This is a genomic window from Chryseobacterium sp. AG363 (genome assembly GCF_003610675.1).
Taxonomy (GTDB): domain Bacteria; phylum Bacteroidota; class Bacteroidia; order Flavobacteriales; family Weeksellaceae; genus Chryseobacterium; species Chryseobacterium cucumeris.
The window spans coordinates 2,517,599-2,575,269 of record NZ_RAQF01000002.1 but is presented as its reverse complement, the minus strand read 5'-3'; the positions used below and the strand labels follow the sequence as shown (position 1 = coordinate 2,575,269).

The 57,671-nt window shown below is 35.6% G+C and carries 53 protein-coding genes and 1 riboswitch (2 of these 54 running past the window's edge); of the genes, 20 read left to right on the top strand and 33 right to left on the bottom strand.

Going from position 1 to position 57,671, the window contains the following annotated elements:
- The 7 genes from DEU39_RS11645 to ppk1 form a co-directional block, all read right to left on the bottom strand.
- A protein-coding gene (locus tag DEU39_RS11645) for a DUF3060 domain-containing protein (protein WP_120232033.1) crosses the window boundary here: on the bottom strand, positions 1–249 show its 5' portion. Its footprint begins 144 nt before the window's first position; the window shows 249 of its 393 coding nt (coding positions 1–249); the start codon lies at positions 247–249; its stop codon lies beyond the left edge, outside the window.
- Between the two features lie 93 nt (positions 250–342).
- A complete protein-coding gene (locus tag DEU39_RS11640) occupies positions 343–1,170 on the bottom strand; it encodes an SIR2 family NAD-dependent protein deacylase (protein WP_120232032.1) in 828 nt (275 codons plus the stop codon).
- Positions 1,171–1,262: 92 nt separating this feature from the next.
- Positions 1,263–4,301 carry a choice-of-anchor I family protein gene (locus DEU39_RS11635; protein ID WP_120232031.1) on the bottom strand — a complete coding sequence of 1,013 codons (3,039 nt, stop codon included), beginning with the start codon at positions 4,299–4,301 and terminating at the stop codon, positions 1,263–1,265.
- 140 nt (positions 4,302–4,441) lie between these two features.
- Entirely contained in the window at positions 4,442–4,591 is a 150-nt protein-coding gene (locus tag DEU39_RS24405) for a hypothetical protein (RefSeq protein ID WP_157885769.1), read from the bottom strand.
- Positions 4,588–5,241, bottom strand: coding sequence for an NAD-dependent epimerase/dehydratase family protein (locus DEU39_RS11630; protein WP_120232030.1), 654 nt, complete (start codon positions 5,239–5,241; stop codon positions 4,588–4,590). Before DEU39_RS11630 ends, DEU39_RS24405 begins: the two co-directional genes overlap by 4 nt.
- A 305-nt stretch (positions 5,242–5,546) precedes the next feature.
- Positions 5,547–6,431, bottom strand: a complete 885-nt coding sequence (locus DEU39_RS11625; protein ID WP_062674117.1) for an exopolyphosphatase — start codon at positions 6,429–6,431, stop codon at positions 5,547–5,549.
- Positions 6,428–8,500, bottom strand: coding sequence for a polyphosphate kinase 1 (gene ppk1 / locus DEU39_RS11620; protein WP_062674120.1), 2,073 nt, complete (start codon positions 8,498–8,500; stop codon positions 6,428–6,430). The genes DEU39_RS11625 and ppk1 overlap by 4 nt, the downstream gene beginning before the upstream one ends.
- Positions 8,501–8,741: 241 nt before the next feature.
- Here ppk1 and DEU39_RS11615 point away from each other — a divergent pair, with 241 nt between their 5' ends.
- From DEU39_RS11615 to DEU39_RS11605, 3 genes are all read left to right on the top strand, one after another.
- Positions 8,742–9,446, top strand: coding sequence for a hypothetical protein (locus DEU39_RS11615; protein ID WP_120232029.1), 705 nt, complete (start codon positions 8,742–8,744; stop codon positions 9,444–9,446).
- Positions 9,447–9,647: 201 nt separating this feature from the next.
- Positions 9,648–11,543 carry a molecular chaperone DnaK gene (gene dnaK / locus DEU39_RS11610; RefSeq protein ID WP_062674123.1) on the top strand — a complete coding sequence of 632 codons (1,896 nt, stop codon included), beginning with the start codon at positions 9,648–9,650 and terminating at the stop codon, positions 11,541–11,543.
- A 490-nt stretch (positions 11,544–12,033) separates the two neighbouring features.
- Entirely contained in the window at positions 12,034–13,320 is a 1,287-nt protein-coding gene (locus tag DEU39_RS11605) for a helix-turn-helix transcriptional regulator (RefSeq protein WP_183037407.1), read from the top strand.
- 218 nt (positions 13,321–13,538) lie between these two features.
- On the opposite strand, the gene DEU39_RS11600 is transcribed toward DEU39_RS11605, so the two are convergent.
- Complete coding sequence (locus DEU39_RS11600) at positions 13,539–15,578, bottom strand: beta strand repeat-containing protein (protein ID WP_120232027.1); 2,040 nt, start codon at positions 15,576–15,578, stop codon at positions 13,539–13,541.
- A gap of 892 nt (positions 15,579–16,470) precedes the next feature.
- Here DEU39_RS11600 and DEU39_RS11595 point away from each other — a divergent pair.
- The 5 genes from DEU39_RS11595 to DEU39_RS11575 all read left to right on the top strand — a co-directional run bounded on the left by DEU39_RS11595 (position 16,471) and on the right by DEU39_RS11575 (position 24,212).
- Complete coding sequence (locus DEU39_RS11595; RefSeq protein WP_183037406.1) at positions 16,471–17,913, top strand: helix-turn-helix transcriptional regulator; 1,443 nt, start codon at positions 16,471–16,473, stop codon at positions 17,911–17,913.
- 845 nt (positions 17,914–18,758) lie between these two features.
- Positions 18,759–20,717, top strand: coding sequence for a beta strand repeat-containing protein (locus DEU39_RS11590; RefSeq protein ID WP_120232025.1), 1,959 nt, complete (start codon positions 18,759–18,761; stop codon positions 20,715–20,717).
- A gap of 340 nt (positions 20,718–21,057) precedes the next feature.
- Positions 21,058–21,765 carry an aspartate/glutamate racemase family protein gene (locus DEU39_RS11585; RefSeq protein WP_065119644.1) on the top strand — a complete coding sequence of 236 codons (708 nt, stop codon included), beginning with the start codon at positions 21,058–21,060 and terminating at the stop codon, positions 21,763–21,765.
- A 46-nt stretch (positions 21,766–21,811) separates the two neighbouring features.
- A complete protein-coding gene (locus DEU39_RS11580) occupies positions 21,812–22,762 on the top strand; it encodes a BPSS1187 family protein (RefSeq protein WP_120232023.1) in 951 nt (316 codons plus the stop codon).
- A gap of 340 nt (positions 22,763–23,102) precedes the next feature.
- Positions 23,103–24,212, top strand: coding sequence for a heparan-alpha-glucosaminide N-acetyltransferase domain-containing protein (locus DEU39_RS11575; RefSeq protein WP_120232022.1), 1,110 nt, complete (start codon positions 23,103–23,105; stop codon positions 24,210–24,212).
- A gap of 77 nt (positions 24,213–24,289) precedes the next feature.
- On the opposite strand, the gene DEU39_RS11570 is transcribed toward DEU39_RS11575, so the two are convergent.
- From DEU39_RS11570 to DEU39_RS11545, 6 genes are all read right to left on the bottom strand, one after another.
- Positions 24,290–24,643: a cupin domain-containing protein gene (locus DEU39_RS11570; RefSeq protein ID WP_120232021.1), complete on the bottom strand. Its 354-nt coding sequence runs from the start codon at positions 24,641–24,643 to the stop codon at positions 24,290–24,292.
- Positions 24,644–24,662: 19 nt separating this feature from the next.
- Positions 24,663–25,082 carry a DoxX family membrane protein gene (locus DEU39_RS11565; RefSeq protein WP_120232020.1) on the bottom strand — a complete coding sequence of 140 codons (420 nt, stop codon included), beginning with the start codon at positions 25,080–25,082 and terminating at the stop codon, positions 24,663–24,665.
- 155 nt (positions 25,083–25,237) lie between these two features.
- Complete coding sequence (locus tag DEU39_RS11560; RefSeq protein WP_120232019.1) at positions 25,238–26,029, bottom strand: AraC family transcriptional regulator; 792 nt, start codon at positions 26,027–26,029, stop codon at positions 25,238–25,240.
- Positions 26,030–26,220: 191 nt separating this feature from the next.
- Positions 26,221–26,988 (bottom strand): GLPGLI family protein, encoded by a 768-nt coding sequence (locus DEU39_RS11555; protein WP_120232018.1) that lies wholly within the window; start codon positions 26,986–26,988, stop codon positions 26,221–26,223.
- A gap of 59 nt (positions 26,989–27,047) precedes the next feature.
- Positions 27,048–27,317 (bottom strand): hypothetical protein, encoded by a 270-nt coding sequence (locus DEU39_RS11550; protein ID WP_114822606.1) that lies wholly within the window; start codon positions 27,315–27,317, stop codon positions 27,048–27,050.
- A 215-nt stretch (positions 27,318–27,532) separates the two neighbouring features.
- Entirely contained in the window at positions 27,533–28,108 is a 576-nt protein-coding gene (locus tag DEU39_RS11545; protein WP_120232017.1) for a hypothetical protein, read from the bottom strand.
- A gap of 84 nt (positions 28,109–28,192) precedes the next feature.
- On the opposite strand from DEU39_RS11545, the gene DEU39_RS11540 reads away from it, so the two are divergent.
- Entirely contained in the window at positions 28,193–28,705 is a 513-nt protein-coding gene (locus DEU39_RS11540) for a thioredoxin family protein (protein WP_120232016.1), read from the top strand.
- A gap of 36 nt (positions 28,706–28,741) precedes the next feature.
- Here DEU39_RS11540 and DEU39_RS11535 read toward each other — a convergent pair whose 3' ends face one another.
- The 5 genes from DEU39_RS11535 to DEU39_RS11520 form a co-directional block, all read right to left on the bottom strand.
- On the bottom strand, positions 28,742–29,371 hold the full coding sequence (locus tag DEU39_RS11535) for a hypothetical protein (RefSeq protein WP_120232015.1): 630 nt from the start codon (positions 29,369–29,371) through the stop codon (positions 28,742–28,744).
- Between the two features lie 83 nt (positions 29,372–29,454).
- Positions 29,455–30,051, bottom strand: coding sequence for a hypothetical protein (locus DEU39_RS11530; RefSeq protein WP_147367585.1), 597 nt, complete (start codon positions 30,049–30,051; stop codon positions 29,455–29,457).
- A gap of 137 nt (positions 30,052–30,188) precedes the next feature.
- Positions 30,189–30,584 carry a hypothetical protein gene (locus DEU39_RS11525; protein WP_062674152.1) on the bottom strand — a complete coding sequence of 132 codons (396 nt, stop codon included), beginning with the start codon at positions 30,582–30,584 and terminating at the stop codon, positions 30,189–30,191.
- Between the two features lie 51 nt (positions 30,585–30,635).
- Positions 30,636–30,767, bottom strand: a complete 132-nt coding sequence (locus DEU39_RS24775; RefSeq protein WP_262486817.1) for a hypothetical protein — start codon at positions 30,765–30,767, stop codon at positions 30,636–30,638.
- A gap of 82 nt (positions 30,768–30,849) precedes the next feature.
- On the bottom strand, positions 30,850–31,206 hold the full coding sequence (locus tag DEU39_RS11520) for a hypothetical protein (protein WP_062674154.1): 357 nt from the start codon (positions 31,204–31,206) through the stop codon (positions 30,850–30,852).
- Positions 31,207–31,729: 523 nt separating this feature from the next.
- Here DEU39_RS11520 and DEU39_RS11510 point away from each other — a divergent pair.
- From DEU39_RS11510 to DEU39_RS11495, 5 genes are all read left to right on the top strand, one after another.
- The gene (locus DEU39_RS11510) at positions 31,730–32,743 is read left to right on the top strand and encodes a nucleoid-associated protein (RefSeq protein WP_062674158.1); all 1,014 of its coding nucleotides are present in this window, start codon (positions 31,730–31,732) and stop codon (positions 32,741–32,743) included.
- A gap of 61 nt (positions 32,744–32,804) precedes the next feature.
- A complete protein-coding gene (locus DEU39_RS11505) occupies positions 32,805–33,767 on the top strand; it encodes a hypothetical protein (RefSeq protein WP_120232013.1) in 963 nt (320 codons plus the stop codon).
- A gap of 320 nt (positions 33,768–34,087) precedes the next feature.
- Complete coding sequence (locus DEU39_RS24400; protein ID WP_183037405.1) at positions 34,088–34,258, top strand: bacteriocin-like protein; 171 nt, start codon at positions 34,088–34,090, stop codon at positions 34,256–34,258.
- A 79-nt stretch (positions 34,259–34,337) separates the two neighbouring features.
- Positions 34,338–35,189, top strand: a complete 852-nt coding sequence (locus DEU39_RS11500; protein ID WP_120232012.1) for a GLPGLI family protein — start codon at positions 34,338–34,340, stop codon at positions 35,187–35,189.
- Between the two features lie 82 nt (positions 35,190–35,271).
- The gene (locus DEU39_RS11495; RefSeq protein WP_120232011.1) at positions 35,272–36,042 is read left to right on the top strand and encodes a cyclase family protein; all 771 of its coding nucleotides are present in this window, start codon (positions 35,272–35,274) and stop codon (positions 36,040–36,042) included.
- A gap of 67 nt (positions 36,043–36,109) precedes the next feature.
- On the opposite strand, the gene DEU39_RS11490 is transcribed toward DEU39_RS11495, so the two are convergent.
- From DEU39_RS11490 to DEU39_RS11465, 6 genes are all read right to left on the bottom strand, one after another.
- The gene (locus tag DEU39_RS11490) at positions 36,110–36,862 is read right to left on the bottom strand and encodes a succinate dehydrogenase/fumarate reductase iron-sulfur subunit (protein WP_120232010.1); all 753 of its coding nucleotides are present in this window, start codon (positions 36,860–36,862) and stop codon (positions 36,110–36,112) included.
- 12 nt (positions 36,863–36,874) lie between these two features.
- Entirely contained in the window at positions 36,875–38,791 is a 1,917-nt protein-coding gene (locus DEU39_RS11485) for a fumarate reductase/succinate dehydrogenase flavoprotein subunit (protein WP_062674165.1), read from the bottom strand.
- An 11-nt stretch (positions 38,792–38,802) separates the two neighbouring features.
- Positions 38,803–39,459 carry a succinate dehydrogenase cytochrome b subunit gene (locus tag DEU39_RS11480; protein WP_062674167.1) on the bottom strand — a complete coding sequence of 219 codons (657 nt, stop codon included), beginning with the start codon at positions 39,457–39,459 and terminating at the stop codon, positions 38,803–38,805.
- A 16-nt stretch (positions 39,460–39,475) separates the two neighbouring features.
- Positions 39,476–40,906, bottom strand: coding sequence for an anion permease (locus tag DEU39_RS11475; protein ID WP_062674169.1), 1,431 nt, complete (start codon positions 40,904–40,906; stop codon positions 39,476–39,478).
- 20 nt (positions 40,907–40,926) lie between these two features.
- Positions 40,927–42,093, bottom strand: coding sequence for a porin (locus DEU39_RS11470; protein WP_062674171.1), 1,167 nt, complete (start codon positions 42,091–42,093; stop codon positions 40,927–40,929).
- A 150-nt stretch (positions 42,094–42,243) separates the two neighbouring features.
- Positions 42,244–43,293: a linear amide C-N hydrolase gene (locus DEU39_RS11465; protein ID WP_062674173.1), complete on the bottom strand. Its 1,050-nt coding sequence runs from the start codon at positions 43,291–43,293 to the stop codon at positions 42,244–42,246.
- A gap of 380 nt (positions 43,294–43,673) precedes the next feature.
- On the opposite strand from DEU39_RS11465, the gene DEU39_RS11460 reads away from it, so the two are divergent.
- The 3 genes from DEU39_RS11460 (at position 43,674) to DEU39_RS11450 (ending at position 47,489) form a co-directional block, all read left to right on the top strand.
- A complete protein-coding gene (locus DEU39_RS11460; protein WP_120232009.1) occupies positions 43,674–45,872 on the top strand; it encodes an ATP-binding protein in 2,199 nt (732 codons plus the stop codon).
- Positions 45,873–45,892: 20 nt separating this feature from the next.
- Positions 45,893–46,444: a biliverdin-producing heme oxygenase gene (locus DEU39_RS11455; protein ID WP_120232008.1), complete on the top strand. Its 552-nt coding sequence runs from the start codon at positions 45,893–45,895 to the stop codon at positions 46,442–46,444.
- Between the two features lie 118 nt (positions 46,445–46,562).
- Positions 46,563–47,489 (top strand): malate dehydrogenase, encoded by a 927-nt coding sequence (locus tag DEU39_RS11450; protein WP_034699354.1) that lies wholly within the window; start codon positions 46,563–46,565, stop codon positions 47,487–47,489.
- 298 nt (positions 47,490–47,787) lie between these two features.
- Here the strand turns inward: DEU39_RS11450 and DEU39_RS11445 are convergent, their stop codons facing one another.
- The 6 genes from DEU39_RS11445 to DEU39_RS11420 all read right to left on the bottom strand — a co-directional run bounded on the left by DEU39_RS11445 (position 47,788) and on the right by DEU39_RS11420 (position 51,170).
- On the bottom strand, positions 47,788–48,336 hold the full coding sequence (locus DEU39_RS11445) for a hypothetical protein (protein WP_120232007.1): 549 nt from the start codon (positions 48,334–48,336) through the stop codon (positions 47,788–47,790).
- Positions 48,337–48,426: 90 nt separating this feature from the next.
- Complete coding sequence (locus DEU39_RS11440; RefSeq protein ID WP_120232006.1) at positions 48,427–48,990, bottom strand: putative glycolipid-binding domain-containing protein; 564 nt, start codon at positions 48,988–48,990, stop codon at positions 48,427–48,429.
- A 113-nt stretch (positions 48,991–49,103) separates the two neighbouring features.
- Entirely contained in the window at positions 49,104–49,337 is a 234-nt protein-coding gene (locus DEU39_RS11435; RefSeq protein WP_062674788.1) for a hypothetical protein, read from the bottom strand.
- A gap of 80 nt (positions 49,338–49,417) precedes the next feature.
- Positions 49,418–49,954 (bottom strand): GNAT family N-acetyltransferase, encoded by a 537-nt coding sequence (locus DEU39_RS11430; RefSeq protein WP_120232005.1) that lies wholly within the window; start codon positions 49,952–49,954, stop codon positions 49,418–49,420.
- 17 nt (positions 49,955–49,971) lie between these two features.
- Positions 49,972–50,364 (bottom strand): VOC family protein, encoded by a 393-nt coding sequence (locus DEU39_RS11425; RefSeq protein ID WP_120232004.1) that lies wholly within the window; start codon positions 50,362–50,364, stop codon positions 49,972–49,974.
- 20 nt (positions 50,365–50,384) lie between these two features.
- Positions 50,385–51,170, bottom strand: coding sequence for a hypothetical protein (locus tag DEU39_RS11420; RefSeq protein WP_120232003.1), 786 nt, complete (start codon positions 51,168–51,170; stop codon positions 50,385–50,387).
- Positions 51,171–51,271: 101 nt separating this feature from the next.
- Here DEU39_RS11420 and pafA point away from each other — a divergent pair, with 101 nt between their 5' ends.
- Entirely contained in the window at positions 51,272–52,918 is a 1,647-nt protein-coding gene (gene pafA / locus DEU39_RS11415) for an alkaline phosphatase PafA (RefSeq protein ID WP_120232002.1), read from the top strand.
- Between the two features lie 60 nt (positions 52,919–52,978).
- Here the strand turns inward: pafA and DEU39_RS11410 are convergent, their stop codons facing one another.
- A complete protein-coding gene (locus tag DEU39_RS11410) occupies positions 52,979–54,109 on the bottom strand; it encodes a tetratricopeptide repeat protein (protein WP_120232001.1) in 1,131 nt (376 codons plus the stop codon).
- A complete protein-coding gene (locus tag DEU39_RS11405; RefSeq protein WP_120232000.1) occupies positions 54,106–55,722 on the bottom strand; it encodes a helix-turn-helix domain-containing protein in 1,617 nt (538 codons plus the stop codon). The genes DEU39_RS11410 and DEU39_RS11405 overlap by 4 nt, the downstream gene beginning before the upstream one ends.
- Before the next feature lie 154 nt (positions 55,723–55,876).
- Here DEU39_RS11405 and DEU39_RS11400 point away from each other — a divergent pair, with 154 nt between their 5' ends.
- Positions 55,877–57,190 (top strand): T9SS type A sorting domain-containing protein, encoded by a 1,314-nt coding sequence (locus tag DEU39_RS11400; RefSeq protein WP_120231999.1) that lies wholly within the window; start codon positions 55,877–55,879, stop codon positions 57,188–57,190.
- A 137-nt stretch (positions 57,191–57,327) separates the two neighbouring features.
- Positions 57,328–57,506: riboswitch (cobalamin riboswitch) on the top strand.
- 31 nt (positions 57,507–57,537) lie between these two features.
- On the top strand, positions 57,538–57,671 hold the 5' portion of the coding sequence (locus DEU39_RS11395) for a TonB-dependent receptor plug domain-containing protein (RefSeq protein WP_120231998.1). Its footprint extends 1,693 nt past the window's final position; 134 of the gene's 1,827 nt are visible here — the first part of the coding sequence; the start codon lies at positions 57,538–57,540; the stop codon falls past the right edge of the window.

The window sequence follows — 57,671 nt, the reverse complement described above, 5'->3', positions numbered from 1 at the left end:
TGTTCCTGAAACCGTAATTTTTTTAGCACTTCCTTTGACTGTTAATGTGTTGTCGCCACCTTCTACCTCAACAACGCATCCATTGAGAGCGTAATTGAGCTTGTGGCCCACACCTTCTATATGTACCACCTTATCGCTTTCTGTTTTTTCTACTCCTTTTGTAGATTCTACTTTTCTTGATTGTGAAAATGCAGTAACTGTTCCCAGCAGCAGGAAACAAAAAATTCCTGCAGTTTTAATATTTTTCATTGTGAATTGGGTTTTTGTTGAGGATAAATATAGATATAAAATGCTTTTTTCAAGAATTTTAAAAGTTAAATCATCATAAATAATCAGGTTGCTTCAGGAGACGGTTTTTGTAATAATTTCTTTAACTATCTTTAATACTTCAGTAGATTTTTCCCGGATGATTAATGCATTCTTTTTATTTTTGATCAGCTCAGTGAAGTTATTGTCTTCCATATTAATGTCTACGATAAAAGCTCCATACCTGAGTGCGGTTTCGGCAATGGCAATAGGAAGGCTCGTTGCTCCGGAAGTACCAACAATAAAAAGAACACCACTGTTTTTGGCAATTTTAAGTGCACTGAATTTTTTGTTCGTTTTTTCATCATAATATTCATCAAACCATAAAATATTCGGGCGCATCCAATGCCCGCAATGAGTACAGGTTAAAAGTTCTTTATCTTTTGCGGTAAGATCTTCATCCAGATCTTTGCTTTGTATGTCCACAGGCAGATCCATAATTTCTTTACATCCGTTTGAGCATTTAATCTCCCTGTTATTCCCATGGATTTCATAGATTCTTTGGCTTCCGGAACGGCGGTGAAGGTTGTCAATATTTTGGGTAAGCAGATGAAATCTGTCCTGAAGTTGAGTTTCAATATCTGCCAATGCAAAATGACTTTCGTTGGGAGAAGCATTTTCAAACATTTTTTTTCTGAAAAGAGAATACTGCAGAACTTCTTCCGGATGCTGTCTGAAATAACGTAACGTTCCAAATTCTTCAGGCTTGTGAAACTGAGTTCCTTTTACCCAAATTCCATCTATTCCACGATAAGTAGGAATACCACTGTCTGATGAAATTCCTGCACCGGTAAGAAATGTAAAGAGATTTCGTTTTTCTTTATGCCAGACTTGTTGAATAATATTCTCTAATTGATTTTCCATTGTGTTATTAAAAGTTTAAAACTAATGAATTTTCCAGTAACAAAAAAGCCCCGGAATCTCCGAAGCTTTTTCAATCAACTAAATATTATATTTTATCTTACAATGACTCTTTTGATCTGTCCTTCCAAAGTTTTTACAAGATAAACTCCCGTAGAAAGGTTAGCAGTGCTTATGGTTAAAGCATTCTTTTCTTTCCCGATCAATTTTCCGGACATATCGTATAATTCATAATCCTGTTTTCTGTTAAAATAAAGAGTATTTCCTTTGTTGACAGGATTTGGGAATATAGTAAAGGTGGCCTGTTCGGTTTTTATTTCACCTGTTCCTAGTGTTGCAGGCGTGGCCACTTCATATATGGATAAAGTTCCGCTGATTTCGTTGGCGATAATCACATAACCTTTATTGGTTGTAGTGTTTTCAGGAGCGATGTAGATAATTCCTTCAGGACCATTATCACCTCCGTATGCTGAAGTAGAACGGGAATTTTTGTAATCTGTAAACGTAGGGGTATTAGGATCTGTAATATTATAAACCATAACACCGCCAGTTCTTTCTAAAGTAATGAAAGCATACGTCTGGTCATTGATTTTTCCTAATGCTACTCCTTCCGGTTCCGGACCTTTGGCGCGGCTTCTGTTTTTAGTAGCGTTAGACTCATTATCCGCATTGAAAATCAAAGGATGATAAGCTGAAATATATCGTTCAAACTGATCTCCGCTGTCATATACAATCTGTTTAGTATCAGCATTGAAAATAGAGAATGAACGGGCCCCTAAAGCTGCCATTTCTTCAAACTCTGCATCTCCATCCATATTTCCTGTAGCAGATGAAATCCTGAATCTGCCGAGGTTATAAGAAGCTTTTAAAACATTGGCATTCGGAAACAATATAGGATCTAAAATATAAGTGCTTGCTCCCACAGTCGTTCTTTCGCTAAATCCTGAAAGATCCTTTTCATCACCTTCATTAGCGGTTACAATATAGTTGGTGTTTCCTACTTTGTAATTTTGTACTGCATCCGGTACATAATACGCTTTTACCGGCCAGTTGGCGATTAGAACCTCACCATTATTGTCTGAAGCATCAAATCCGTTACCCGGAAGACTCATGTCTTTTTTGCCCAATCCCCAGATACCTGTGATCGTTTTGGTAGCCAGATTAATTTCAGCAATGGCATTATTTTCCTGAAGGGTTACCCATGCTTTCTGACTGTCGGCACTGATGGTTACATATTCAGGTTCCAGATCCTGAGAAAGGGTGTTATTTGTTCTTACTTTTCTTAAACCGGTAGCGGTTAATGCTGCTACCTGATTATCAAAACTATTAAAATTAAGTGTCGTTACATTACTTTGGGTAAGATTTCCAACACCTCCGGAAATGTCAATGATACTAATAGTTCCTTCAGGATCTACAGTATAAGCGTCATTAGGCTCTCCTTCGTTGGCAGTAACTACTTTTGTTCCGTCAGGGGAGAATGTTATCATATCCGGTAAAGCTCCTACAGTTACCTGCTTAAGGAAATTTCCATTGATGTCAAAAAATACCACAGATCCATTTTGCTGAGGATCAGTATTGGGAGAGGCGGCTGCAATAATTCCGTTTTTCACAGCGATACTTGTGATCCCACCGTAAGGAGCCATATTCACTGTTTTTATGACTGAGGGTATTGAAGGATTACTGAAATCAATAATATCAAAAACATCCGTAATGGAGCTGATCGTAAATAAACGTTGTGTTGACGGATCATGAACTACAATTTCCGTAGAGCTGCTATTATTTCCTGAAGGATCAAAACTTAGAAGATAATTCAGTTGGATCTGATGGGAAGGAACCGGAGCCGCTTTATCATTATCTACAATATAAACCGTTGCAGAATTGTCTCCTGAAATAGTAGCTCCAACAGGATTTTCAAGGCTTACCACAAAATATTCAGCCTGCTGTTCTGCCACTGTGTCATCAATAATCGGAATATTGACGGTATAACTCGTTGTAGATGGAGTGATATTAATAGTTTGATTAGTTAAAGTAAAATCATTACCGTCAGCTGTACTGAACGGTGCTGGCTTTACAACCAGATTCACTGTAGAGGTAGAAGGATTGGTAATATTGATTTTAAATGCAAGATTTCCTGAATTTTCATTGACTTTGATGAAATTCTTTTCTAAAGAAATTGCTGTTCCGGCAGTGGTAAAAGTACTGGAAGTAACGGCAGTAAGCCCATTATCATTGAAATCTTCTACCATATTGGGCTTGAGAGCCAGATAATAAGTCTGCCCTGGCACTAGTCCGGAAGTTGGGATTACAGTGATGGTATTGTTGCTGAAAGTTGTAGTGAACGGAACTTGTGTACCTGTAGCATTTCCAAGACAGAATTCAATAAGATTTTGTGCATTGGAATTGTTGAGTGCAGAATTATCAGTTAATCTTACATTTTCATTGAAAGATAGGGTTGGATTTACAGTTGTTGAAGCGTTATTGGTATTATGGGCAGGCAGGTAAGTGACTGTTGGTGGAGTAGTATCAACATTTCCTGCAGGAGTGGCGTCCACCGTAAAGTTGTCAAAACGATTGTTTCCTCCTGTTCCGCCTCCCGTTGCGGAAAATTCTACCTTTAATTTAAAGTTAGGGTTGTTGTTGGCTCCCTGTATAGTGGAAAAATCCAATGTAACCAATTGTGGATCGGCATCCTGAGGATTCACCGTCTGAAACTGCATAAAAGTGGTTCCGTCGGTGGAATAAGACCATGTCTGTGTTCCTGCTCCCTGACCGGATCTTCTGGTGGTGAACTTAACAACGATGTTATTATAGCCCGTTGTAGGAAGATTAAACTGTAAAGCCCCTCCAATCGGATTATTGAATCTTAAATGGGTTCCGGAAACATCACCGTTTCTTGCATTTAAATTTTGCAGACTAAAATTTTGTCCGGTACCTCCGGCAAAATCGATGACACTTGTTCCTCCTGCTATAGGTGCAAGAGAACCGTTCACCATCGTAGAAGCAGGGGTAGTAACTGTAGCTGCAGAAGTATTATCGTTAAAATTCCAGTAATGAATCAGTGTCTGTCCGAAAAGACCGCTCTGAAAGAAGAATGCGGCAATCACAGACCCTTTTAATAGGTAGTTGTTGATCATTTTTTATTTCAATTAGATAAATACAAAAATGAACTTTATACCTTGCAATTATTTTAATGGAACTTTAAGAAATGTTTAAAAAATAGGTTTATTTCCAATAAAAAATAAAAATTATGTGAATAAGAAACTTTATAGTGAAATTATTTTCCTGATTTTCCCGAAAAATTTAAAATCGTTCTTGATTTATTTCCTTCCAAAGGATGTTTCTGCATATAAAAATATCCTGAAACAGCAGTCACAAGCAAGAGTACAAAAATAACCAGAACAATTCTTTTTAACATGTCTCTCATAGCGCTAAATTTTTAATATCTCTAATTTCTAAAGTAGATGTAGGGTATCCTTTTTGTGTCACATTGATCATTGCTCTACCCACTTCGTGTAAAGTTAATGATTTTGACTGAAAAAAAATAGGAAAAATCCAAATAAAAGGTTTAAAAAACCACTTTACATTGGTTTGACCCTCAACAGGTTTCATGAATCCGGGACGGAAATTATAAGCTCCTCTGAAACCCATTCTTTTCAAATCATTTTCTGTTCTGCCTTTTACACGCGCCCACATCAGTTTTCCACTCTCCGTACTGTCTGTACTTGCCCCGGATACGTAGTTGAACACCATTTCAGGATTTTGGTTCAAAACAACTTTGGCAAAGTGAAGCGTTGTATCGTAAGTGATTTTGGTATATTCTTCTTCCTTCATGCCAACGCTGCTGATTCCGGCACAGAAAAAACAGGCATCATAACCTTTCAGTTTTTCATCATGAAGATCTATCGAAAGGAAGTCAGAGACAAGGTATTCTTTCAGCTTGGGATGTGTTTTACCGGAGGGTTTTCGGCTTATACTCAGGATTTCAGAAACATTTGGATTTTCAAGACATTCCATTAAAACACCTTCGCCTACCATTCCTGTTGCTCCTGTAAGAAGTATTTTGATTGGGTTCATTGCTTTGCTATTGATATGGGTATGACGGATGAGGATGAGGTTTTACTTTAATTTTTTTGATAAAAGATAAAAGATAAAAGATAAAAGATAAAAGATAAAAGATGTTGTCTTAAATGTCCGGATTCAATAATTCAATAGGGGTGGGCTTTAGCCCGCCTTAAAAAATGAGCTACCTTCTCTTGGCTTTAGCCAAAACTTAATAATAGAAATTGCTTCGTCACATTGTTCCTCGCAATGACATGGAAATGTTTTTAAAATAGAAAGCCAGCTCAAAAATAGCTGGCTTTCAATCGTATTGTTTGTTGTTACTTTTTATGTTGCAGCTGACTGTAAATATTATGGATCAATCCGTCTGCTACGGAAATTTTTGGAACAAAAATTTTGTTGATATCAGACCACGACATCACATTGTTGAAGACGCCCAGGGCGTGTACCAGTACATCGGCACGGTCTTCTCTCAGATTGTAGTTGGTCATTCTTTCTTCTACGGAAAGCTCATTGAATTCTTTGTAAACCTTTTTCAGATGAGACAAAGACATCGGTTTTCCGTCTTTGGTTTTACTCATAGAGAATACTTTGTTGATATTTCCTCCGGAACCGATAGCAACAATTGGTTTTTTGCTGACAATATTTTTTTTGATCTCATCCTTCATTTCTTTCCAGTTGTCCATAGTCACAAGATTATTGAGAAGACGGATCGTTCCGATATTGAAAGATTTTTCATAGACCATTTTACCATTTTCATAGAAGGTAAGCTCTGTAGAACCTCCACCAACGTCAATATATAGATAGGCAAATTCTTTATCAAGACCTTCTGCAACATGATTTTCATAAATCAGGGTAGCTTCCTCATCACCGGAAATAATTTCAATATTGATTCCTGATGTATCTTTTACCAGATTGATGATATCATTACCGTTGGCAGCATCACGCATGGCACTGGTAGCACAGGCTCTGTAATGATCTACTTTGTATATTTTCATCAGGTCACTAAAGATCTTCATGGAATCAATGACCATTTTCTCTCTCTCCGGACCAATTTTTCCGATGGTAAAAACATCCATTCCCAGTCTCAGAGGAATTCTGAGAAGGTTGAGCTTGATGAATTCAGGCTTTCTGTTGTTGATCTTTACTTCATTGATAAGAAGGCGGGCTGCATTACTCCCTATGTCTATCGCTGCTATCTTCATTTCTTGCTTGTTTTAGCTTTTAAATATTTATAGGTTTCTATTTGTGATCGGCATTCGTGTTTATCATTTCTTACGTATTCATTGCTCAGTTTTTTGTCTAAAATCCTTGCCTTTACGTTATCTTTAAGTTGGATGTCCAGAATGTCTTTTAATTCCTTCTTAAGGTTTTTATCAGTGATTTTAGCGGCTGCTTCAATTCTGTAATCCAGGTTTCTGGTCATCCAGTCTGCGGAAGAAATGTACATATCCTCGGCCCCTTTATTGTAAAAATACATGACTCTGGCATGTTCAAGATATTCGTCTACAATACTGATGGCTTTTATTTTTTCTCTGAACTCCTTTTGATTGACGGCACAATAGATCCCTCTTACGATCATTCTGGTCACCACTCCGGCTTTGGCAGCTTCATATATTTTTTCAATCAGAGCACGATCACTCATTGAGTTGACTTTAACGATGATTTCTGCTTTTCTTCCTGCCTTGGCCTCTTCGATTTCTTTATCAATATGGTGAACAATCTTTTCACGCATAAACTGAGGGCAAACTAATAAATTTTTACAAGTTTTCAAAATAGGAATAAAGTCATCTTTCGGTTTTTTCAATACATTGAATACTTTATTGATATCCGCCATAATGCCACGATCAGCGGTCAACAGCAGGTGATCACCATATATTCTAGCTGTTTTTTCGTTGAAATTTCCGGTACTTACAAAGCCATACTGAATGGTTTTATTGTGGGCTCTCTTTTTGATGACACAAAGTTTGGCGTGTACTTTTTTATTAGGAATTCCTACAAGAACAGTAATTCCTTCAGGCTCCAGCATGTCTTTCCATTCCAGGTTGGATTCTTCATCAAATCTTGCCTGAAGCTCCAGCATCACAGTCACTTCTTTACCATTTCTGGCAGCGTAAATCAGAGCATTGATAATTTTTGAACTGCTTGCCAGACGGTACGCTGTAATTTGTATGGATTTTACATCCGGATCCATAGCGGCTTCACGGAGAAGATCAATCACCGGATTGTACTTGTGATAAGGGAAGGTAAGGAGTACATCTTCTTTTAAAATTACGTCAGTCACCCTTCCCCCATGTTCAAATGCCTGATGCGTAAAAGAAGTTCTTTCTACAGGTCTTTCATACTTTTCAAAAACATCAGGGAAATCCATGAAATGTTTGAAATTATGAATTTTTCCTCCAGGGATGATGCTGTCTTTCTTCGTTAAGTTCAGTTTCCTGATCAAAAGTTCCAGCAAAGCTTTATCCATATCTTTATCAAAAACAAAACGGGTGGGCTTCCCTTTTCTTCTGTTTTTAAGACCTTTTTCTATTTTTTCTGCAAAGTTGGTTCTGATATCATTATCCAGATCCAGTTCTGCATCTTTTGTTACTTTGAATGCATTGGCTGCAAATTCATCATATCCGAAATAAGAGAAAATATGCGGAAGGTTAAAGGTAATCACATCTTCCAGTAACATGACATTTTTTTCTTCCGGATCTTCCGTTGGCAGCAATACGAATCTTCCCACAAAGCGGGATGGAATTTCAATAATGGCATAATTGCTGGAATACTGCCAGTCTTTTTTTCTCATAGCCACTCCCAGATAAAGACTTTTGTCTCTCAGATAAGGCATAGGAGTATTTTCGTGAAGGAGAATCGGGATCACATTGGATTCTACCACTTCATCGAAATATTGTCTCACAAATTCTTTTTGGTTGGCTGTCAGGTTTTTGGCATTCTTAATAAAAACTTTATGATCAGCCATTTCGGTCTGGATTTTTTTCCAGGTTTTATCGAAATTCAGCTGTTGTCTCATCACAACTTCATTGATTCTCTGAAGGATCTTGGATGGCGGCTGGTAGAAAGATTCAGCAATCACCTTTTCCTTAAAATCCATGGCGCGCTTTAATCCGGCAACACGTACTCTGAAAAATTCATCTAAATTGTTGGAGAAAATTCCAAGGAAACGTATTCTTAAATGTAAGGGAACTTTTTCATCCATAGCTTCCTGCAAAACTCTTTCATTAAAGGCAAGCCATGTGATATCTCGTGGATTAAAGTGTATTGACATTCTAAATGTGTATATTTTATCAAAAATAATAATTCACAAAGATTCTGCCTCTATTTCTTAGGTTAAACTTTGATTAATTTTTAAAGGTTTGGTGAGTTGTTCTTTGTGATTTTCGATTTTCCTTATAAAGTAATTGGTTTTCAGTGGTTTTTGATATATTTATATCACGAACTATTTGCCATTAATCAGGATATATATTCATTGGAGAAAATGCTTTAAAGAATTATAAAAACTTGTAACCATGAAAAAAATTACGATTATACTTCTGCTACAGTTATTTGGTTGGGTATACAGTCAATATGTAGAGGTCTTGGAAAAAGGAAATTTGGAAAACCTATCTCCTCAGAAATTTATGATTTCTTTACAGAATCAGGAAAACTATAAATCTGCTTTTTTAGGACGATATAAAGCTCATTATCCCGGTACCTACCTCGGACATTTGTTTACAGCTATTAGCGATGAAGCAAAGAATGCAGGGGCCAATGCCTATTATATTGTGAGTTTCAAAGAAGGAGATAAACAAAATGAGTCTGAACTGATATTGGATACTTATCATATCCGGGATTCTGATATCAAAGATCAAAGTCTGCTGATTGAAAAAAATAGAATTTATATTATTGGGGAACCCGTTTTAAATAGTGAAAATACGTCAAAGTTTAAAGTAAACGGAGCCAGAAAAGAAGTAAAAGACAATACATTTGCAACTGTAGTAATAAAGGAAAATGAAGAGGTTAAAATAGTCAAAGGAGGAATTACTGGAATGGCAGTATGGGTAAAATGGAAGCCGGAGCAGTTTAATAAATTCTACAGCTTTTCAGGCATCGGAATAGACGGTGCAGGTTTTGGAGCTAATGGAATGGGAGTTGGCATTAATACAGGAAGGATATATTCCGTAGATCCTGACCTTGGGTATTTTTTAATCCGGGTTTTAAAAGAAAGTAAATAGTATCTTTCACCTCATAGAGGAGAAGTTGACATATCTTCATACATAAAAAATGATTTTTTTTCCTGAATATAATTTCAAAACCTCGATTTTATCGGGGCTTTTATTTTTATTGTGTCATTTTGTCATAATTTTTTGAATGGTACAGATATTGAGAAATTGAGAGTGTAAATTAAATTAAAAATAGAAAAAATATAAAATATTATGAGTAAAATAATTGGAATTGACTTAGGAACAACCAACTCTTGTGTTGCTGTAATGGAGGGTAAAGACCCTGTTGTTATTCCTAACGCAGAAGGTAAGAGAACTACTCCTTCTATCGTAGCTTTTACGGAAGACGGAGAGAGAAAAGTAGGTGATCCTGCAAAAAGACAGGCTGTAACGAATCCAACAAAAACTGTTTACTCTATCAAAAGATTTATCGGAACCCACTTTAAAGATGATGCTTCTGAAATCACAAGAGTACCTTATAAAGTAGTTGCCGGACCAAACGATACAGTAAAAGTAAAAATCGACGATAGAGAATATACTCCACAGGAAATTTCTGCAATGACTCTTCAGAAAATGAAGAAGACTGCTGAAGATTATCTTGGACAGGAAGTAACAAGAGCGGTAATTACTGTTCCTGCATACTTCAACGATGCACAAAGACAAGCTACTAAAGAAGCAGGTGAAATTGCAGGTCTTAAAGTAGAAAGAATTATCAACGAACCTACCGCTGCAGCGTTAGCGTATGGTCTTGATAAAAACCATAAAGATCAGAAAATCGCAGTATATGACCTTGGTGGTGGTACTTTCGATATCTCTATCCTTGATTTAGGAGACGGTGTATTTGAAGTATTGTCTACAAACGGTGATACGCACTTGGGAGGTGATGACTTTGATGATGTGATCATCAACTGGATGGCTGATGAGTTCAAAGCTGAAGAAGGTGTAGATTTAAAAGCTGATGCCATTGCTCTTCAAAGATTGAAAGAAGCTGCTGAAAAAGCGAAAATTGAATTATCTTCTTCTCCTCAGACTGAAATCAACTTACCATATATCACAGCTACTGCTACAGGTCCTAAACACTTAGTGAAGACTTTAACAAAAGCTAAATTCGAGCAATTATCTGCTGATCTTGTAAGAAGATCTATGGAGCCTGTGGCTAAAGCATTAAAAGATGCTGGTTTATCCACTTCTGATATCGACGAAGTGATCCTGGTAGGTGGTTCTACAAGAATCCCAATCATCCAGGAAGAAGTAGAAAAATTCTTCGGTAAAAAACCATCTAAAGGAGTAAACCCGGATGAAGTTGTAGCTATTGGTGCAGCAATCCAGGGAGGTGTATTGACAGGTGATGTAAAAGATGTATTATTACTTGACGTTACTCCACTTTCTTTAGGTATCGAAACAATGGGTTCTGTATTCACAAAATTAATTGAAGCGAATACTACGATCCCAACTAAAAAATCTGAAGTATTCTCTACAGCTTCTGACAACCAGCCGGCTGTAAGCATCAGAGTAGGACAGGGGGAAAGACCAATGTTCAACGATAACAAAGAAATCGGTAGATTTGATCTTCAGGATATCCCACCAGCACCAAGAGGAGTTCCTCAAATTGAAGTAACATTCGATATTGATGCTAACGGTATTCTAAGTGTATCTGCTAAAGATAAAGGAACTGGTAAAGAGCAGTCTATTAAAATCCAGGCTTCTTCAGGTCTTTCTGACGAAGAAATCGAAAGAATGAAGAAGGAAGCTCAGGAAAACTCTGCAGCGGATGCTAAGAGAAAAGAAGAAGTTGAAATCTTCAACAAGGCTGATGGATTGATTTTCCAGACTGAAAAACAATTGAAAGAATTCGGTGAGAAACTTTCTGCTGACAAAAAAGCAGCAATCGAAGCAGCTCATGCAGAATTAAAAACAGCTTTTGAAGCTAAAAATGCTGATGACGTAAAAGCTAAAACTGAAGCGTTAGATGCAGCTTGGATGGCCGCTTCTGAAGAATTATATGCAGCAGGTCAACAGCCAGGTGCTGATGCAGCAGGTGCTCAGAATGCAGGTGGAAACGCCGGAGCTGAGGATGTACAGGATGCTGACTTCGAAGAAGTAAAATAATTATTGATTTAATAAATAATAAATAATAAATAATTTAAACCCGCTTTAAACTTTAGAGCGGGTTTTTTATGCATCTATTTTTCCATTCATCTTTTTGTACCCTTTCTAATATTTATATTATTTATAACTCTTCAGAAGATTTCTTAGTTTGAATTAGATTATTATTTTACCGAATAGCAATTAAAAAGATGTAGATAAAAAGCAATATGGTTTAAGAAAAATATATGATATATAAAATATGTTTCCTATTTAATTAATTTAATGCTATTTTCTAAAAATATTTTTATTTTAGCATGTAATGAAATACTTTCAACACATATTTCAATTTTTATTTACAGTTGGGTTTCTTTTCTCATCTGGACTCCTGTTTTCCCAAGATCTTAAATATAAAGAGTATGATTCAATTCTTTTGAATACGCCTAAAGAAATGGGGAAAAAAAATATTCCCAGAGAAAAAATTATTCTTTGGAATAAGGAGATGTTAGAAAAAATGAAAAAAGAAAATTATGTGAGAGGAATAATTTGGGCTCATATCAATATTGCCAATCAATGCTGGAATTTAGGAAATGGAGAAGAAAGTATAAAAAATCTGAATGCAGCAGAGAGCATATTACATAAAAACGAAAGCGAGATTGATTTTTTTACAATTGCTAAGCTTTATCAGGAATATTCGCAGGCCTATTATGTCATGAAGCTGTATGATACAGGTCTGAAGTATAATTCTAAAGGGGGATATTACGGAAATAAAATTGAAGATAAGGATAGAAGGGGTAAATTTTTATCTTACGTGTATACTACAAGAGCAAATTTTCTTTATGAAAAAAAAGATCTGGATTCTGCGCTCTATTATTTAAAACAATCCTCTCTATTGTATGAAAGCTTAAGCACGACCTCTCAAATTGCTAATCATTATATCGAATATCATCCCAGCCAGAATGCCGCTAAAATCTATCTGGAGCAGGGAATGGATATCATAAGCAAAAAGAAACATGAACCTAATAGTTATCAGATATCTGTCTTTTACTATTACTATGCACAATATTTTTTTAAAGAAAAAAATTATGAAAAGGCAATAGTATATTTAAATAAAGCTCTTGAATACAATAAAAAATTAACAAATATTGGGCATTCTGAAAATATATACAAGCTTTTAATATCATGTTATAAAAATTCGGGTAATTTAGAAAAGGAGAAACAATATCTGGAGTATTATATAAAATTAAAAGACAGCCTGGAAAACTCACAAGCCAAAGGTGTAGAGTTATCTATAAAAACAATAGAAAAAGAAAAAACAGAAGAAAATAAAACACTCAAAAAAAAGATATTTATTTATAGCAGCATTATAATTTTTTTAATTTTGTTAGTATTGGCTTATTTATATTATCAGAATCATAAAAAAAAGAAAGTAATCTTAGAAAGCAAAGAAATAATTTCCAGAAAAGAAGATGAAACCAAAGTATTGGAGAGAAGAATTTCAGGAGTACATGAAGATTTAATTCAATTGGCTAAAAATAATGATATTAGTTTTTTGGAAAAGTTTCATGAAGTTTATCCTAATGTTTCTCAAAAGCTATTGGCGATCAATCCGGATTTAACTAAGGATAATCTGGCATTCTGTGCTTTAATCTGGTTAGGATTCTCTTCCAAAGACATTGCTGAGTTTACTTTTATGCAACACAGATCTGTACAGATAAAGAAAAGCAGATTGAGAAAAAAACTCAACCTCGGATCAGATGTGGATCTTTATCAATTCCTTAAGTCTCTGGTAGATAATTAACGAAATTTTATATCTGTTTTACATATTTTGTAATCAGTAATTCTTAAATCATCTCAATAAAAAAACTTTGTTAATCATTAATCTCGGGTATTAATTAAAAGGATTAGTTAATAAAGTTAAAATCTGATATTTATTTTATTGATTCAGGAAAATAAAAAAGGCCTCTTGAAGTTTCCTCCAAAAGACCTTTATAGTAATTATTAAATCTTTTTTTTTTATTAATTATCTTTAGCAAAAGCTGTCGCAGATATTGAGCCTACACCCCAGTTGAAGTTTTGTCCTGAAGCTGCCCACATATTAAACCTAACTGGATGATTTGTACTTTCAACATATCCATTTAAAGTGTAGGTTATTATAACAGGAGAAGCGCTGGTATTGTTATAGGTCTCAGCATATTTTCCAACGGTAGAAACCATTTGAGAACCATTATTACCTTCAGGAATAGTATATTTTCTCGAGCCTGCTGGCTCTTCTCCGCCGTTTCTGATAAAGCGTACACCATAATAGCCTAATTCATTTGAAGCTGTATTTGTGGTGCCGACCGGAACATTATAATCGACAACAATTTTAGCAGTGCTATTGGCAGGAACTGTAACGGAAACAGACAATCCCAGATCTAGATTATTTATAATAACACCATTTCCCGTTGCTAGCTGATCTACCGGAAAGGTTGCTGTATCAGTAAAAACCCCTAAAAGCTGATAATCAGTTGTCTGGGGAGCTAATTTACTCCAGCTAGGAGCTGTAGAAGTTCCAGAATTATAATAAACCCCCTCTCCATAAGGAGCTAATCCTGTGTTGGAATTATAAACCATAAGCGCTTTTGCAGGAGAAGGAATTGTAGATCCATCCGTCATAGATGTTAATGATACCCTGGGCAGTAAAAAACCTCTATTGGTTGTATTGAGCTCAAGTAAAGCTGAATTATCAGGAGCATTGGTGCCTACGCCAACATTTCCACCCACTGGATTGAGTACTAAAGGAAGACCTGCAGCAGAGGTTTTATTCTGGCTTGAAATATAAGATCCATAAGGAAAGTTTGCATAGGTTCCGAAATCAAGAGCATGATTACTGTTTCCATCAACCCGAAGCGTGGCATTGGTAGTTGCTGTTCCTAGTGCAGAAGGCTGGCCATTGCTCCCAGCTACCACCAGTTTATTAGTGGGGGTCACAGTCCCTACTCCAACATTTCCAGCTGAAGTTATCGTCATTTTTTGGGTATTGTTGGTTGTAAATCTCAGATCATTAGCTGTAGTGGTTCCTACAGATACTACACCTCCTCCGATATAAGATTTCAGACTCACTGCGCCATTAGTTTGATGTAATCCGAAACTGTTATCAGGAGCAGTGATGGTAAGTTTAGCATCAGGTGTAGTAGTACCTATCCCTACATCTCCAGCTGGAGTGATTGTCATTTTTTGGGTATTGTTGGTAGTAAATCTCAGATCATTAGCTGTAGTGGTTCCTACAGATACTACACCTCCTCCGATATAGGATTTAAAATTAACGCTACCATTAGTGTGATTCAAACCGAAGCTATTATCAGGAGTACTGATGGTAAGTTTGGTATCAGGAGTAGTGGTACCTATTCCTACACGGCCATTGGCTGCATCCACGGATAAGGTAGTTCCATCTACAGAAAATGCATTAGTTTGTGTCCCTGTGAATGCCAAGGTATTGGCTCCCTGTGTTACCGTTCTATTTCCCGTAAGGGTGCCATCTGTGTTATAAATATTGACAGAAGAGCCTCCTCCGGAACTACCATCAATAGACTTCCAGGATGAATTGCTGAAAATAAATTCCTGTGCTTTACCATTAGGAACAGTAACGCCATTCAAAGTAGCCCCAAATCCACCTGTGGTATTATTGTAGACAATAAGGCGCTGACCTGCATTAGGAGCAACAGGTGCTGTAACAGTTATGTTTGTAGTAGCTGCTCCTGTAAGCTGTACCAAACTTACATTAGCTGGGATCGTAACGGCATTACCTGTGACAGCCAATGGCGTTTCACGGTTGGTAATTGCTCCGTTCACATCCAATGTGGTGCCGGGAGTGATAACACCCAGCCCCAGATTACCATTGGAAGTTGTCACCAGGTCATCTTTAGCCTGAGCAGCAGTAGGTGTCCCGGTTGTTGGATTATTTTTTAATCCATCAATATTAAATACTCCCTGAGGATTGGTTGTATTAATTCCAACCTGTGATTTTACCAATGAAAAAGTAGCAAGCATCCCCACTACGAATAAATTTTTTTTCATAATATATGTTAATTAATCATTTCTTATATCAACAATTATAATAGCAATGAAGATATTACTGAACTATCTAAATGTTTACTTACTATTTATTTTGCAAAGGTAATGTTTGGTGAAGTTTGTAAAGCGTATTATATGCTTATCATAGATACAGCATTGGTATATCATAGGTACATCATTTGCGTGTTTTTATTGAAAAAATAAGTGATAAGAGGAAAAATTATTAATAAATTAAACCTCTTCGTAGTGAATTAAAAAAGAGGGTGCTATCTTTACTTTTTGTCTTGGTTGCTTTTTATCAGCTTACTAAAAGAGGTTGAAAATGAGGATTGGTTTATCAATATAATTTCAAATCACGGTTTATAGAGGAGAAATGAATGTGTTATTGATTTACATTAATAAAGAGACAGATAAATATGTTGATTCTGTACGGAATTTTTTTTGCTGCCAGGTGGAAATAGGTGCTTTTATAGCAGATGTCGTGAAGTTATATCATGTGTTCTGAGTCTTTATTAATGGGTATTTAGATGTATGATGTATGTGTGATGTATGTTGTTTTTATGTATTTTTTATTACTTTTTTTAACCTTGTGAAAAATAAAATAGATACGTGTATAAGAAAAGTTACCCACTGATCTCCTCGTGAGATTCTGAATTTTGCATAAAAATTAATATCATCCGGAAAAGGGTGAATTTTATAATAACTGTATTACATGGAACGGAAAATTATGATGGATAGGGAAGTATTGCCCTGTTTTTTTCTGTAATGATTATGCCTTCCAAATTTGTAATTATTGATCTGAATAATAGTTCTATTAGGTCATTATCAGTAGTTTTTTATCTTCAATTAACTATTTATTATTATGTTCTTTTTAAAAAAAATCAATAAAATAATTTTGCTTTCCTTACTACTATGCTGTTCAGAATTATTGTCCCAACACTATACAGAAAGTAATATTGATACTTTATTGATAAAAACAAACGAAGTACTTCGGACAAGAATATCCGACGATGATCTTATCCGTTGGAATAAACGCATCATAAAAGAAGCAATCCGGATTGGCTACCGTGAAGGAGAGGCAATAGGGTATACCAATATTGCCAACCGGTTTATATTTGGAGGTGATGTAAAGAAGGGGCTGGAATATTTAAAGAAGGCTGAAGATATATCCAGGAAAAGCAATAATAATTTTCTTTTTGGTAAAATTAATCAGGAGTATGGCCAGGTTTATAGTAAAATGGATGTGAGCAGGTTGGCTTTGGAATACAATTCAAAAGCGATGAATTATGGTTTGAAGCTGCGAAAAGATAACCGGGACTGCCGCCTGTTTTTACGCTATGTCTATTCAACCAGATCTGTATACATGTATAAGATAAAACACCCTGATTCTGCCATTATTTATCTCCATAAATCTATGAAAATAGATGCAAATCCTCTCGATATAGCTAATATTGCACAACACTATACTTTATTTGAATCGAAGCCTGATTCTGCTTGGTATTACTTTCAAAAAGCTTTTGCGATTTTAGAAACCAGGAACTTCAAACATAACAAATACCAGAGAGCTGTTGTTTTACAGAACTATGGGGTATTTCTGCACAGTCAGGGAAAAATCAGCGAGGCCATCGATTCAATTAAGAAGTCGATCGGGCTTGCAAAACAGGTCAACAGACCCAAGCTTATTCTTGACAATTATAAGGAATTGTCTGCACTTTATAAAAAAGAAGGTAATTCTGATAAAGAAAATGAATATCTGAACAAATCGATCTTATTGCAAGACAGCTTGGATGCCAACCAAAACCAAGCCATAGATCTTTCCATTAACATATTGAATAAAGAAAGGGAAAATGAAAAGGCTCAACTTAAAAATGAAAATAATACCGCTTTGTGGTATAGTGGTATCTCCATGTTTTTAGTCATTTTAATTGCTGTTTATTTTTATTTGCGTATAAGAAAAAAGAAAAAAAAGCTTGCGGAAAGCGAAAAAATAATTATTGAAATAGGAAAGGAAACAAAAGACTTAAAAAGAAAACTCAGTGAAAATTATGAGCATATTATTCAACTCGCCAAAGAAAAAAAGGTTGATTTTTTTCCAAAATTTCAGGAAACCTATCCGGAGCTATATAAGGAATTGTTAAAAATAAATTCTAATCTTTCCAAGTCGGATTTAGCTTTTTGTGCTTTGATATGGCTAGGCTTTTCTTCAAAGGAAATTGCACATTGTATCTCTATGGAGCACAGATCTGTACAGACAAAAAAATACAGGATACGGAAAAAACTGAATCTGGAAAGCGAGACAGATCTGTATCTTTTTTTCAGATCTATAACGGAGCCATAGAAATTTTGAATAGCATAATGAAACATTCAGCCTTGTATTATATAGATTTTCATTTTATATTTATTAATTTAATTAAGAAATGAGCTGTATACCAGCTTTAAGAAAATGTGTTTTTATTATGTCATAAATAATCTATTATCTGATTAAGGGGATAATGGGGTATAATGCTTTTTTTTCAGGTACTTGCGATTCTGTCATCATATTATTTCCTCTTCTGAGTTATCGTCAAGGAATTTAATACTTTTCTTATGATATTAGAATTTTGAGTTTTTAATAAATTTATCATAAAAAGAATGGAGCTGCTGAGCTTTCCGGTTAGCTTTTTCATACCGATTAATAAGCAGCTTAAGGATAATTCTCTTAATTAATCAAAATGTTTCTTTTTTGAATGTTAATAGATGTTCAATATCATTTCGGAACTTTGCTGTCTGCTTTTACTTCAGGCATATTAACCAGTTAATTTGATCATTTATTATTGGGGAGCAATACTCCTTATTTCTATGATTGAAAAAAATAAATAACTGTTTGTTATATTATTAACTCTGAATACAGACGTTTTCAATTTACTTTTTGTTAAGTATAAACAAGTAATTTATTGTAATTTTTATAAAAATATAGCAGGTATATTAAATATATTGTTTTTGTGAATTAGTAATGCTTTTATATGAGTTTTATAGTATTTGAGATATGATGTACTATTGATGTATGCGAAATGCATGTGTGTTGTATGGTTCTATTTTGAGCTTCATTTTAAGTGTTCTAATATTGTTGATGTTATTTATAACATTATTCACACACAAATGATTTTTTTTAATATTAACTAATTTTTTAAAATTAATTCACAAATGATGAAAAAAAATTTATTACTAACAAGTATGTTTGTTATCTTTTCCCTGTTGGCCAAGTCACAAGTGGGGATTAATACAGCGAATCCTCAGGGAATACTTAGCGTTGATGGGCTAAAAAATAACCCACCCACAGGAGTACCTACCGCAGCTCAGGCTAAAGATGATTTGATGATGTCCCCCAATGGTAATCTGGGGATTGGTACAATTACTCCCGGTACAACATTGGATGTGAACGGAGCGATTACCAATCGTGAAACAACATTGGACGTTACAGGTAATTCTGTTACTATTCCAGCTAATGTAAGTCAGGTACAACTTACAGGGTCAGCTACCGCTGACGTAGCTGTTGTAGCCCCTGCAGCTCCTAATGCAGGTCAGCGCCTTATTGTCTACAATAATACCACAGGTGGGTTTGGAGCTATTTTGAATGGCGTTACTGTTCCCAATGGTAAAGCTTTAGAATATATATACAGTAACTCTGGATGGAGATCTATTGATGGTGGTTCAGGGGGAGTTTCTTCTGTCAATATCTATAATGCGGATGGAACTATTACTGGTCACAGAAAAGTAATACAGGGAGCCAATACCTTAACATTTACAGGTACAAAGACCAATGCCTTTTCTGTGGATGGAAGTACCTTTTCTGTGGATGCGGCTAATGACCGTGTAGGTCTCGGTACTACAACACCCGATACCAAACTTACCATCAGTACACCAGATAATAGCTTTGGATTGAATCATACCAATGGTACAGTTAATCTGAAAACATATATCGGAGGAGGTGTAGTTTCTGTGGGGACCACTACAGCTAATGATCTGAGATTTACTACCAATAATACTCAGAAAGTGAGTATTACCTCAGACGGAAATGTTGGAGTAGGGACTGTGACCCCCACTAATAAACTGGTGATAGCTGGGAGCAATGCCCAGCCTTCTGCACTGGGTACAGCAACTACCAATGCCACACTTCGGGTTGATGGAAACAGTAATCATGCTCTTGATTTTGGAACCTATGCAAACTCTCCTTATGGATCTTATATTTCAAGCCAGAACAAAACAGCTACTACAGGACTTCCTCTGGTGTTAAATCCAGCGGGGGGGAATGTAGGTGTTAACACAACCCCGGGTACAGCAATGGATGTGAATGGAGCGATTACCAATCGTGAAACTGTACTAACTGTTTCTGGTAATAATGTTACCGTTCCGCCTAACGTAAGCCAGGTACAGCTCACTGGTGCTGCTACAGCAAATGTGGCTATTTCGGCTCCAGCAGCTCCAAATGCGGGCCAGAGACTGATCGTTTATAATAATACTACAGGAGGATTTGGAGCTACACTGGATGGCGTTACCGTTCCCAATGGTAAAGCACTGGAATATGTTTTCAGTAATTCTTACTGGAGATCTACCGATGGGAGTACTGTTGGAGTAAGCTCAGCTAATATTGGAGATATTAAGGCAAGTTTTTCAGTTTCTGATCATAACGGATGGGTAAAACTAGATGGAAGACCAACAGGTGGTCTGACTACTACTCAAAGAGCTGCGGCAAATTCTTTAGGTTTTGCATCATATATTCCTAATGCCAGTAACTCTTACTTAGTACAGGATGGTACAAGATTGGGAAGTATTAACAGTAACAACTCCCGTATAATAGCAAGGAATCAATTGCCTGATTTTCAGTTATCCGGTACAACCAGTTCTGCTGAGCCTACTATAAAGTATGATATTATCAATAACAATGGTAGACCAGCAACTGATACTTATTCATATACCTTCTTAGCTGGAAAAATTGGTACAGGTACGAGAAATCTTGATCATGTTAATACTAATGTATTATACCAGAATCCGCACTCCCATTCATTTAACACAAATAGTGTAAACGGTGGTGTAGCGCAGCAGTCCATCAATATACAGCCTCAAAGCTTAAGTGTGAATATGTTTGTTTATTTAGGGAAATAAGTAGCATATCTTATCAATAAAATATAGAAATGTAAGATCTGTAATTTAGTAAATAGAAAGATAAGGATTTCTTATTTGTTGAAAATCTGCAATATAGGTTTTTGATATGAGACCATTTTCAAGATATAAAAATAAGCTATGCTTTTTGGTATAGCTTATTTTCATTACGAATATAATCTGCAATGGATCATAGCCTAATTTTAAGGTACTTGAAATTAGGAATGAATAATTTAAAGATTATATGAAATATTATTAAGATAAAAATAAAAAATACTTCAATTAATTTATGTTTAATTACAATACAAGTTCTATAGAAAATCATCAAAATATGCAGCATCCTATGTTACGAAAATTAGGTCTTATCGGAGGTCTTTCCTGGCATTCAACGCTGGAATATTACATGTACCTGAATCAAACCATCAATGATCATTTCGGTAATAATACAAATCCTCCTCTTGTATTAGTAAATCTTGATCAGTATTGTATGCATCAGTTACAAAAGTCGGATCAATGGGATGCAATAGCAAGAATGCTGATTGAGGCTTGTGATCAGTTGTATAAAGCCGGAGCATCTGCCGCAATGTTTTGTGCCAATACACCTCATAAAGTGTATCATGATGTGCAACGGCATAGCATGATTCCCATACTGCACATTGGAGATGCAATAGGCGCTGCAGTCCGGAAAAAAGGGCTCTGTAAGGTTGGGCTTATTGGAACAATATTTACCATGGAGGAGCCATTTATTGCAAAAATCCTAAAAGATAAATATGATATTGATATAATGGTACCCGACCAAGAGAAAGACCGAGAAAAGCTTCATACCATTATACAAAAAGAACTGTCTCTTGGTATTTTAAAGCCTGAAACAAAAAAATACATATTGGATCAGATTGCAATTCTGGAATCAAAGGGTGCGGAGGGTATTATATTAGGATGTACTGAATTTCCCCTTATTATAGGGCAAAATGATCTGAATATACCGATATTCAATACCACATTGCTACATGCTCAAATGGGAGTAGATTTTATCCTGAGATCTGAGTTTTAATATTTGTTTAAAGAGTTTTGAACTGTTTAATTTAATTATATATATTATGGAGAAAAAGATTTCGTTATCTGCTATTGCGACATTTATTTTACTTGTCATGGTAAGTTTGTCCGCAAATTTGACAGCGCAAAAGGTAAGTCCGACTATTGATTTTTCAGCATATAAAAGACTCAAGGTGAAACCCAGTGAAGCTGACCCTTCAGTAAAGAATTGGGACAGTGCGCATCGTGTAATTTATGACAAGGCCATTAAAAACAATAAAGTGTTGTTATGGCTTACGGGAACCGGAGGATCAACGGATCATGTTCCTCAGAGCTTTTTTAAAACAGCATTGGACCAGGGATACAGAATTATTGCACTCTCTTTTATGAGTGCACCTGGAGTTTCGCAGGTCTGTAAAGGTGATTATTTGAGTCAAAATGTTGACTGTGCTGCTGAGTTTCGTAGGAAACGTATTTATGGTGATAATACTTTTTTGCCTATTCCGGATCAGTATCAGGATGCCATTGTACCTCGCCTGACAAAACTTTTACAGTATTTGTCGAAAAATGATAAAGAGGGTGTCTGGTCTCAATATCTGGATCAGAACACAGGTAAACCTCTTTGGAGCAAAATTGCCATCGCTGGTCAATCCCAGGGTGGAGGAATGGCTGAATTTATTGCCCAGCATGAGTCTGTAGCAAGAATTATCAGCTTTTCTGGTGGCTGGGATTACAGTGATTCTAAAACAAAAAAAATTGCAGGCTGGTACTCTCAAAAACTAGTGACATCACCCCAAAATGTTTTTGCAACCTACCATGTGAAAGAAGCTGCTGCAACAGAGCTAGCGAAAATTTGTAAAGAACTTCATATTCCTGCAGAGAATGTTTTTGCTTTAGATCAGCCTATTAGTCAGCAATCCAATAAGCCTGTTCATGGTAATCCCTACCATACGGAAGGTATTAAAAATCCGGTGTATAAACCGATCTGGATAAAAATGCTTGGTTCAGGGCTATGATTTCTAAAAGATCACATTATGGTTCCGAGTTATAAGTTTAGATATGATAAGAACTCTTCCGTCCGGAAGAGTTTTTTTATTAAAAGATAGGGAGTATTAATCGTTTCACTTTCGGACAATTCAAGGGAAAATTACATACTTGAACGTTGGAAATATTATTCTAATTAATAGTGGATTAAGTATTTAAGTATTACTGTTTTATGAAAATTGATTCATGAATTATGAGAAGTGGTTTTAATTTGTATATTTGATTTTTATTTAGAATAAATAAAAATATAATTTAAGAAAATCATTAATGAATACAATTTTGTCCATCTAATCCAAATTCTCATTAAAAACTATGGAATCACAAAACAAAAGAATCCTTACTCTGGATATAATAAAGGGTATAAGTGTCATCGGAATGATCATTATACATACCTTATTGGTGTATGCCAATGTAAAATCACAATATGAAACAGCTGTCGGCAGTTTTATTGTTTTTCTTGGAAGGGGAACTTCCATTTTTCTGATCTGTATGGGAATTACTTTCATGACTTCCACCCATCAAAGTCTTAAAAGTGCTTTAAAACGAGGTGTTTTATTGGTGTTTGCTGGTCTTTTTATGAACTTTATGAAATTTATGATTCCTGTGATTTTTAATTTTGCTCCCGATAATTTTATGCAAAAATATGGATGGCATGCGCCTATAGAGCAGCAGTATGTATATCTGGTGCAGTTGGGTGATATTTTACAGCTGGCAGGAATGTCTTTATTGTTTGTCGGATTTATCAGAGAATATGTGAAAAATAAATACATTATGCTGGCAATAGGTGTATTCGTTGCATTGATCTCCAGGAAGGTAAGCGGGCTTACTCTTGATTATCCTGTGATCAATTATGTCCTGGATCTTCTTTTCAATACCGATTATCCTGCCTATGTCTATTTTCCTGTTTTCCCATGGATGGCTTTTATCATCATCGGAATGTTTTTTGGAAAATGGTTTAAGGAATTGAACTACGATACGCAACAGATATTTAGAAATATGCTCTATATAGGCTTGTTATTCATTGCTATAGGGGCACCGCTGGTTTTTCTGTATGGAGATTATCATTACAATGGTTTTTATCATATGGGCCCTGGAGGTGTTATTTATTTTGCAGGCTGGACTTTACTGTTTTTATGGTTAATCAATACCATTACTAGCAACGTTAAAGAAAATGGTTTTATGCGTGTCTTAAAATACTGCAGTAAAAACTTAACCTCAATGTATATGATCCAATGGATACTGATCTCATGGGGAAAAGGAATTTTCGGATACAGACAACATGAAATTGGATATGTATCTGTCCTTATCATCTTATATATTATTCTGACCTTTTCAGTACAGACTTTGGTAGATATCATAAGAAAGGAAAAAACATTAATAAATTTCAACCCAATATCACCTGACAAAACAGCTTCGAAATAATAAATCCAACCCTATTTTTTTGAATTATAATAAACCACAGTAAAAAAGTTTTACTGTGGTTTTATGTAGCTATCAGCCTAAAGAATTTCCACTTCTTCCGGTACAATAAAAAGAATAATACAGCCCTGTTCTGACTTCACAGCATGTTTAAAATTTGGAGGAGTGTATAAATAATCACCACTTTCAAGCTGTGCTCCTGCAATCGTTGCATCACCTTCCATAATAAACAATTCTTCTCCTGCAGGATGATTGTGATAAGGATAGCTGGCTCCCGGTTCAAATTTTAAAAGAATACTGGTAGAACGATTTTTTTCAGGATCAAATTTCAAAGATTTTACAAAAATGCCTTCATAATGAATCCCTTTCTCAATTAAAGGCTGCCATTCTTTATGTTCTGTTTTTACGATATAATCGTGGATGTTGGTGTTCATAATATGTAAATTTTAATTGTTATTGATGTAAAAGTTGGTCTAAACTCCATACGTAACGGGGAAAAGTACGCAGAAGAAACGCTCCGGCACTGAATGCGAAGACTGAATAGTCCAGAGGCTCTTTAATTCCAAAAGAAATGCTCATGGCTATTGCGAAAAATAAAGAGAGAATAGAGGCGTACGTTGCTGTTCTTTTTATCTGAAAACCTAAAAGAAGCAGGATTCCGATTGACAGTTCAGCAATGGTAGATAATATTGCAATAATGGCTGCCCAAGATTGTGGTAAAAATGAATTGGTTTCCGCGGTATAATGAACAAAATTTTTCCAGCCGGAAGATTGTGCTCCCCAAAGATTCATTCTGCTTGCCACAGCAGATAAAAATCCGACAGCCAGAGCAATTCTTAATAAAAAAACGGCGGCATCCTGTTGCGTTTTCATACGTATAATTTTTAGGTTTTAATTACAGTACAAAGTTCAGCGAAAGCCGTTGCCTAAAGAATAGACAATTCTGGAAAAAGCATATAATATCTGAGGGAAGAGGGAAGTTAATAAGAGGCTGTTAATTTTTTTTCTTCAGACTGAAACTCCTTTTTTTACATTTCCTTTACCGCTTTCTGATACTCTTTTGGAGAACGTGAGGTATGTTTTTTAAAGAAGTTTGAAAAATAGAAAGGATCATTAAAGCCTAGCTGGTAGGCGATTTCTTTTACGGTAAGTTTTTCGTAGAGTAAAAGTCTTTTGGCTTCGGAGATGGTAAGACTGTAGATCACATTCTGAGCCGTTTTGTTGGTATGAAGTTTTGAAATCTCATTCAGTTTGGCTTCAGTAGTTCCAAGAAGATTTGCAAAATGAGAGACCTGATAATTGTCTTGGAAATGATCTCTTACACTTTCAAGGAATTTTAAAAATAAAGCATCCGGTTTCCAGATTTCATCACCATTGGCAATTTTATTGCGGTTGATTTCCACCAATAGCAATTCAACCATAGAATGCGTAGAGATCAGATACTGGTAAGGCTGTTCCTGAATTTCTTTTTCAATAACATTCAGCGTTTCAGTAAAAAATGAAGGGTTTTGTATAGCAATCATTTCATTCATTCCAAAATGACAGAAAAGTCCGTTGTGGAAAATAAGCTCAATATCATTGTCGCTTTTACAGAAATAATCCAGCGTGAATTCCAGAGCAGTCACTTCTCCTTTCACCGATTTTAACTGATGAAACTGCCCTGAGGTAATCGTTACAACTTGCCCGGCTGCCATGATGAAAATATTTTCATCAATCAGAATTTCTGCATTTCCGGACTGGCACCAGAATAAGGTGTATCTGATGACCCGTCGCGGTTCAGTATATCCTGCCTGGTTGGAGTATTTTCTTATTTCAATCATTTCAGATCTGTTAAAAGGTGAATATCAAATTGATGTAACTGGATGGAACAAAACGGATATTGTAAAAATCCTTTTGATGAAGCTACAACTGTAATTACAGGTACACAGCTCACTCATAATGCTAGCTATAATGATGTATAGAAATAATGAGTGAAAAATAAAACACCTGTAAATTCAGGTGTTTTATTTTTTTATTCTAAAGAATTGTTATATTTCCTTTTATTGTCCTCAATCATTTTTCTATACTCAGGGTTATTAATTTTACCTTGATAGGGGTCATTCATATATTCTTTTCTCTTTGTTATAAATTGATCTTTGGATACAATTAACCCTTTTTTTTGCTCAATGGGTAAACTCGTTTTATTTATTGATATAAGTTCAAAACCTATATAATTATTCACCTCATTGATCTTTAATATTAATCCAGGAAGTCCTCTAAATTTGTATGGACCATCACTTATCGGAATATCATAAGTAAACCAAGCTATAAAATTTTTTCCTCCTGCACTTACAACTGCTTTATTACATTTATAGCCGCCAATAGTAGAAGTGCTTTTATTATCAATTTGCCAGTCAAGTTTATCAGGACTCTCATAGGTGTAATAATTTCTTCCTAAATAATTTGATATATAGGTTTTGTTTTCATCCTTATATACATTATGCTTTACCTTAGATTTTGGAAGAGAGCCGGGATCAACAATATTTCCGGTCTTCATTGCATCTTCCAGTTTTTTCCCAAAACCATCCACTGCAGCCTTATAATTTTCACTATAATATATAGATTTTTTCCCATTAGTGAGTAATACCATAGGCTCATTAATTGTAGATAATTTATCCAAAGTATCTTGTACAAAAGTATATTTATACTTTACTTCGATTTCCGAATAATCTTTTTTTTCTTGACCTCTCACATAGTTAAAACAAAGAAATAACAAAAAAATTCTAAAAAGTGGTTTCATAGGTACTCAAAATATTATAATTAAATAGGCTGTTAAAAGACAGCCCATTATTTTTTTCATTACGTCATTGGATTTTCATAACTGGAATGTCCACAATCTTGATTGTTATACATTTCCCATTCGTTGTAAAGGCAATCACTTGAATCAAATTCAGAATCAAAAACTGTTTGATAAGTAGTTCCACAAATAGTTTTGATAGTCACCAAATACCTTGTAAAGGCTGCAATTTGCTGTTTTTCCTTTTTTGACTCTAATTTGTTAGAAGTGCTTTCTTTAGCACAAACAAGTCCAGCAACCATAAATGCTGAAAGTAATAATACTTTTTTCATAATTATATTTTTTAAATATTTAACAATTTAAATATAAAATTATTTTTCTAATCACCAAATGTGGAAAACCGTAAGGATATTAAAAAGATTTTAAGTCTTGTTTAAAGCTCCTTTAAATACTCTTTAAAATAAAACTATTATCCAACGAAAATTCGGCGGGTATAGTAATATTTTTTATACTTTTGGTTTTGCCGATTATATTGAGCAGATAAATTTTAGTTTGATTTTTTATTATCAATTTTTTCTAACTGCTTTTTAACTGCATTGATATTTTCTTCCGTAAGTTTCCCATAACCCAGCTCTTTGATTTGGTCTAATTGTAATTTTGATATTTCATCTTGCTTATCTTTATTTTTTAATAACTGATCCTGCAGCGAAATATAATACTGGGTAGAGTATACTTCATCTTTTAAAAATTCTGAAATATTTTTATTTTTTCCAACACAGCCTTGAGTATATTTCATAATCAAAGGATTGGCGGAATAAAATGTATAGATATCTAAAAATCTTTTATCATTTCTTTTAAATAGTTCCTGACCAGCATAAACCCTTAAAGAATTGCTTCCATTCATTGCGAAATAATAGAGTTCATCGTTACTGGCTATTTTGGCAACTTTTTTAAATTGATTATAAATTTTGCTTTTTTCACCTCCAACTCCAATATTAGGAGACTCTGCATATGAGACATTGTCTAAAGGCTGTGCCAGTTTTTTTACTGCTTCAGAGACCTGAGCATTAGATATTGTAAGACTAAACGTGAATAGAAAACAGTAGAAATATTTATAGCTCATTATTTATAATAATAATTAAAGTTAAATAAAATAACTGAACGATTAAATACCTAAATTCGTTTAAGTTTTAAATAAAAATTCAAAATGAAATACTCTAAAATTATTATCGTTGCAACCTTGTTACTGTTCCAGTTGGGAGCAGCACAGGAAAATGCAGATGTTGTATTAAATAAAGCTTTCACAGAAGCTAAAGCAGGAAAGAAAAATGTTTTACTGGTGTTCCATGCTTCATGGTGCAAGTGGTGCAAAATGATGGAAAAGAATATGGATCTCCCTGAAACCAAACCTATTTTTGATAAAAGATTTGTCACCGCATATGTAGACGTTCAGGAAAGAGGTGATAAGAAGAGCCTTGAAAATCCAGGCGGGCAGGAACTTATGAATAAATATAAAGGCGGAAATGCGGGGCTTCCTTTCTGGCTGATTCTAAATCCAAAAGGAGAAGTATTGGCAGATTCTTTTGATGCTAAAGGAGAAAATCTGGGATCACCTGCGACACAGGAAGAAGTAGTCACTTTCATTGCCAAGCTGGGGAAAGCCTCAAAACTAAGTAATGAAGAGTCACAGATTATAGAGAAAGTCTTTGTAAAGAAATAAAAATAAAATCCCGGGAATATTACCTGGGATTTATTTTTATAATGAAGGTACATGAAGTTTATTATCTTTCCATATTTCTTTGATGGAATCATTGGTTTCTATTCTTTCTGGAATAAATTTTTTGTCGATTTCATCAAATGCTTTTACATACAATTTAAAATCACCCACATTGAATTTTTCATAATATTCAATGTCTTCATTAGAAAATAGAAGTTCCCAATTTTTTTGTGTTTTCATATGCTTATACAGTTCATAAAATTTAATTTTATTCATAATCTTTCCCCGTATACTGCTTAATGCCATATCCTGAGCCGTGACCACGCATCCCATTTTCTGATAATAGATTAAGGTAAACTTAGAATAATAACGGTATAAATCTACAATCCTTTTGTCATTTCTATCTATAAGAGAAGATATTGCATTGATTCTTATAAAAGTACTTCCGTTAACCGCCAAATAAAACAGTTCATCATTGGTTGCTGTTTTATCAATTTCATTATACATTTCGGATAATTTGGAATACTTGTCTGTATCATAATCCTCTTTAATCGTTAAGTCAAAATATTCTTTATCTATAGGGTCGATAAGTTGTTTTAGCTGGTCGGAAATCTGGGCATTGAATAAGTATAATGAAAACAGAAAGAATAGTGAAAATTTTATTTTCATGGTATGGTTTATCAATGAAAACTTCCTTAATAAGACAGGAAGTTTTTTTAGTTTAATAATTAAGAAATGAGGGGTAACTACAATTATTTATAAGAATATTCAATATTGCTCCATAAAACCTGATCTCCTGTTTTGATCATTTCAGCAGGAGTAGAAAATATATTGACAAAAATATTTTCGTATTGGGTGGTCCCAAAATGAGCGCTTTTAGTAATCAATAGGGCGTCATGATTATCTCGGGGGACTTTTTTAACATATCTGTACGTTCTTTTTAAAGTGAACGAAGAAGTGTCTTTATGGAAATCACCAATGTAAGTTGGCTTATTATTGTTATTCTCTTTGATCATTACAGAATCATTCACCATGGTAAAACTGTAAGTAAAATCTGTAGTTGAGGTTTCTGACAGCAACTTGATAGTCTTGTTTTTAAGATCAAGGCTTATTTTTTCCCAAGCGGGTTCCTGATACAGACTCCAATACTTGTTGAGATAAGATTCATCCGGAGTAGATTTTTCTCCTTTTGCCCCCTGGTACAACACGGTATTTTTTACAGCATAGCTTTTAAATTGAAACTGGTAAACATTTTTATCAACAGGTCTCGGATCATCAATCGTATTGTCATTATTCTCACATGAGATCATCGATAACGACAGCATCGCAATGTAAAATGGGTATTTCATCGGTACTTTTTGCAAAAATAGGCCTTTTACACGGACTTGTGAAATAGAATAGGGTGAAAATTCCCTGTAATAGGCACCAAAAGTAAAAAGACGAAAGAGCAAATGTATGGATTCACCTTTTCGTCTTTTAATTTCATTTATTTTCCAAAATACATCTGATCCTGCTTCTGTTGTTCATTATAAATGATCTGAAAGCTTACAGGCATATATTGGTAAAGAAGTTTCCAATGTTGGATCTTTGCGTGTTTCTTGAAGCTTTCGAAAGATCTTACAAAAAGGTTTTCAATCATGGTTCTTACATAAGAATTCCCGTTTCTGTAGATCCAGTCCATCAGCTTGATGTGATGGGCAATGATATTGATCTTCGATTCCTGCAGCAGGTGCTTCAGATAATTCACGGTAGCCTGCATGATCCCGGCGAAATTGTCCTGTACAGACAGCTGGGTGATTTCATTGCGAAGTGGCGGATAGAAAAATTTTAAGTATTCAACAGCTATTTTTTGATTAATAGTTTGCATTTGTACTTTCATCATAATTAAGAATTTTTCAAACACTTTATATTGCAGCGAAATGTATACCAAAATTTAAAGACAGGCAGCAAAAATAAATACTCCGACGATCACAGCGATGTGAGTGAGTAATATTTCTGCATTGTGCCTGTTAGTAGTGGTTTTCCAGGTTTTCCAGTCTGAAATTCTTCTGATTTTATTTTTCATAATCTATTGATTGTGAGTTATTTTTATTTTTGTTTAATTTAAACACTTTGTAATGAAACGGATAAAAAATGTAACAAAACGGTTATATGCCGTGAGTGTAAATTTGTCTTGAATATACTTTCTGAAGGTTGGCAGAAATGTGACTAAAAATCACTTTTCTGTATTCTTCACTGCAGAAAGCGGTACAATTGTCCAGAGAATAAATAAAAGTAGTTTCAATAGCATTCTTCAGTACCGTGTCTCCGTCAGTATAAATTTTGTCCATTTTTTGTAAACTTCTGAACAGCAGATTTCTGTCATTCTGGCGGATCATATTTTTAATACGTTCCGTAAACGTCCGGATAATGCTGTATGAGTTTTGAATTTTAATTTCTTTTACTTCGTTTTCAAAATCGGGAACCACATCAGTGATTTCCTTTACGGCTTGTAAATAGTTCATCGTATTATATTTTAATGGTGATAGTGTTCGAGCATTTTGATGAAGGCTCCAAAAATGAAAATGGTTAAAAAAGCAAAAAAGAGCATATGATAGGGCTTAAGCCATTTTGGAGTTGCAGGTCCTTTGCTTTTTAACCTTCTGAGCTTGTCGATTCTGTTTAAAGTCTTTAAGTCCATTTTTCTATGTTTTCAAATCATGATGCCAATGGTATTCCGATGAAAATAGAATGTAATTAATATGTTGGTAATTAATAAATTATGATTTTATAGTTGAGTTTTTTAAACAAAAAAGCCTGTCAAAATGATAAGGGTTTTATCAATTTGGAAAAAATAAAAAGACAAAAATTGCTGCTATCACACCTTCTTATTAATCTGAGGACTGATAATTCCCATCCTTTGGAGGGGTGGCGAAAATTCAAAGAATTTTTGACGGGGTGGTTAAAAGAGAGTAGTATAAAATGACATTTTTTAAGTTTCGCAGTAAGGATAAGAATGAATATCTTTGCAGTCCAAATATTCAGAAAATGTTTTCAAAAATAATAGTACACAGAGTCGGAAATAAGATCAACGGAGATTCGCTGACACTTTCCCAGGAGGAATTGAAGCTGGAAGAAGGAATGGCAGAAATGCTTGAAGATTACTTTTTAGGATCCTTCAAATCGGAAGAAACCTTCCATTTTTACAGTGACACTTATCTGGTGAATAATCCGGTTTACAGTGCAGTATCTGAAATTTTTGATGATAAATCCAAGTTTATCTGGGAATCTGAGAATATTGCCAAACATCTTTTCGAGGCTGCTGAGAACCCGAGAGTTCAGAGTGGAGAGCTTTTCATCGTACTTTTCGAAGATGAAAGCGACCGTCCGGACAGAGTGGATAAAATCGGGATTTTTAAAACGGAGAAGAGAGAATCTTTCCTGAAAATCAATCCTGCTGAAGAGACATTTGATATTGAAAAAGACCAGGGTATTGGTTTATCCAAAATTGATAAAGCAGCTTTGATCTACAACAACAATAAAGAAACAGGATATGTACTTTCTGTAGTTGATAACAACAAAAACGGGGATATGTACTACTGGTTCGAAGATTTTCTGAAAGTAAAACAGCGTGATGACGAATATTTCCACACGCAGGAAGCCCTGATGGTGTATAAAGATTATATCACCAAACAACTTCCTCAGGAATTTGAAGTTTCCAAAGCAGACCAGGCAGATTTCCTGAATAAGTCTATCAATTTCTTCAAGGAAAAAGAAGAATTTAAGCTGGATGAATTTGCCAATGAAGTACTGGGTGATGAGCATGTAATTGAAAGTTTTGTGAACTTTAAAACAGATTACGAACAGGATATGCAGGTGAATATTGCCGAGGAATTTCCAATCAGTGAAGCTGCGGTGAAAAAGACACAGAGACACTTTAAAAGTATTATTAAATTAGATAAAAACTTCCATATCTACATCCACGGAGACCGACAAAAAATCGAGATGGGTGAGGATGATAAAGGAAAATATTACAGACTTTATTTCGAAAAAGAGGTATAAAAAGAAATCTCCGGTTCCATAATAATATCATAACTTTATTGCTGATTACAAAATAACAGCTATGAAATTGATGATCATTTTCTGGGGAATTTTTCTCTTTTTTTTCTGCGTTCCTTTTCCGATTTTCATTTATATGATGAGTGAAGAGCTGGCAACAGAACCGAGAAATTCATTAGCGGTGAGCTATGGGTATCTCGGTTTTTCTTTGTTAATATGGGGATATGTGATTATTTTCTTTATCAATAAGCTTTTCATTACAACTTTTAAAGAGAAAAATACGATAAAGTCTATTCTTAGGAACGGAATACCAAGAGAAGCCAAAATCATTGATTATAAACTCCTCAAATACATTGCTAAGAAAAACATGAACCTCATTCAGGTTACGCTTTCATTTCCTAATCTCAGCAATACGGTGATAGAACATAAAACGATGTTTCATGATTCTAAACCATACAAAAAAAGATTTGACGCAGGAAACAAAGTAAAAGTACTGCTGAATCCTCAGGCATCAAAGGAGCCTTACTTTATTTTAAGCGATCAGAAAGTGGGATTCAATACATCAGGAATGATTTTAAGAATTGTATTTCTTGTATTATTGATTGCTTATGTTATTGGCTTATACTCTTATTTCTATTGGAGAGAATCCTTTGATTTCGGCTGGAGGTTTCTGACATTCATGCATCCAATTCTTTTCAGCGGGGTGATGACCATTATGTATGTCTTGGTTTTTCAGTTGATTTTTGGCAGGCTTTTAAAAAATACAAAAGAAGAACGCATTCTTTTTTCAGGAAGAAATGCTGAAGCCAATATCATCAGTGTAAGTGAGACAGGTCTTCTTGTTAATAATCAGCCACAAATCATGTTTCAGGTAAGTTTTAAAGATTTCAGAGGAACTGAACATATTGCGGTATATAAGAAAATTGTCAGCTTTCTAAAGCTCTCTTCCATTCCTAAACAGGGAACTATTGAGATTATGTATGATGAGGATGATCCGAAGAAGATTATGATTCCCAGAGGAGTTTAGGGAGTAAAAAGGCGAAATAGCAAAAAGGCAAAACCACTAAATCTGATAATATGACATCAGAAAAATTACATATTTTCAGACTTTAGATGTAAAGTCTCTGTTTGACATTGACTATTTAACATATAAAAAAATATCCAAATGAATTTTTTTTAATGAATGCATTTTGTTTAAGTAACAGGATAAAAATCAATTTAATTTTATACGGAAATTTTTAAGTAAAAAATATGTTTGTATCAGATAAACAATTACTTAACATAATGAAAAATATCCTTCATATGTGAATTAGTTGTATATATTTGATACTTACTAAAAACATATTTATGAAAAAATTTAAAAAAATGACTCGTGAAGATCTTAAAACTGTAAAAGGAGGTGTTAAACAAGTTTGGATTGCAGAATTTTGTGGCCAGACTGCTACTACAACTCAAGATTGGACTGCAGAACAAGCAAATCAATGGCTTGCTAATCTTGAAGCAAATTACTGTAATTAATATTTGTTTCATATTAATTATTGCACTTATGGCTTTATTATGTTATAAGTGCATTTTTTTTGCAATCAAAAATAATTCTATGTATTACTATAAAAAATTATTTCAATTATTAGCCTTATTTTTTAGTGTCTTATTTTTTTCTCAATTACATAAAAAAGATAGTCTGCGTGGTGAATTTACCTATTTATTAAAAGCTAAATTGAATACATCAACTCCTGATTATAGACATGAAGAATTTTTTTCATTACAGATAGGCGATGAACGTGCTTTTTTTGCGAGTATTCAGTCACTGAAAAGAGATTCTGTATTCCAAGCACTTCCAATAAAAACTTTAGAAAATGGAGCAAAACTGTTAAGTTCGAAGGGAATGTCTATCCCAAAAACAAAATTTTCCTTTACTATAATACAATCAAATGAAAATATACAGTATTTTAACTTAGTTGGAATGTCAATACTTACCTATAAAGAACCGATCATTAAAAATTGGAATTTGAGTAATGATACAAAAATAATAAACACAATTAATTGTAAAAAAGCGGAAGTTACCTTTAAGGGGAGAAATTGGATCGCTTGGTACTCTCCCGAAATTCCATTACCCTATGGGCCATATAAATTTAGCGGATTGCCTGGATTGATTGTTAAAATAACAGATGATAAAGGAGAATATGATTTTGAGCTAGTAAAGTCTACACCTGCATTTAAATTAAAAGGTAAATTAATAAAGATAAACGAAAATAGATATAATGAAGCTTTTGAAACGACTCGACCGAAATTTGAAAAAGCGTTAAAAGATGCTAATGCAAATTTAATTGGTGTACTTCAAAGCTCTGAAACCACTATTATACAAGGTCAAGAAATGATAAGACAAAGACAAAAAGAACGAGAAGAAAACAAAAAATATGAAAACCCGATAGAATTAGAAAAAGATTAGTAATGGCTGATCTTTTTTCATTTGCTAATATCTATTCGTTTTTTTGCCTTATTCATTATCTTTGTTTTCTTAGCTAAATCATATGAAAACAACACTTGTCGATCTGACAAAACCTATCCAATACAATGCAGGAGATCCGTGGTTCATGCGGGTGAAAATTAAACATAAAGCCCATAGAAAATCACATTGGCTGATTCGTCTGGCATTGAGGCTTCCATCAAGGCTTTTTCCTAAAAACTGGATAGGCTGGGCAGATGACACTATCAAAAATATGGGACTTCATGCAACAACACATATTGATGCTCCCTGGCATTATGGCCCTGTAGTGGAAGGGAAGCCTGCCAAAACCATAGACCAGATTCCGTTGGAATGGTGCTATGGAGACGGAATTGTGATTGATTGTACGCATAAAGAAGATTTTGTTGCTATCACTGTTGAGGATTTGAAAAAAGATCTCTATAAAAACGGAATTACCATTCAGGAAGGAAATATTGTTCTGATCAGAACGGATCGTGACAAAATGATGGGAACTCCAGATTTTGTGGAAAAAGGCACCGGAATGAGTAAAGAAGCTACAGAATGGCTGATTGATCAGGGCGTAAAAGTAATGGGAATCGACCAATGGGGCTGGGATCTTCCTTTGAAATATATGGCTCAGAAAGCCAAAGAACTCAATGATCCTGAATTTTTCTGGGAAGGCCACCGCGTAGGCATCGAAAAAGAATATTTACACATCGAGCAGCTTACAAATCTGGGCGCACTACCTCCATCCGGATTTAAAATCTGTGTATTTCCCCTTAAAATTGTTGGCGGTTCTGCTGCTCCCGCCAGAGTAGTGGCGATGATAGAATAAGAAATAAAAGGACGAATTTGAATTTACAAATTCGTCCTTTACTTATGATCATCTTTGCTTTCTCAGATTAATTTTTCTTTCTGAAAAACAAAGCTCTGTTGTATTCAAAATTCATTCTGGCAATATTCAGGACAGAAATTCCTTGTGGACATTCTACTTCACAGGCTTCCGTATTGGAGCAGTGCCCGAATAATTCCGTATCCATTTGAGTCACCATATCCAGCACTCTCTTGCTACGTTCTTCTTTTCCCTGAGGAAGGAGTGCCATGTGAGTGATTTTTGCAGAGGTAAATAAAGCTGCACTTCCATTTTTACAAGTGGCAACACAGGCTCCACATCCGATACACGCAGCAGAATCAAAAGCTTCCTCAGCCGTCTGGTGAGTCACCGGAATGGTTGTAGCATCAGGAGCCTGGCCCGTATTTACAGATACAAAACCTCCTGAAGATATAATTCTGTCAAAAGCAGAACGGTCTACTTTTAAATCTTTCTTCACCGGAAATGCTTCAGCACGGAATGGCTCTATCAGAATCGTTTCCCCATCTTTAAAGGACCTTAAGTGAAGCTGGCAGGTGGTTGTATTTTTCAAAGGACCATGGGCAATACCATTAATCATCATCCCGCATTGTCCGCAGATGCCTTCACGACAGTCATGATCAAACTCAACAGGTTCATCACCCTCAATAATCAGTTTTTCATTTAAAGTGTCCAGCATTTCTAAGAAAGACATGTGAGAATTCAATCCTTTCAGGTCGTAACCTACCAGTTTTCCTTCACTTTTTCTGTCTTTCTGTCTCCATATCTTAAGATGTAAATCCATAATTTTCTGTTTTTATTTGTAACTTCTTACCGTTGGCTGAATTTCTTCAAAGATTAAAGGTTCCTTAATAATTTCAGGTTCACCATTTTCACCTTTCCATGCCCAGGCAGAAATAAATTGGTATTCCGCATCATTTCTCATAGCTTCTCCGTCCGGAGTCTGATATTCTTCTCTGAAATGAGCTCCACAGGATTCGTTACGGGTTAAGGCATCGTAGCACATCAGTTCTCCGATTTCGAAATAATCGGCTACACGGCCTGCTTTTTCCAGTTCGGTATTCATTTTATCTCCCTGTCCGGAAACCCTTACGTCTTTGTAAAATTCCTGTTTCAGTTTTCGGATTTCCTGAATGGCATATTTCAACCCTTCTTCATTTCTGGCCAGTCCGCAATAATCATAGAGGAGCTTTCCTAAAGTTTTGTGGAAATAATCAACGGTTTTGGTTCCTTTAATATTAATGAAATTGTTGATCTGATCTTTAACAGCCTTTTCAGCCTGTTCAAATTCAGGAGTATCCGGTGAAATTTTTCCGGTGTGAATTTCATCTGCCAGATAATTGGCAATCGTGTAAGGCGCAATGAAATATCCGTCTACAGACGCCTGTAAAAGAGAGTTGGCTCCTAATCTGTTGGCTCCGTGATCGGCAAAATTAGCTTCACCTAAAGCAAACAGTCCGGGAACAGTAGTCATCAGTTCATAATCTACCCAAAGTCCACCCATTGAAAAGTGGGCAGAAGGAGAGATCATCATAGGTTCTTTATACGCATCATATCCTGTTATTTTAAGATACATATCGAATAAGTTTCCATATTTTTCTTTAATCTTATCTTTTCCCTGTTCCTGTATTGCTTTGGAAAAATCAAGATATACTGCATTTTTCAAAGGCCCGATTCCGAAACCGGCATCAATTCTTTCCTTAGCAGCACGGGAAGAAATATCCCTTGGAGCAAGGTTTCCGAAAGCCGGATATCTTCTTTCAAGATAATAATCCCTTTCATTTTCCGGAATGTCATTGGGTTGTCTTGTTTCCCCTTCTTTTAATGGAACCCAGATTCGGCCGTCATTACGTAATGATTCAGACATTAAAGTCAGTTTGGACTGATAATCTCCGGATTGCGGAAGGGAAGTAGGGTGTACCTGAATCCAGCTTGGGGAAGCCATTAAAGCACCTTTTTTATGGGCTCTCCAGATGGCAGAACCGTTACATCCCATGGCAAGGGTTGACAGATAATAAATTTTTCCGTAACCTCCGGTTGCCAATATTACAGCGTGGGCGGCATGTCTTTCAATATCTCCTGTGTCTAAATTCCTTACGATAATTCCTCTGGCTTTCCCATCAACAGTAACCAGATCCAGCATTTCATGTCTTGAAAATAATTGCACGGAACCTTTTCCAACCTGTCGCATTAAAGCCTGATAAGCTCCCAGAAGAAGTTGCTGCCCCGTTTGTCCTCGCGCATAGAAAGTACGGCTTACCTGAACTCCTCCGAAGGATCGGTTGTTCAGATATCCGCCATATTCCCGCCCGAAAGGTACACCTTGTGCAACAGCCTGGTCGATGAGGTTCAAAGAACATTCTGCCATTCTGTAGACATTGGCTTCACGGGCTCTGAAGTCTCCTCCTTTTAAGGTATCTACAAACATTCTGTAGACACTATCACCATCATTTTTATAGTTTTTGGCGGCATTCACACCTCCCTGTGCTGCCACAGAGTGTGCTCTTCTCGGGCTGTCCTGAAAACAGAATGATTTGACATTATATCCCATTTCCCCTAAAGAAGCTGCGATTGAACTTCCCGCCAATCCTGTTCCTACAACAATCACATCCAGTTTTTTACGGTTGGCAGGGTTTACGAGTTTTGCTTTCTTTTTATAATTTTCCCATTTATGTTCCAATGGGCCTTGTGGTATTTTTGAATCTAAAATCATAATCGTTCCTTTTAATGATAAGTGAAGAATACATACACAGGCATCAATGCAAAACCTACACAGATAATGATTGAATACGCAATCCCGATAGTTTTGAACCATTGTACAAACTTAGGATGATATAATCCCAGAGTTCTTACAGCACTATGGATCCCATGAATCAGGTGATAGCATAAAGCGATCATTGATACAACATAAATGATAACGTACCACCATTCTTTAAAGACATTCACTACCAGAATGTAGAGGTCTTTATTTCCGTTTTCATCCAAAGGAGGATTTCCGAATTTATAGATATACCAGAAGTTCTGGAAATGGATCACCAGGAAAATCAGAATTAATGTTCCCAGGATTCCCATATTTCTGGAAGCCCACTTGCTAGCTCTTCCACGTCTGTCCGTTTGATAACCGCCTCCTGATTTTTTATTTTTTAAAGTAATCATCAGTCCGTCTACTGCGTGCAGAATAATACTGGCATATAAAACGTAAGAGACTATTTTGATAATGATATTTCCTGATAAAAAATGCGAATAAGCATTAAACTGCAGGTGCGCTTGTTCTTGTGGAAGAAAAAGCTGAAGATTTCCAAGGAAATGAATCAACAGGAAGAATCCCAAAAAGAGTCCTGTAAGGCACATCAGCATTTTTCTTGACAGTGTTGATAACATATTTTTGATTTATTGGTTAATAATATCCTAAGACTTTCATCCACAATCCTCCTACAACCATATAAATGATCAATAGAACGATTCCAATTTCAAGACCTCTGAGCCACCAGACTTTCAGGTCAACATATCCGCTTCCGAAGAATACCGGTGCCGGACCGTGGCCGTAATGAGTAAGTACCCCGTAAATTGAACCCATGAAACCAAGCATCATTGCCAGCAGCATTGGTGGGATTCCTAAAGAAACACCGACACCCAGCAAGGCAGCATACATGGCCGCTACGTGAGCAGTAGCACTGGCAAAAATATAGTGACTGAAGAAATATACTACAATAATAACCGGGAAAGCTACCTGCCAGCTCAAACCTCCAATCTGTACTTTGATAAGATTACTGAACCATCCAATGAAACCTAATTCATTTAAAGAACTTGCCATCATCACCAGTACAGCGAACCAAACGATCGTATCCCAAGCTCCTTTTTCACCTTTTACATCTTCCCAGGTTAATACTGAGGTTAGTAGTAATAATGTTAATCCGATAAAGGCTGTAGTAGTAGCATCAATAGAGAGTGCTCCTCCAAATATCCAAAGGGCTAACAGAATGAAGAATGCCAGCAGCATCAGCCATTCATTTCTTGAGATAGGCCCCATTTCTTTTAATTTCTGAGCTGCCATTTTCGGAGCATCCCCTGTTTTTTTCAATTCTGGTGGATATAATTTATACAATACCAAAGGAACGATAAAGAATGCTACTGCACCCGGAATAAAACCTGCTGCTGCCCATGACATCCAGGTAATATCAATACCAAGGTTAGCGGCAAATTTCTGACACATCGGGTTACTGGCTGTCCCGGTAAGAAACATAGAGGAAGCGATCAGGTTCATGTAATAACTGTTCAAAGTCAGGAATGACCCTAGCTTTCTATGGGTTTCTGGCTTTTCAGGAACAGAATCAAAGCTTATGGCCATAGACTTCATGATCGGGTAGATAATTCCACCTCCTCTTGCAGTGTTACTAGGAATAGCAGGAGCAAGACAAACATCGGCAAGTCCTAATCCGTAAGCCAATCCCAGTGAGCTTTTCCCAAAAACTCGAATGAATAAAAAGGCGATACGATTTCCTAATCCTGTTTTGATAAATCCTCTGGCAATAAAGAATGAAATCCCGATCAGCCAGATTACTTTATCTCCAAAACCGGAAAGCGCTTTGGTAATAGATTTCCCCGCATCTCCCGGAGCAACTACCTGCGTAAGGGCTGTAAATCCAATGGCCATCATACACATTGTTCCCATTGGAGCAGCTTTTAGAATAATTCCTAAAATGGTTGCCGCAAAGATGGCAAACAGATGCCAGGCATTCTCTGCAACACCTTCCGGAGCAGGAATGAACCATATGATCAACGCAACAACAAATGTGATCGCTACGTTTTTAATATTAATTTCTTTCATGATACTAACTATTTAATCGTTTAAAACCTACTCTGTACCTGTACAATGAATAGATTATTGTTGTATTGTGATGTGTTTTCCACCTGATGTTTGTAGCGGTCAAACTGTACTCCCAGCTGAATTCTTGCTCCATAATTTTTTAGGAATTCCAATCCGACCATCGGAGTGATTGTTTGTCTTGGGTTGGAAGCCATTCTGAAATTGGTATCAAGGTATTCGTAACGGCAGGATAATTCGAAGGCGCTGAGATTTTTGTGGTTGATCTCATATCTTAGATTCGGAAGAAAATAAGCACCGCGGATAAGATATTGGTCAGGATTATCAGGACGTAATTCAGGTGCAATGGAGTTGTATAGAACGTGATTGGTTGCCTGTTTGGCTTCCAGCTGCATATCAAGGCTCCATTTTGGATCAAACTGGATCAGTGAACTTAGATCTACGCCCAGCGCATATACTTTTTTGCTGAAAACTTCTCCGGTACCTCCATTCAGACCTACATTGAAGTGGTATTTTTTTGATAATCCGAAAACCAGACGGGTAGAATACTGTTTTCCGTTGTCATTATCATTGATCTGGTTTTTTCCATTTCCATTCACTACTGAAACAGCATATTGGAAAGGAATTTCTCCCAGTTGAAGTTGCCCTGTAGCAGACATCCCGATCTGGAAGCTTGTCCAGCCCAGTTTTCCGAATTCTGTGTATTGATTGGACCAGTCTAAAGACTTGATAATATCAATAGGATAGGTCTCTTCGATACCGAACCAAGGTCTGAACTGTCCTACAGTAATTGCTAATTTGGGATTGAAAGTATACTTCAGGTAAGCATTTTCAAGAACTCTGCTTTTGGGATCATTTTTAAAATCGGCAAGGTTGGCCAAAACAACAACTTCCGTACGTTTACTGATCTGTGCCCGAACCTGAACCCTCATGTATTTGAGCATGAAATTATTATCAGTTCCGGAACCGTCGGTGTGATGAAGTCCGTTAACATCTACATCTTTACTCATTCCTACAAGGTAACGTGCCTGAAAAAGGCCTTTGATCTGCAGTTGCGGATATTTTACATTGTCTTCTTCCTGTGGAGGAGGTGTGGTCTTCAGAGAATCCTGATTTTGTGCATAAGCTGATAACCCACAGGCCAGCATACACAGGATCAGGCTTTTCTTTTTAATCGAAAAAAAGGCCATATCTATTTTTGTTTTTTTATTGTGAACTCTATTTTACCACAACTGCTTACTTATCCCCTCAAATTTTTGATTTTTAGTATTTCGTCTAATCATAATGGGGCATACTTAGTTCAATATCTACTAAGCACGAGTATTTTTTGTGGTTAAAATCTATTTTAATCCTAAGAACGTGAACGGTGCAGACTCTTTAAATTCTGCATTGGATTTTCCGTTATAAGTGCGGTTATTGCTGAGGTCAAGTTTCATCACTTTTCCTTTAGGGCTTAGATCAAAATCTTTAAGATCTACCCAAAAAGTGTTGGGAGTGAAAACCGTTTCAAAATAATACACCAGGTTTTTCTGATCCGAAACAGAACGCCATCTTGTTGACGAAATATTAGGTTCTGTTGCAGAAGTGATTCCATAAGGAACAGAACAGTTTCTGATCACACTGAAAACACTGGCTACTGCTGTGCGGGTATCTGCAGTCTGAGGAATCGCATTAATATAATAAGAAGCTCTTACAAAGCGGTCTGCAGCACGGTTTGTTCCCGGAAGCATAACCGTTCCCGGAATGCCCTTCCAGTAGTTGTTAAGAGCAAGCTGCTCTTCAAAAACCGGAGAGTTGGTCATTACCGTATAAGATGGATCATGATGAATAACCAATTTTCCGTCAATATATTCAAAAACAGCATTGTCTCCTGAAGCATCGGAAATGGAAAGGTGAACCGTTGTAAATCTTTCTGTTCCAGGAATATAATCACTTACAATAACGAAAGGTTCTTTTCGGGAGAATTCTACGGCCTCTTTTACTGTAGCAAAATTATCAAGATAATATTGTGCCCATAATGAAATGGCAATTCCCTTTTTACTTCCTTTTCCATCGAATTTTGGGTATTGGGATTCTCCTAGCCAGAGCAGGTTAGCTACCAGTCCCTTTTCATTCATTCCGTCTGCTGAAGCAATATCCCATGAAGAGCTGATGAGGCTGCCGTATTTGGCGGTCCATTTTACAGATTTTGGGCCTACAAGTCCGTTGCGGTCTATTCCTTTCGGGAGAACCCATAAGTTAGCGGGGATTTCGTCACGCCAGTCCATAGAACGAGCTGTAATAACAGTATTCTGGGGGCCTTTGTAAACTACCCTTGTACAGGCTTCTGAAGGATTCCATAATCCTATAGAGAGGATCAGAGAAAATAAAATTAATGGGAACTTTTTCATAATAGTATTATTTGAATTTAAATTTTATATAGAATTCATTGAGAATAATTCAATGGATTTTTATCATATTCATTATTTGGTGATATAAATTTAGCAAAATTTGTTTAAATAAAACAATTATTAAGGTTAATAATATGTAATCCATGTTATGAATCATGATTAAAGAGTGCATAACCTGATTATTGGATTTTTTTTCGTATATTTTAGATATTTGACATGAAAAAGGGGGAAAAATGAAGAATGTTTGAATGTGTTTTTGATTCTTTTTTTGCTGTAAATTTCTCATAAATACTTGGTGGAGCAGACTTTAAATTTAGATACCACAAAGAAGAAAGCTGTTTGAAAAAACAGTATATTTGATATATAGACTGAAAAGATATATGAATTTTATAGAGTGCCATGAAGAACCTATCCATATTCCGGGTTCTATTCAGAGTTTTGGTTATTTGATTGGCATTGATGCAGAATCCCATACCATTACTTTTTTTAGTAGGAATATTGCGGATTTATTTAAAGTCGGAAGTTCAAAAGAGCTGTTCGGAAGAAAAATTACTGACTTTCCTGAAAGTTTTCAGAGCATTATTGATTCAGAAATCTATATGTCACTGGACAAGTTTACCAGACGTAAAAATGAAACCTATTTCGATAAAATTTTTATCAATGATAAAGAGTATCATTTTTCTGTTTTCAGAAGTGAACTTTATATCTTTCTGGAGTTTGAAGAAGTAATCATTAATCCCAATAAACGGATCTCCAATAAATATGATAACTTTTACATCATTGATAATGAAAAGGAACTCTGGAATCATCTTCTTGAAACGCTTTCGAAGGTGATCAACTATGATCGGATGATGGTCTATAAATTCATGATGGATGGTTCCGGAAAAGTAATTGCCGAAAAGAAGAATGAAAACATGGAAAGTTTCCTTGGGCTTCATTACCCGGAGTCTGATATTCCAAAACAGGCAAGGGATCTTTATCTTAAAAAAAGAAAAAGAATCTTCAGCAATGTGTATGCGGATACCGTTCCTATTTTAAGCAAAAGCGCAGAGAGCATTGATCTCACTTTTTCAGCATCAAGAGGGATGTCACCGGTCCACGGGCAGTATCTTAAAAATTCGGGAGCAGCTTCAAGCTTCAGTGTTTCCATTATTATCGATGACCATCTTTGGGGATTGGTTACCTGCCAGAATGTGGAACCCAAACATATTGATCTTGAAGACAGGGTGCAGGCCGGAATTTTTACAACACTTGCTGCCAATGCTTATTCATCTTTTAAATCAAAAAGCGAACTGAATTACCGTTTGGAGCTGAATGAGAAAATATCTCAGCTGAAAACGGAATTTTTGAAACATAATCATCTCTTTGATTCTCTTATTGAATGTAAAAAAGAGATCAGAAATTTACCTGAAGCAGACGGACTTGCTATTATTTCGGATGAAAATATAATTACAGACGGCAGCACACCTGATGTTGAAACATTAGGAAGAATTGCAGAATGGGCTCTTGGGAATACTGATGAGCGTATCTACGTGAGCAGAAGCTTTCTTAAAGATCACGGTAAAGAACTTGAATTGACGGATAATGCGGCAGGAATTACCATCTATTTTATTGAAAGAGATAAGAATGAAATGCTGATCTGGTTCAGAAAAGAGTTTGATGAACATATCAACTGGGCTGGAAATCCGGAGAAAAAAATAGAAGTGTTTTCTCAGAATGGAGAGGAAAAACATATGATATCACCAAGAACTTCATTCCGGATTTTCACAGAAAATATCAAAGGGTATTCTAAAAGATGGAATTCCAGAAATGTAAGTGCTGTACAGGCTGTAAGGGATTTGATTTTAGAAACTTCCCATAAAAATTACAACGCTATCAAAAGGCTTAATGATGAGCTTAAAAAAGTAAATGAAGAACTTGACAGTTTTTCTTACACCATCTCACATGACCTTGGTACTCCTCTGACCGTAATGAAACTAAATGCACAGATGCTGTTGGGAAATCTTGCTGCTGATGCTGAAAAAAGTAAAACCAAGATCAATTCAATTATTGAGGAAATCGACAATATGGCGGAAATGATGCATGATGTGTTGCAGCTCAGCCGAGCCAAACACAGCGAAATACAGCTTGAAAGCCTGAAAACAGCTCATACAATTGAGAAAATTTCCGAAAATGCCAAGATGACCTATGGTAGCCCGAACAGTGAAATTATCATTAAAGAATGTCCTGATGTACTGGCTGATAAAACCATGCTTCATCAGGTATTTCTGAATATCATCAACAATGCTGTAAAATATTCTTCCCATAAAGAGCTTCCGAAAGTGGAAATTGAAGGGGCAGAGGACGGGCAGACCATTATTTACAGAATCTCAGACAACGGTATCGGTATCCCTGTGGAAGAGAAGCATAAAATGTTTAAAATCTTCAACCGGATGGATAATGCCAAAAAGTTTAAAGGAAACGGAGTAGGACTGTCTATAGTACACCGCATCATGAAAAGATTAGGAGGAGATGTAGATTTTGAAAGTAATAGTGAAGGGACTTCCTTTATTTTAACGTTCAAAAAGCCTTATATTTGAGAAACTTTTAAAACGTACTTATGGTATCAGAATATCTAAAACAGAATACAGCAGAGTATCACGGTGCAGCGGAAAAACTTTTTAATTCTGAAAAGATTTTCAACAAAACTTTCACTTTAGAAGACTATAAAAAAATCATTCATACCAATTACCTGATGCTTCTTCACAGCGAAGATAAAATATTCAGAAGCCTTTTTGATAAGTATGCAGAAAGACTTCAGCTTGATGCGAGAAAGAAGCTTTCACTTATTGAAAAAGACCTGCAAAGTCTTTCCCTGAAAAATCAGGAAGTTTCTTATCCCCTAGAGTTCAATAACGAACATGAAGCACTTGGAGCGATGTATGTGATTGAAGGTTCTACGCTTGGTGGAAATGTAATTGCAAAGCAACTTTCCAAAACGGAGGGTTTTGATGAGGTAACTTTCAACTTTTTCGGATGCTATCAGGAAAATACGGGGCCAATGTGGAAAAACTTCAAGGAAGTTCTGGATACAGAAATCGCGGAAGAAAACTATAGTGAAGTGCTTTCCGGGGCGAAAAAACTATATATGTTTTTACTGAACGTTAACTAATTTATTTTAATTCTAATTAAATTCCTGAAAAATTGCTCAATTTTTCAGGAATTGTTAAATTTGGGGAGTTTCAAATTTAAACTTAACTAACAAAAAATAATTTTTAAAAAGTAACAATATGAAAGTAACTGTAGTAGGTGCAGGCGCTGTAGGAGCAAGCTGTGCAGAATACATCGCAATGAAGAACTTCTGTTCAGAAGTAGTTTTGGTAGACATTAAAGAAGGGTTTGCTGAAGGGAAAGCAATGGATTTGATGCAGACAGCATCTCTTAACGGATTTGATACGAAAATTACGGGTACAACAGGAGATTATAGCAAAACTGCAGGTTCTCATGTAGCAGTAATCACTTCAGGGATTCCAAGAAAACCTGGAATGACAAGAGAAGAATTGATCGGTATCAATGCTGGTATCGTGAAAGAAGTTACTGAAAACTTAGTAAAACATTCTCCGGAAGTAATCATCATCGTGGTTTCTAACCCAATGGATACTATGGCTTACCTTGTTCACAAAACTTCAGGTCTTCCTAAGCACAAAATCATCGGAATGGGTGGTGCTTTAGACTCTGCAAGATTCAAATACAGATTAGCTGAAGCATTAGAAGCTCCAATTTCTGATGTTGACGGAATGGTAATCGCTGCTCACAGTGATACAGGTATGCTTCCATTATTGAGCAAAGCGACAAGAAACGGTGTTCCTGTAACTGAATTCTTAAGTGATGAACAACAGAAATATGTCATCGAAGAAACTAAAGTAGGAGGAGCTACACTTACGAAATTATTAGGAACTTCAGCTTGGTATGCTCCAGGTGCAGCAGTTTCTGTAATGGTTCAGGCGATTGCATGTGACCAGAAGAAAATGATCCCTTGTTCTTTAATGCTTGAAGGAGAATACGGACAAAACGATATCTGTCTTGGTGTTCCTGCTATTATCGGAGCAAACGGAGTAGAATCAATTGTAAACGTAACTTTGACTGCTGAAGAGCAATTGAAATTCGCTGAAGCTGCTAATGCAGTAAGAGAAGTGAATGGAGATCTTAAATTTTAATAAGTACCTGCTTTAAGCACGAATTAAAATAATAAACCCCGGCTGTTTCTTTGAAACAGCCGGGGTTGTTTTTATGAACATTTGAATGGTGGAAAGGTTTCGGCGCGGCCTCCGGCCGCGCCGAAACCCCTGATTACAAAAATAAATCTGTTATCGCTTCTAGTTTACGTAAGGCGTTTAACAACCTTAAAATTCCTACGCTCGCGTCAGCGTCAGACTACTGTTGCTGTCAACTTACCTTAGGTATTGGTTATATGTCAGAAAATTATATTTTGAGAAGGGTTTTCCATAATGAAAATTATGATACGCTGTTCTTAGGAATTCTTACCAGAAGGATAATGACCCAGATTTGAAGAATGGTCTGTACTATACTGATGATTCCCAGTACAGGATTGACGAACAGATTTTTCAGAATAGAAGAAAATCCAAAAAGACCTAATATAAAAGTCACTATGAGAACGTATTTTGCCACTTCATTCCCTTTGCCTATCAGGTAGCCCATTCCAAAAATAAAAGCTAAAGTCGCTATCCCGACAAAAATAGATAATCCGGAATTGAAAGGATCATAAGTCCAGATAAATCCTGCAATGCCTAATGCCCCACACAAATACATAATATTAGAAGCTTTAGTGTGGTTGGGGTGTATTGTTATTTCCTGTTTTTTGCCAAGATCCACCGTTCTGGAAGCAATGAGTGCTGATTCCTCATCAGTAAATTTTCTTCCTCTTGACTGCAATATTTCATAGGCATATTGTACTGCCTGTGGAACAAATTTACTATTAGGGTTAATGTATTTTTCAAGTTCCTGACTGGACATTTTTGCCAGCACATTTTTTTTAGTATCCATTATGGTAATTAGGTTTCTGCGAAATTAATGAAATTAATGAAATGATGGAGTAAAGATCATTGCCGTTATCAGCCTCTCTCGATATTTCAATTATTTATATCTTTCAGAGTCTGCAATCTTTTCAAACAATTCAGGGTAGTTGGTGACTAATCCACCTTCATCCACCGAAATTTCAGCTTTAAAATCGGTTTCGATATTTTCATACAGGTATTTATTAACAGCTGTCCGGGTATAATGTTGTTGAACAGGTTTGATATTATGTTTTAACACGTCAATATATATAACATTAATCTTTTGAGAACCGCTCTCTGAAAGTTTTAAATTATTGATTGGTAGAGTGTTGGTGGAAGGAGTAAGAGAAATGTCTATGAACTTGAAATGATCAAATTCAGGATTTACAACACCATTAATTTCCCATTGGCCCTGATTTCTTTTACCCGAAGAAGTTCTTTTAATTGTATTGACCTCGGATTCGATCAGAAAATCCTGAACGATCCAGTTTTTATCAGTATGGATTTTATACTCTACATTGTATATTTTATCTTCGTGACAACCGATGATTTTTGATTCAACAGTGTAATTTTTATCATTGGATAATAGATTGAAATATTCAAGTGACTGATAATAGATTCCTTTCCAGATCAATGTTTTCATAATGATATTCTTTGATGTACTATTACAAGATGCAAATTAACGAATGTCAGGGCTGATTACAAAAAAGAGCGGTAAAAACCGCCCTCAACAAAATTTTATCTAACAAATATTTTTTACATATAAACACATCCGCATCCTGTTTCCCATTCCTGGCACAGGCGCATAGGTTCAGTACAGCCAGGGTCACCGCCGCCGCCCTCAGAAACTCTGTAGCATGTACCACCACTGCAATAGTATGAACCTATAGTTGGCGGACAATTGCCATCCATATCACACAATGCATAAGGAGTGTCTCCACCACTGATCAACACAAGCTGATTTCTCTTTAATTTTTTTAAATTTTTCATAGTAATCATTTTTAATTTGTTGATTACTAATGTAAAAAAAAATTAACACACCAGCAAGTGTTTTAATGAATGTGGTAAAATTACTCTATATCTAAAGTCATGAAAAGTGCAATTTCCTCTGGATTTTCATACAATCTTGTATTCAGTCCGGTAATATTGAATCCCATTCTTCTATAAAATTGTATTGCAGGATAATTGGTATTCTGTGTTTCCAGTTCAATCACTCTGGAGTTCAATTTTCTGGCTTCTTTAATGGCGCTTTTAATCAATTTAATTCCGATTCCCTGTCGTCTGTATTTTTCGTTGACCAGGATATTTTCAATATAAAAACTATTGTTCCATGTTCTTTGTTCACAGATAATCCAGCCTGCCAATTCTTCATTAACAAAAGCACCGAAAGAATTTCCCTGTTCAATGATGGTATTCAATTCTTCAAGATCTTCAGAAGTCGTTTCCCATATTTTGTGGTAAGGCAAAGACTTCTCTTTTAAAATAAACTCAAAAGAACCTCCAAACTCAATAGAGGAAACCACATATCTTACATCCGTTGTATACCCGTTATGTCCCCAATCCATACTTGGATTAGAGGTTAGTTTTTGTAATTTTTTTATTTCCACCCTTCCATATTTTTATTTTAGTGAATTTCAGTACAGATTTCTATTAGATAATTGTTGGGATCTTTAATATAAGCTGTTTTTTGTCCCCATGGTTTTAAAGCAATATCTTCATAAAGAACAGCGCCGTTTTGTATTGCCTTTTCTACCAAAGCCTCTACATTATCTGTCGTAAACCCAAGTTCCATTCCGAAAGGTTGGTCTTCAGTTTTTGCCGTTATAAATCCTTTTTTAATATTGGACTGAGCCAGGCTCACAGAAGCGAATGAGAGACTTGTTTCTCCGCTCAGGAGCTCACCATAATCTTTTTCGGGAGTGATGAATTTTATTTCAAAGCCAAAGGTGTTTTTATAAAAGCTCATAGACATTTCTACATCTTCTACATAGAGAATGACATACTTGAATTTGATCATATGATTGAATTTAAATGTTTTTATTTCTTGTTGATAATATATTCTTCATCTATCATCAGTTTTATATGAGGCCCATGTAAAGGATACTCTTTAAAACTTCCAAAATGACCGAAATGAAGAGGGTATTTCTGGCTAAGCTGCCGCACTTTACGTCCAAATGAATTGATGTCAACCTTTTGAATGGTTTCTTTTTTCTGTCTGCCATTGGTGAAAAAGAGCATCAGATTACAATGATCTTTAAAATCAAAATCATTATAATAAAATACATGAAGGTTTTCTTCCGTGGATATCTGCGACAAATCATTAATAAGATCTTGCTTATACTGCAAAGGCAGATTACAATCAATTCTGGCAGCATAATGTTCAGCATTACTTTTTTTGAAGTCAGAACCCACCATCTGAATGAAACGGTGCTCTATATTTTTGAATTCCTCTCTTTCCGGAGGATAGTTTTTGCTGGATTGAATGGCAAAAGGAAGACTTGCATCCAATAATACTGCATTTTCACGGATCAATAATTCTTCAACCTCTTTAGCAAACTGAAAATGAAAATCAAAAAGCATATGGTCTCCAATATTGATGATGATTTGATTTCCATCGATATTCAAGTGTAAATATGTTTTCTTGAAATCTGATTTTAGTGCTTCCAGTTTAGGAATAAAATCATCTGTATTTTTAACCTGGATTCTTGCTGCCAGTTCAGCAGGATTATCGGCATGTCCTCCATATCCAGGATAAAAATTGAAAAATTGAAAGTCATATAATTGATCTGGAAATTTGAAATACCAGTATACACCTAAAATCATAGAAGATTATTGATAATTGTACAATAATCAAATTTAAATAAAATTTCACACTCCAAAACTTTCAAAACCCTTAAATTTGTTGTCAATAAAAATTTACTTGGATGCTTAGGAACATTTCAATTGCGGCAGCTACTTTATTGTCCGTAGTTACAATCAATGCACAGAAGAACAGAAATACTCAACTGGAAAGACCCAAATTAGTTGTTGGTCTGGTAGTAGACCAGATGCGTTGGGACTATTTGTACCGTTTCTACGGTAAGTATGGGAATGATGGTTTTAAAAGACTTTTGAATACAGGATATTCTTTGAATAATGTACATATTCCTTATGTTCCTACCATTACGGCTTTGGGGCATACATGTATCTATACAGGATCTGTACCGGCTATTCATGGTATTGCCGGAAACGACTGGACGGATAAAGAAACAGGTAAAGGAGTTTATTGTACCGCGGATGAGAGCGTTCAGCCGGTAGGAACTACCAATACAAAAACAGGAAGCCACTCTCCGAAAAACCTTTGGTCTACCACAGTAACTGACGAATTGAGACTGGCAACAAATTTCCAGGGAAAAGTGGTCGGTGTCTCTTTGAAAGACCGTGCTTCCATTCTTCCTGCAGGCCATACTCCAAACGGAGCTTTCTGGTTTGATGACAGTACAGGAAATTTCATTACCAGTACATGGTATATGAATGATCTTCCACAGTGGGTAAAATCATTCAACTCTCAGAATCTTCCTGAGAAATTAGTAGCGAATGGCTGGAATACTTTACTTCCAATCAACGAATATACAGAAAGCGCACCGGACAATTCTCCTTGGGAAGGTTTGTTGGGAAGTGCAAAAACACCTACTTTCCCTTACAGTAATCTAGCAAAAGACTACCAGACTAAAAAAGACAATATCCGTTATACACCTTTCGGAAATACTCTGACTTTAAAATTGGCTGAAGCTTCTGTAGAAGGTGAAAAACTAGGTGGAGATAATATCACAGACTTTTTAGCCATCAACCTCGCATCTACAGATTATGCAGGACATAAATTCGGACCGAATTCTATTGAAGTAGAAGATGTTTATATCAGACTAGATCAGGATTTGGCAGAATTCTTCAAATATCTTGATTCAAAGGTAGGAAAAGGAGAGTACACCGTTTTCCTTTCTGCTGACCATGGTGGAGCACATTCTGTAGGATTCCTTAAAGAACATAAAATCCCGACAGGTTTCTTTGGAGAAGATGCGGAAAAGAATCTGAACCAGAAACTGAAAGAAAAATTCGGAGCCGATAAACTGGTCAACGCCATTGATAACTATCAGGTTTATTTCGACAGAAAAGTATTGGCAGACAACAAGCTTGAATTGGATGATGTTAGAAACTTTGCTGTAAAAGAAATTGAGAAGGATCCTACCGTTTTATATGCTGTTTCTGTGGACAAAGTTCAGGAGTCAAGCATTCCGGAGCCAATTAAACAAAGAATTATTAACGGGATCAACAGACAGAGAAGTGGGGATATCCAGTTAATTTCTCATGATTCTATGCTTCCACCATATTCTAAAACAGGAACTACACACAGTGTATGGAATTCTTACGATTCTCACATTCCATTAATCTTTATGGGTTGGGGAGTGAAGCAGGGAGAAAGCAACAAAGAATATCACATGACAGATATTGCTCCTACGGTATCTTCCTTATTGAAAATCCAGTTTCCAAGTGGAAATGTAGGAAATCCGATTACCGAAGTTATTGGTAAATAAATTGAAAATTTCAGATCATAAAAAAACATCCCAATTTGGGATGTTTTTTGCTTTCATAGCTTACGATGTTCTTATCATTTGCTGTATCTGTTTATGAAACTTCTTATTCTGTTTTCTGATTTTTATAATAGAATATAGAAGCAAAACGATCAAAATGCATCCCAGAAGAACTGAAGCCATTTTAATATAACGATAATGAGATTTCAGTTTCTCACTTTTCAAAGCTGTTTCCTTGTTGTGGTTGTCGATCACCTGATTAATAGATTTCAGTTCATTCTGCTTTCTTTTAAATCTCATTTCCATGTGTTTTTTGTTAAACTGCTGATAGAGATTCTGTTGTCCCATAGCAAGATAATTCTCAGCCAATTCTTTATAAAGTCCTTCGTTCAGGATAACATCTCCGGTATTTTTAGAAAGATCCTCAGCTTTTAGTAAAAGGTTTATCGCTGTTTGATTTTCATGTCTTTGTTTGTGTATTTCAGCAATTCCTTTCAAAGCGAATGCTTCCAAACTTTTACCATAATTCTTCCGGGCATAGCTGACAGACTGTAAAAATGACTCTTGTGCTTTGTCAATCTCATTAAGGTTCAGATAACAGTACCCAATATTGTAGTATACCACACTCATATTGGAGTAAGTGGTTTTCTTTATGGGAACCTTTTCATAATTTCGTATAGAAATCAGGAATTTTTCCAGAGCAATTTCTGAATTAGACTGACTTTTATATACCATTCCTCTTATTGCGTAGCTTGCAGCCGTTTCAATATATTTCTCCGGATTTTTTTCAGGAATTTTTGCAATATACTGTTCTGCCTCATTCAGTGTTTCTAAGCATTTGTTGAAAAGTTCCATTTGCTGATATTGGATCGCCACTGAAATGAGAACACCTGCCTGGCTTCTGGCATCATTGGTTTTCTGAGACAGTTCTTTTGCTTTTAAAATATATTGTAAAGACTCTTCAAAATTTCTTTTAGCAATATTGGCTGTTGAAAGCAGCATATAAAGATTAATTGAAGTTTTGATATCATGAGATTTTTTTAATAATTGTTCTCCGATTTTGATGGTATTATCGGGGTTGTCGTAAATTTCAAGTTTGGCCTTTCTTAGTAAGATACTATCAGGTGTCTTTTGTGCCTTCATACCATTACAAAAGGCAACCAGCAACACTATTATTTTAAAAATTAATTTCATAAGACTTTTGTTTTACTGATTTCCTGAATATAGGCATTGGGAGACATTCCGGTAACGGATTTGAAAACAGTAGTGAATGCACTGTGTGATGAGAATCCTGAATATTCTGCCAGATAACTTACTTTATAATTAAGAAAAGTAGAATCAGTTCTTAATAACTGTACAATATGATTGATTCTAAGCTTGTTAATATATCCGTTGAAGTTTTTTTCCTTATTATTAATAATTTCTGAAAGGTATTTTGTATTGATTTCCATTTGAGAGGAAAGCAGAGACAGAGACATGTTTTTATTCAGAAACCGGTCGGATTTTTCAAATTCTTCCAGCTTTTGGAGAATTTCATCTTCTTTTTCCCTGGATATTTTTGTTGTGCCAGGATCTTTTGTCGCTGGAGTTGTTTTGTGTAAAATGATGGGTTGAGATTTTCGACTGATCTGTTTTTCAAAGAAATCAAACTGTTTTTTTAAGTCTTTATTTTTACTTTTTATGAGTAAAAAATAAGTAAGCAAAACCAGAATGATCAAAGATAAAATCAGGATTAGAAACCAGAAAGATCTTAGAAGCAGATGTTTCTGAAATTCAATATTTTTATTTTGATTGGTTTCCACAAGCTTCACAAGGTATCGTATTCCTTCTTTTGAGCTGGAATCTGTTTTTGTTTTTACATCATTGTAAAGTTTATTGTACTGATGGTATTTTGCATCATTATGTAGTGCGTAGTAATTACGGGAAAGTGATTCGTAGATTTTAATTTTTAAATTATTAAAAGGAAGATTTTCAATCAATTGAAGACCTGCTTCCAGTTTTTCAATAGCTGTTGCATAATCTTGTCTCAGAAAATAATATTGGGAGAGGTTTTCATAGGCCAGAGCTAAAAGAAAAGGTTGGTTTTTCTGATGTTCAAGATCTGTAATAATACTGTCTATAAGGGTTTTATATTCAGGTAGTTTATTTAGTTTCAGCAGATAGGAAGATCTGAAAATTCTGTTTTCAATTGTTAAAATTCTATTCTCTTCATTATAATCGCCAAGGTATTGATTACTCTGATCTAGAATTTTTAAGGCTTCAGGATAGTTTCTGTTGATTCCCGAGTTCAATGCCTGAAGCTGATATAATTTTGAAGTGGTAATTCTTAATGCCGGACTATTGCTTTTAAGAAGCTTCTGATCAGACAAGAGATGAGAAATAATTCTTTTCGATTGATTGTACAAACCCAGATTCTGATACTGATCGGCAAGGTTATAATCACTGAAGACCTGCATACAATAAGAAAGATCGTTTTTCTGATCAGGCTCTTCTTTTTGAGCGAAAATATTGACAGATTGTACATATTCCCCCTTCATGGCAAAAGCTTGTGAAATAATATTTTGAAGTACAATTTTGTGTTCTGCGTTTTGATCACTCACAAGAATTCCCTGGGTATAACTTATGCATTCGTCAGGATTCTGATATAATTTCAGAAATGCTTTATCTGCTAACATATTGAAGTCGGGACCGGACTGTCCTTTGGTGGTGAGGGAGCAGAAAATAAAAATAAACAGTAAAGTTTGAAATAATTTTTGTCTCGTTAATTTGCTTTTTGTGTTTTTTTGAATAATTCTGGTAAAATCCATATTCAAAATATTGTTTTGTATCTGCTTGGTTATCAGTCTTGTAAAAAATAAGTTCTTTTAAAATTCACGAATTATGAAAGCCAATTTCTTTTGGCAAGGTGAATATTGTATTAATATTGTTTTCACCAATTCGAAACGCTAAATATAATAAAATATGAAAAATTTTTACAAAGTATCAATGAAAATGTTGACAGCTTGTCTTTTTCTGAAATTTGGTTTTGCAGAAGCTCAGCTTACTGTAATAGGTTTGGGAAATTATAATGTAGGGGCAGTCTCTGACAATGGAGTGGTAAGCATGCATACAAGCGCAGGAGGAATATATAAATGGAATGCAGCAGGAGGACTTGTACAGATAGGTTCTATATCAAACGGTTATCCGGCAGCGGGTAGAACTGTTGTTTCGAATGACGGAACCAAAATTTCGTCCTCTATAACAAATGCAGCAACGGGATTTAATGAGATATCAACCTATGATGTAGCTACTTCGACCTGGGTAAACAGAGGCGGGCTTGTTCCTACAGGATGGGACGGTAGTGTAAGTTCAACCTGGGGGATGACTACCAATGGAAGCACGATTGTAGGTTTAGGTTTTCTTACTGCTGCAAATGCACATGCTGTGAAATGGGATGAAGCAAACGGAATGGTAGATCTGGGAAGTATCGTTGCAGGACGCAGCTCCAGAGCAAACGCAATCAATGCGGCAGGAACAGTAATTGTAGGTTGGCAGGATGAGCCAACCGGAACAAGAAGTGGGGCTAAATGGCAGGATGGAGTAGAAACTTTTATTACTGATAATAATGGAAATAATGTAGGGGAAGCAGGAGGAATTTCTGCAGATGGAAATACAATCATAGGCTCAGCAAATCCTAATCCCTATGTCTGGAATGCTGTGAGCGGACTTACTTATATAACGCATCCTAATGCTTCTTTCAGCTTCAAAGGAGGTGCCACCGGGATTTCTGCTGATGGGAAAAAAGTAATTGGATATTATAGAGCATTTGGAGCACCTCCTATGTCAGGGGAAGGTTTTATCTGGACTTCTGCTACCGGAAGGATCAATCTGAATGATTATGCAGCCTCTTTGGGAATTGCAACGAATGGAGTAACCATGGGGCTTCCTTTGGCCATTTCACAGGACGGAAAGAAAATTGCCGGATCAGGGACGAATGCTTCAGGGCAGATGATCGCTTTTTATCTGGATACTTCTCAATTTTTATCGGTGAATGATGCAGTGAAAGAGAAAAATAATATGGGTGTCTATCCTAATCCTGTGACTGATATTCTATATTTTAAAGGAACAGGAAAAATAGAGAAAGCCGAAATTTATAATATGGTGGGACAAAAGGTAAAATCATTTGATTCGGTAGAAGGGCAGATTGATGTTTCATCCCTGTCAAAAGGAGATTATATTTTGCAATACTCTATGAAGGGAGGAAAACAAGAGACTTATAAATTCATTAAAAAATAACATATATAAATAGTAAAGTAGTGGGATGAATGGCTGTTTTCAATATTGAAAGCGGCCGTTCTTTTTTGTGTATATAGCAAAAGGATAGCATGTTGTGTATAGAAAAGTCTGGTTTTTGGTGAATACATATAAAAAACTATCTTTGCAAAAATTTTGGTTTCCAGTATTTTGGAATGAAAAGGGAATCGGGTGTAACTCCCGGACTGTCCCCGCAACTGTAAATCGCAACTCAAGTTTCTGCAAAAAACCACTGTTTAATAACGGGAAGGTGCAGAATGCGAAAGTCAGGAGACCTGCCGGAATTATAATTAAAAAACATATTGCTTTCGGAGGAAAAGTAAAAAAGTATGGATATAAAAAGATCTTTAGTACTGCTTTTTTCATCTTATGGCTGTTTTCTTTTTGCACAAGAGAAAGCCATCGATACTGTTTATGTCTTCGACAATCAGATGATTAGGGTGAAACTTTTTCATCCCGTAAA

Excerpts from the sequence above, each read along its gene's own strand:
- DEU39_RS11605 (WP_183037407.1), top strand. The coding sequence starts at position 12,034 with ATGAAAAAAGAAAATTATGTGAGAGGAATAATTTGGGCTCATATCAAT.
- DEU39_RS11625 (WP_062674117.1), bottom strand. The coding sequence starts at position 6,431 with ATGAAGATAGCAGCGATAGACATAGGGAGTAATGCAGCCCGCCTTCTT.
- DEU39_RS11470 (WP_062674171.1), bottom strand. The coding sequence starts at position 42,093 with ATGGCCTTTTTTTCGATTAAAAAGAAAAGCCTGATCCTGTGTATGCTG.
- DEU39_RS11490 (WP_120232010.1), bottom strand. The coding sequence starts at position 36,862 with ATGGATTTACATCTTAAGATATGGAGACAGAAAGACAGAAAAAGTGAA.
- DEU39_RS11540 (WP_120232016.1), top strand. The coding sequence starts at position 28,193 with ATGAAATACTCTAAAATTATTATCGTTGCAACCTTGTTACTGTTCCAG.
- DEU39_RS11590 (WP_120232025.1), top strand. The coding sequence starts at position 18,759 with ATGATGAAAAAAAATTTATTACTAACAAGTATGTTTGTTATCTTTTCC.
- DEU39_RS11445 (WP_120232007.1), bottom strand. The coding sequence starts at position 48,336 with ATGGATACTAAAAAAAATGTGCTGGCAAAAATGTCCAGTCAGGAACTT.
- DEU39_RS11405 (WP_120232000.1), bottom strand. The coding sequence starts at position 55,722 with ATGGATTTTACCAGAATTATTCAAAAAAACACAAAAAGCAAATTAACG.
- DEU39_RS11435 (WP_062674788.1), bottom strand. The coding sequence starts at position 49,337 with ATGAAAAATTTAAAAAAATTAAAGAGAAATCAGCTTGTGTTGATCAGT.
- dnaK (WP_062674123.1), top strand. The coding sequence starts at position 9,648 with ATGAGTAAAATAATTGGAATTGACTTAGGAACAACCAACTCTTGTGTT.
- DEU39_RS11600 (WP_120232027.1), bottom strand. The coding sequence starts at position 15,578 with ATGAAAAAAAATTTATTCGTAGTGGGGATGCTTGCTACTTTTTCATTG.
- DEU39_RS11505 (WP_120232013.1), top strand. The coding sequence starts at position 32,805 with ATGAAATTGATGATCATTTTCTGGGGAATTTTTCTCTTTTTTTTCTGC.
- DEU39_RS11400 (WP_120231999.1), top strand. The coding sequence starts at position 55,877 with ATGAAAAATTTTTACAAAGTATCAATGAAAATGTTGACAGCTTGTCTT.
- DEU39_RS11635 (WP_120232031.1), bottom strand. The coding sequence starts at position 4,301 with ATGATCAACAACTACCTATTAAAAGGGTCTGTGATTGCCGCATTCTTC.
- DEU39_RS11485 (WP_062674165.1), bottom strand. The coding sequence starts at position 38,791 with ATGATTTTAGATTCAAAAATACCACAAGGCCCATTGGAACATAAATGG.
- DEU39_RS11560 (WP_120232019.1), bottom strand. The coding sequence starts at position 26,029 with ATGATTGAAATAAGAAAATACTCCAACCAGGCAGGATATACTGAACCG.
- DEU39_RS11615 (WP_120232029.1), top strand. The coding sequence starts at position 8,742 with ATGAAAAAAATTACGATTATACTTCTGCTACAGTTATTTGGTTGGGTA.
- DEU39_RS11500 (WP_120232012.1), top strand. The coding sequence starts at position 34,338 with ATGTATTACTATAAAAAATTATTTCAATTATTAGCCTTATTTTTTAGT.
- DEU39_RS11640 (WP_120232032.1), bottom strand. The coding sequence starts at position 1,170 with ATGGAAAATCAATTAGAGAATATTATTCAACAAGTCTGGCATAAAGAA.
- DEU39_RS11545 (WP_120232017.1), bottom strand. The coding sequence starts at position 28,108 with ATGAGCTATAAATATTTCTACTGTTTTCTATTCACGTTTAGTCTTACA.
- DEU39_RS11525 (WP_062674152.1), bottom strand. The coding sequence starts at position 30,584 with ATGATGAAAGTACAAATGCAAACTATTAATCAAAAAATAGCTGTTGAA.
- DEU39_RS11455 (WP_120232008.1), top strand. The coding sequence starts at position 45,893 with ATGGTATCAGAATATCTAAAACAGAATACAGCAGAGTATCACGGTGCA.
- DEU39_RS11420 (WP_120232003.1), bottom strand. The coding sequence starts at position 51,170 with ATGATTTTAGGTGTATACTGGTATTTCAAATTTCCAGATCAATTATAT.
- DEU39_RS11450 (WP_034699354.1), top strand. The coding sequence starts at position 46,563 with ATGAAAGTAACTGTAGTAGGTGCAGGCGCTGTAGGAGCAAGCTGTGCA.
- DEU39_RS11565 (WP_120232020.1), bottom strand. The coding sequence starts at position 25,082 with ATGAAAACGCAACAGGATGCCGCCGTTTTTTTATTAAGAATTGCTCTG.
- DEU39_RS11520 (WP_062674154.1), bottom strand. The coding sequence starts at position 31,206 with ATGAACTATTTACAAGCCGTAAAGGAAATCACTGATGTGGTTCCCGAT.
- DEU39_RS24775 (WP_262486817.1), bottom strand. The coding sequence starts at position 30,767 with ATGAAAAATAAAATCAGAAGAATTTCAGACTGGAAAACCTGGAAAACC.
- DEU39_RS11425 (WP_120232004.1), bottom strand. The coding sequence starts at position 50,364 with ATGATCAAATTCAAGTATGTCATTCTCTATGTAGAAGATGTAGAAATG.
- DEU39_RS11570 (WP_120232021.1), bottom strand. The coding sequence starts at position 24,643 with ATGAACACCAACATCCACGATTATATCGTAAAAACAGAACATAAAGAA.
- DEU39_RS11465 (WP_062674173.1), bottom strand. The coding sequence starts at position 43,293 with ATGAAAAAGTTCCCATTAATTTTATTTTCTCTGATCCTCTCTATAGGA.
- DEU39_RS11510 (WP_062674158.1), top strand. The coding sequence starts at position 31,730 with ATGTTTTCAAAAATAATAGTACACAGAGTCGGAAATAAGATCAACGGA.
- DEU39_RS11440 (WP_120232006.1), bottom strand. The coding sequence starts at position 48,990 with ATGAAAACATTGATCTGGAAAGGAATCTATTATCAGTCACTTGAATAT.
- DEU39_RS11630 (WP_120232030.1), bottom strand. The coding sequence starts at position 5,241 with ATGAACCCAATCAAAATACTTCTTACAGGAGCAACAGGAATGGTAGGC.
- DEU39_RS11585 (WP_065119644.1), top strand. The coding sequence starts at position 21,058 with ATGTTACGAAAATTAGGTCTTATCGGAGGTCTTTCCTGGCATTCAACG.
- DEU39_RS11580 (WP_120232023.1), top strand. The coding sequence starts at position 21,812 with ATGGAGAAAAAGATTTCGTTATCTGCTATTGCGACATTTATTTTACTT.
- DEU39_RS11475 (WP_062674169.1), bottom strand. The coding sequence starts at position 40,906 with ATGAAAGAAATTAATATTAAAAACGTAGCGATCACATTTGTTGTTGCG.
- pafA (WP_120232002.1), top strand. The coding sequence starts at position 51,272 with ATGCTTAGGAACATTTCAATTGCGGCAGCTACTTTATTGTCCGTAGTT.
- DEU39_RS11535 (WP_120232015.1), bottom strand. The coding sequence starts at position 29,371 with ATGAAAATAAAATTTTCACTATTCTTTCTGTTTTCATTATACTTATTC.
- DEU39_RS11575 (WP_120232022.1), top strand. The coding sequence starts at position 23,103 with ATGGAATCACAAAACAAAAGAATCCTTACTCTGGATATAATAAAGGGT.
- DEU39_RS11550 (WP_114822606.1), bottom strand. The coding sequence starts at position 27,317 with ATGAAAAAAGTATTATTACTTTCAGCATTTATGGTTGCTGGACTTGTT.
- ppk1 (WP_062674120.1), bottom strand. The coding sequence starts at position 8,500 with ATGTCAATACACTTTAATCCACGAGATATCACATGGCTTGCCTTTAAT.
- DEU39_RS11480 (WP_062674167.1), bottom strand. The coding sequence starts at position 39,459 with ATGTTATCAACACTGTCAAGAAAAATGCTGATGTGCCTTACAGGACTC.
- DEU39_RS11495 (WP_120232011.1), top strand. The coding sequence starts at position 35,272 with ATGAAAACAACACTTGTCGATCTGACAAAACCTATCCAATACAATGCA.
- DEU39_RS11555 (WP_120232018.1), bottom strand. The coding sequence starts at position 26,988 with ATGAAACCACTTTTTAGAATTTTTTTGTTATTTCTTTGTTTTAACTAT.
- DEU39_RS11460 (WP_120232009.1), top strand. The coding sequence starts at position 43,674 with ATGAATTTTATAGAGTGCCATGAAGAACCTATCCATATTCCGGGTTCT.
- DEU39_RS11530 (WP_147367585.1), bottom strand. The coding sequence starts at position 30,051 with ATGAAATACCCATTTTACATTGCGATGCTGTCGTTATCGATGATCTCA.
- DEU39_RS11410 (WP_120232001.1), bottom strand. The coding sequence starts at position 54,109 with ATGAAATTAATTTTTAAAATAATAGTGTTGCTGGTTGCCTTTTGTAAT.
- DEU39_RS24405 (WP_157885769.1), bottom strand. The coding sequence starts at position 4,591 with ATGAGAGACATGTTAAAAAGAATTGTTCTGGTTATTTTTGTACTCTTG.
- DEU39_RS24400 (WP_183037405.1), top strand. The coding sequence starts at position 34,088 with ATGAAAAAATTTAAAAAAATGACTCGTGAAGATCTTAAAACTGTAAAA.